The organism is Massilia pinisoli, assembly GCF_024753285.1.
Lineage (GTDB): Bacteria > Pseudomonadota > Gammaproteobacteria > Burkholderiales > Burkholderiaceae_D > Telluria > Telluria pinisoli.
This window is the reverse complement of record NZ_JANUGW010000028.1, coordinates 1-55,585: the sequence shown is the minus strand read 5'-3', so window position 1 is coordinate 55,585 and position 55,585 is coordinate 1. Positions and strand designations below refer to the sequence as shown.

Annotated in this window: 54 protein-coding genes and 1 pseudogene (1 of these 55 cut by a window edge); 25 read left to right on the top strand and 30 right to left on the bottom strand. The window is 65.4% G+C overall.

Going from position 1 to position 55,585, the window contains the following annotated elements:
* Both thpR and panB read right to left on the bottom strand, forming a co-directional pair.
* A protein-coding gene (gene thpR / locus NX784_RS26140; RefSeq protein WP_258819604.1) for an RNA 2',3'-cyclic phosphodiesterase crosses the window boundary here: on the bottom strand, positions 1-498 show its 5' portion. It extends 12 nt beyond the left edge of the window; the window shows 498 of its 510 coding nt (coding positions 1-498); its start codon is at positions 496-498; its stop codon lies beyond the left edge, outside the window.
* Between the two features lie 13 nt (positions 499-511).
* The gene (gene panB, locus NX784_RS26135) at positions 512-1,348 is read right to left on the bottom strand and encodes a 3-methyl-2-oxobutanoate hydroxymethyltransferase (RefSeq protein ID WP_258819603.1); all 837 of its coding nucleotides are present in this window, start codon (positions 1,346-1,348) and stop codon (positions 512-514) included.
* A gap of 146 nt (positions 1,349-1,494) precedes the next feature.
* Between panB and NX784_RS26130 the strand changes: the two genes are divergently transcribed.
* Entirely contained in the window at positions 1,495-2,712 is a 1,218-nt protein-coding gene (locus tag NX784_RS26130) for an anion transporter (RefSeq protein ID WP_258819602.1), read from the top strand.
* Between the two features lie 29 nt (positions 2,713-2,741).
* Here the strand turns inward: NX784_RS26130 and folK are convergent, their stop codons facing one another.
* Genes folK through NX784_RS26105 form a run of 5 tightly spaced genes read right to left on the bottom strand, consistent with a single transcriptional unit; the run spans position 2,742 to position 7,078 of the window.
* Positions 2,742-3,224, bottom strand: coding sequence for a 2-amino-4-hydroxy-6-hydroxymethyldihydropteridine diphosphokinase (gene folK / locus NX784_RS26125; protein WP_258819601.1), 483 nt, complete (start codon positions 3,222-3,224; stop codon positions 2,742-2,744).
* Positions 3,221-4,606, bottom strand: a complete 1,386-nt coding sequence (pcnB, locus tag NX784_RS26120) for a polynucleotide adenylyltransferase PcnB (RefSeq protein ID WP_258819600.1) — start codon at positions 4,604-4,606, stop codon at positions 3,221-3,223. Before pcnB ends, folK begins: the two co-directional genes overlap by 4 nt.
* Entirely contained in the window at positions 4,599-5,273 is a 675-nt protein-coding gene (locus tag NX784_RS26115; RefSeq protein ID WP_258819599.1) for a histidinol-phosphatase, read from the bottom strand. Before NX784_RS26115 ends, pcnB begins: the two co-directional genes overlap by 8 nt.
* Complete coding sequence (hda, locus tag NX784_RS26110; protein WP_258819598.1) at positions 5,270-5,962, bottom strand: DnaA regulatory inactivator Hda; 693 nt, start codon at positions 5,960-5,962, stop codon at positions 5,270-5,272. Before hda ends, NX784_RS26115 begins: the two co-directional genes overlap by 4 nt.
* 33 nt (positions 5,963-5,995) lie before the next feature.
* Positions 5,996-7,078 carry an AI-2E family transporter gene (locus NX784_RS26105; RefSeq protein ID WP_258819597.1) on the bottom strand — a complete coding sequence of 361 codons (1,083 nt, stop codon included), beginning with the start codon at positions 7,076-7,078 and terminating at the stop codon, positions 5,996-5,998.
* A gap of 147 nt (positions 7,079-7,225) precedes the next feature.
* Between NX784_RS26105 and purM the strand changes: the two genes are divergently transcribed.
* Positions 7,226-8,269: a phosphoribosylformylglycinamidine cyclo-ligase gene (gene purM, locus NX784_RS26100; RefSeq protein WP_258819596.1), complete on the top strand. Its 1,044-nt coding sequence runs from the start codon at positions 7,226-7,228 to the stop codon at positions 8,267-8,269.
* Between the two features lie 125 nt (positions 8,270-8,394).
* Here purM and NX784_RS26095 read toward each other — a convergent pair whose 3' ends face one another.
* From NX784_RS26095 to NX784_RS26075, 5 genes are read right to left on the bottom strand one after another with little or no spacing between them, the layout of a single operon-like run.
* Positions 8,395-9,003 (bottom strand): hypothetical protein, encoded by a 609-nt coding sequence (locus NX784_RS26095; RefSeq protein WP_258819595.1) that lies wholly within the window; start codon positions 9,001-9,003, stop codon positions 8,395-8,397.
* 22 nt (positions 9,004-9,025) lie between these two features.
* Positions 9,026-11,110: a sodium:solute symporter family protein gene (locus tag NX784_RS26090; RefSeq protein WP_258819594.1), complete on the bottom strand. Its 2,085-nt coding sequence runs from the start codon at positions 11,108-11,110 to the stop codon at positions 9,026-9,028.
* The gene (locus NX784_RS26085) at positions 11,107-11,430 is read right to left on the bottom strand and encodes a DUF4212 domain-containing protein (RefSeq protein ID WP_258819593.1); all 324 of its coding nucleotides are present in this window, start codon (positions 11,428-11,430) and stop codon (positions 11,107-11,109) included. The genes NX784_RS26090 and NX784_RS26085 overlap by 4 nt, the downstream gene beginning before the upstream one ends.
* Positions 11,402-12,967 carry a sensor histidine kinase gene (locus tag NX784_RS26080; RefSeq protein WP_258819592.1) on the bottom strand — a complete coding sequence of 522 codons (1,566 nt, stop codon included), beginning with the start codon at positions 12,965-12,967 and terminating at the stop codon, positions 11,402-11,404. The genes NX784_RS26085 and NX784_RS26080 overlap by 29 nt, the downstream gene beginning before the upstream one ends.
* Positions 12,964-13,686 (bottom strand): response regulator, encoded by a 723-nt coding sequence (locus NX784_RS26075; RefSeq protein ID WP_258819591.1) that lies wholly within the window; start codon positions 13,684-13,686, stop codon positions 12,964-12,966. The genes NX784_RS26080 and NX784_RS26075 overlap by 4 nt, the downstream gene beginning before the upstream one ends.
* A gap of 188 nt (positions 13,687-13,874) precedes the next feature.
* Between NX784_RS26075 and recA the strand changes: the two genes are divergently transcribed.
* The 8 genes and pseudogenes from recA (at position 13,875) to NX784_RS26040 (ending at position 20,740) form a co-directional block, all read left to right on the top strand.
* Positions 13,875-14,951, top strand: a complete 1,077-nt coding sequence (gene recA, locus NX784_RS26070) for a recombinase RecA (protein WP_258819590.1) — start codon at positions 13,875-13,877, stop codon at positions 14,949-14,951.
* A gap of 8 nt (positions 14,952-14,959) precedes the next feature.
* The gene (gene recX, locus NX784_RS26065) at positions 14,960-15,415 is read left to right on the top strand and encodes a recombination regulator RecX (RefSeq protein WP_258819589.1); all 456 of its coding nucleotides are present in this window, start codon (positions 14,960-14,962) and stop codon (positions 15,413-15,415) included.
* Between the two features lie 303 nt (positions 15,416-15,718).
* Complete coding sequence (locus NX784_RS26060) at positions 15,719-16,276, top strand: DUF2889 domain-containing protein (RefSeq protein ID WP_166860981.1); 558 nt, start codon at positions 15,719-15,721, stop codon at positions 16,274-16,276.
* An 83-nt stretch (positions 16,277-16,359) separates the two neighbouring features.
* Positions 16,360-17,529, top strand: a complete 1,170-nt coding sequence (gene sucC / locus NX784_RS26055) for an ADP-forming succinate--CoA ligase subunit beta (protein WP_258819588.1) — start codon at positions 16,360-16,362, stop codon at positions 17,527-17,529.
* A gap of 17 nt (positions 17,530-17,546) precedes the next feature.
* On the top strand, positions 17,547-18,428 hold the full coding sequence (sucD, locus tag NX784_RS26050) for a succinate--CoA ligase subunit alpha (RefSeq protein ID WP_258819587.1): 882 nt from the start codon (positions 17,547-17,549) through the stop codon (positions 18,426-18,428).
* Positions 18,429-18,747: 319 nt separating this feature from the next.
* Positions 18,748-18,880, top strand: a pseudogene (locus NX784_RS29000) (pilin); the annotation flags it as partial.
* Positions 18,881-18,903: 23 nt separating this feature from the next.
* On the top strand, positions 18,904-19,185 hold the full coding sequence (locus tag NX784_RS28995) for a hypothetical protein (protein WP_441295348.1): 282 nt from the start codon (positions 18,904-18,906) through the stop codon (positions 19,183-19,185).
* An 88-nt stretch (positions 19,186-19,273) separates the two neighbouring features.
* Entirely contained in the window at positions 19,274-20,740 is a 1,467-nt protein-coding gene (locus tag NX784_RS26040; RefSeq protein WP_258819585.1) for an O-antigen ligase family protein, read from the top strand.
* Here the strand turns inward: NX784_RS26040 and NX784_RS26035 are convergent, their stop codons facing one another.
* From NX784_RS26035 to NX784_RS28880, 3 genes are all read right to left on the bottom strand, one after another.
* Positions 20,741-21,457, bottom strand: a complete 717-nt coding sequence (locus NX784_RS26035) for a flagellar brake protein (protein WP_258819584.1) — start codon at positions 21,455-21,457, stop codon at positions 20,741-20,743.
* Positions 21,458-21,544: 87 nt separating this feature from the next.
* A complete protein-coding gene (locus tag NX784_RS26030; RefSeq protein WP_258819583.1) occupies positions 21,545-23,602 on the bottom strand; it encodes an alpha/beta hydrolase family protein in 2,058 nt (685 codons plus the stop codon).
* Between the two features lie 183 nt (positions 23,603-23,785).
* A complete protein-coding gene (locus NX784_RS28880; protein ID WP_307736154.1) occupies positions 23,786-25,576 on the bottom strand; it encodes a methyl-accepting chemotaxis protein in 1,791 nt (596 codons plus the stop codon).
* A 308-nt stretch (positions 25,577-25,884) separates the two neighbouring features.
* On the opposite strand from NX784_RS28880, the gene NX784_RS26015 reads away from it, so the two are divergent.
* Positions 25,885-26,289: a VOC family protein gene (locus tag NX784_RS26015; RefSeq protein WP_258819582.1), complete on the top strand. Its 405-nt coding sequence runs from the start codon at positions 25,885-25,887 to the stop codon at positions 26,287-26,289.
* Between the two features lie 10 nt (positions 26,290-26,299).
* On the opposite strand, the gene pqqE is transcribed toward NX784_RS26015, so the two are convergent.
* The 8 genes from pqqE to moaC all read right to left on the bottom strand — a co-directional run bounded on the left by pqqE (position 26,300) and on the right by moaC (position 33,711).
* The gene (gene pqqE, locus NX784_RS26010) at positions 26,300-27,463 is read right to left on the bottom strand and encodes a pyrroloquinoline quinone biosynthesis protein PqqE (RefSeq protein WP_258819581.1); all 1,164 of its coding nucleotides are present in this window, start codon (positions 27,461-27,463) and stop codon (positions 26,300-26,302) included.
* Between the two features lie 7 nt (positions 27,464-27,470).
* Complete coding sequence (gene pqqD, locus NX784_RS26005) at positions 27,471-27,734, bottom strand: pyrroloquinoline quinone biosynthesis peptide chaperone PqqD (protein WP_258819580.1); 264 nt, start codon at positions 27,732-27,734, stop codon at positions 27,471-27,473.
* An 11-nt stretch (positions 27,735-27,745) separates the two neighbouring features.
* On the bottom strand, positions 27,746-28,435 hold the full coding sequence (gene pqqC, locus NX784_RS26000; protein WP_258819579.1) for a pyrroloquinoline-quinone synthase PqqC: 690 nt from the start codon (positions 28,433-28,435) through the stop codon (positions 27,746-27,748).
* Positions 28,432-29,340, bottom strand: a complete 909-nt coding sequence (pqqB, locus tag NX784_RS25995) for a pyrroloquinoline quinone biosynthesis protein PqqB (RefSeq protein ID WP_258819578.1) — start codon at positions 29,338-29,340, stop codon at positions 28,432-28,434. The genes pqqC and pqqB overlap by 4 nt, the downstream gene beginning before the upstream one ends.
* Before the next feature lie 45 nt (positions 29,341-29,385).
* On the bottom strand, positions 29,386-29,460 hold the full coding sequence (pqqA, locus tag NX784_RS25990) for a pyrroloquinoline quinone precursor peptide PqqA (protein ID WP_166861271.1): 75 nt from the start codon (positions 29,458-29,460) through the stop codon (positions 29,386-29,388).
* A gap of 242 nt (positions 29,461-29,702) precedes the next feature.
* Entirely contained in the window at positions 29,703-31,433 is a 1,731-nt protein-coding gene (locus tag NX784_RS28875) for a methyl-accepting chemotaxis protein (protein WP_307736153.1), read from the bottom strand.
* Positions 31,434-31,674: 241 nt separating this feature from the next.
* Positions 31,675-33,063 (bottom strand): RtcB family protein, encoded by a 1,389-nt coding sequence (locus NX784_RS25975; protein WP_258819577.1) that lies wholly within the window; start codon positions 33,061-33,063, stop codon positions 31,675-31,677.
* 147 nt (positions 33,064-33,210) lie between these two features.
* Positions 33,211-33,711, bottom strand: a complete 501-nt coding sequence (moaC, locus tag NX784_RS25970) for a cyclic pyranopterin monophosphate synthase MoaC (RefSeq protein WP_258819576.1) — start codon at positions 33,709-33,711, stop codon at positions 33,211-33,213.
* Positions 33,712-33,807: 96 nt separating this feature from the next.
* Between moaC and NX784_RS25965 the strand changes: the two genes are divergently transcribed.
* Positions 33,808-35,403, top strand: a complete 1,596-nt coding sequence (locus NX784_RS25965; RefSeq protein WP_258819575.1) for a beta-barrel assembly-enhancing protease — start codon at positions 33,808-33,810, stop codon at positions 35,401-35,403.
* A gap of 19 nt (positions 35,404-35,422) precedes the next feature.
* Here the strand turns inward: NX784_RS25965 and NX784_RS25960 are convergent, their stop codons facing one another.
* Genes NX784_RS25960 through NX784_RS25950 form a run of 3 tightly spaced genes read right to left on the bottom strand, consistent with a single transcriptional unit; the run spans position 35,423 to position 37,293 of the window.
* Entirely contained in the window at positions 35,423-36,019 is a 597-nt protein-coding gene (locus tag NX784_RS25960) for a DUF2946 family protein (protein WP_258819574.1), read from the bottom strand.
* 4 nt (positions 36,020-36,023) lie between these two features.
* Entirely contained in the window at positions 36,024-37,073 is a 1,050-nt protein-coding gene (locus tag NX784_RS25955) for a YheT family hydrolase (protein ID WP_258819573.1), read from the bottom strand.
* Between the two features lie 25 nt (positions 37,074-37,098).
* Positions 37,099-37,293: a zinc-finger domain-containing protein gene (locus NX784_RS25950; RefSeq protein WP_036236204.1), complete on the bottom strand. Its 195-nt coding sequence runs from the start codon at positions 37,291-37,293 to the stop codon at positions 37,099-37,101.
* A gap of 273 nt (positions 37,294-37,566) precedes the next feature.
* On the opposite strand from NX784_RS25950, the gene NX784_RS25945 reads away from it, so the two are divergent.
* The 9 genes from NX784_RS25945 to NX784_RS25905 all read left to right on the top strand — a co-directional run bounded on the left by NX784_RS25945 (position 37,567) and on the right by NX784_RS25905 (position 47,750).
* Positions 37,567-38,772, top strand: coding sequence for a phosphoglycerate kinase (locus tag NX784_RS25945; protein WP_258819572.1), 1,206 nt, complete (start codon positions 37,567-37,569; stop codon positions 38,770-38,772).
* Positions 38,773-38,829: 57 nt separating this feature from the next.
* Complete coding sequence (gene pyk / locus NX784_RS25940; protein ID WP_166860950.1) at positions 38,830-40,278, top strand: pyruvate kinase; 1,449 nt, start codon at positions 38,830-38,832, stop codon at positions 40,276-40,278.
* A 164-nt stretch (positions 40,279-40,442) separates the two neighbouring features.
* Positions 40,443-41,507, top strand: a complete 1,065-nt coding sequence (fba, locus tag NX784_RS25935; RefSeq protein WP_056124652.1) for a class II fructose-bisphosphate aldolase — start codon at positions 40,443-40,445, stop codon at positions 41,505-41,507.
* A 238-nt stretch (positions 41,508-41,745) separates the two neighbouring features.
* Complete coding sequence (locus NX784_RS25930) at positions 41,746-42,642, top strand: phosphoribosylaminoimidazolesuccinocarboxamide synthase (protein WP_258819571.1); 897 nt, start codon at positions 41,746-41,748, stop codon at positions 42,640-42,642.
* A 2-nt stretch (positions 42,643-42,644) separates the two neighbouring features.
* Positions 42,645-43,151, top strand: a complete 507-nt coding sequence (purE, locus tag NX784_RS25925; protein ID WP_258819570.1) for a 5-(carboxyamino)imidazole ribonucleotide mutase — start codon at positions 42,645-42,647, stop codon at positions 43,149-43,151.
* Positions 43,151-44,347, top strand: coding sequence for a 5-(carboxyamino)imidazole ribonucleotide synthase (locus NX784_RS25920; RefSeq protein ID WP_258819569.1), 1,197 nt, complete (start codon positions 43,151-43,153; stop codon positions 44,345-44,347). The genes purE and NX784_RS25920 overlap by 1 nt, the downstream gene beginning before the upstream one ends.
* Positions 44,344-45,372 carry an L-threonylcarbamoyladenylate synthase gene (locus NX784_RS25915; RefSeq protein ID WP_258819568.1) on the top strand — a complete coding sequence of 343 codons (1,029 nt, stop codon included), beginning with the start codon at positions 44,344-44,346 and terminating at the stop codon, positions 45,370-45,372. Before NX784_RS25920 ends, NX784_RS25915 begins: the two co-directional genes overlap by 4 nt.
* Before the next feature lie 279 nt (positions 45,373-45,651).
* Positions 45,652-47,016: an SGNH/GDSL hydrolase family protein gene (locus tag NX784_RS25910; protein ID WP_258819567.1), complete on the top strand. Its 1,365-nt coding sequence runs from the start codon at positions 45,652-45,654 to the stop codon at positions 47,014-47,016.
* A gap of 56 nt (positions 47,017-47,072) precedes the next feature.
* On the top strand, positions 47,073-47,750 hold the full coding sequence (locus tag NX784_RS25905) for an OmpW/AlkL family protein (protein ID WP_258819566.1): 678 nt from the start codon (positions 47,073-47,075) through the stop codon (positions 47,748-47,750).
* 92 nt (positions 47,751-47,842) lie between these two features.
* Here the strand turns inward: NX784_RS25905 and NX784_RS25900 are convergent, their stop codons facing one another.
* Both NX784_RS25900 and NX784_RS25895 read right to left on the bottom strand, forming a co-directional pair.
* Positions 47,843-49,036, bottom strand: a complete 1,194-nt coding sequence (locus NX784_RS25900; RefSeq protein ID WP_258819565.1) for an acyl-CoA dehydrogenase — start codon at positions 49,034-49,036, stop codon at positions 47,843-47,845.
* A gap of 151 nt (positions 49,037-49,187) precedes the next feature.
* Positions 49,188-49,688, bottom strand: coding sequence for a flavin reductase family protein (locus NX784_RS25895; protein ID WP_258819564.1), 501 nt, complete (start codon positions 49,686-49,688; stop codon positions 49,188-49,190).
* Between the two features lie 121 nt (positions 49,689-49,809).
* Between NX784_RS25895 and msrA the strand changes: the two genes are divergently transcribed.
* Entirely contained in the window at positions 49,810-50,349 is a 540-nt protein-coding gene (gene msrA, locus NX784_RS25890; protein ID WP_258819563.1) for a peptide-methionine (S)-S-oxide reductase MsrA, read from the top strand.
* Between the two features lie 48 nt (positions 50,350-50,397).
* Here the strand turns inward: msrA and NX784_RS25885 are convergent, their stop codons facing one another.
* Together NX784_RS25885 and pdxH are read right to left on the bottom strand one after the other, a co-directional pair.
* Positions 50,398-51,612, bottom strand: a complete 1,215-nt coding sequence (locus tag NX784_RS25885) for a class I SAM-dependent methyltransferase (RefSeq protein WP_258819562.1) — start codon at positions 51,610-51,612, stop codon at positions 50,398-50,400.
* A gap of 38 nt (positions 51,613-51,650) precedes the next feature.
* Positions 51,651-52,868: a pyridoxamine 5'-phosphate oxidase gene (gene pdxH / locus NX784_RS25880; RefSeq protein ID WP_258819561.1), complete on the bottom strand. Its 1,218-nt coding sequence runs from the start codon at positions 52,866-52,868 to the stop codon at positions 51,651-51,653.
* A gap of 100 nt (positions 52,869-52,968) precedes the next feature.
* Between pdxH and tcdA the strand changes: the two genes are divergently transcribed.
* From tcdA to cysK, 3 genes are all read left to right on the top strand, one after another.
* A complete protein-coding gene (gene tcdA, locus NX784_RS25875) occupies positions 52,969-53,865 on the top strand; it encodes a tRNA cyclic N6-threonylcarbamoyladenosine(37) synthase TcdA (protein ID WP_258819560.1) in 897 nt (298 codons plus the stop codon).
* A gap of 159 nt (positions 53,866-54,024) precedes the next feature.
* Positions 54,025-54,567, top strand: a complete 543-nt coding sequence (locus tag NX784_RS25870; RefSeq protein ID WP_258819559.1) for an FKBP-type peptidyl-prolyl cis-trans isomerase — start codon at positions 54,025-54,027, stop codon at positions 54,565-54,567.
* 28 nt (positions 54,568-54,595) lie between these two features.
* Positions 54,596-55,528 (top strand): cysteine synthase A, encoded by a 933-nt coding sequence (cysK, locus tag NX784_RS25865; RefSeq protein ID WP_258819558.1) that lies wholly within the window; start codon positions 54,596-54,598, stop codon positions 55,526-55,528.
* Positions 55,529-55,585 lie beyond the last annotated feature (57 nt).

Below are 55,585 nucleotides of genomic sequence, written 5' to 3'. Positions count from 1 at the left end.
TCTGAGGACGGTGTAGGCGCCGCCGCGCGATTCGACGAGGGCATAACCCCCGACCGCCCAATCGATCGCGGGACCGGCAGCCGGCACGCCCGCGCCGTTTGCGCGCCGCGCCATCGTCACATGCGGCCGGTACGCGCGCGCTTCCGGCGCGAGGCCCAGCGCCAGTAACGCGTCGGACAGGCGCGCATGCAGGTCCAGCAATCCTTGCGGTTCGCTGTGCGGTGCCAGCCACGCGATCCCGCCGTGCATCAGCTCCGGGCGGCCGAACTGCAGGTTGAATGGCGAGAAGGGCACCTGCAACCCATCCAGGAATTCGGGCAGCCGCACGGCCGGCTGGTTGCCGAGGAAGTGCAAGGTCACGTGCAGCTTGTCCGTGTGGACGGGCGTCGCGCCCCGCGGCCACGTCCACGCGTCGCGCCATGCGCGCAGCTGGCCGCGCACCGCATCGTCCGGCCACAGGGCCAGGAAGAGACGGGCGGTGTCCGGCGGCGTCGCCATGCTCATCTTCGCATCAGAAGCAGTGTTCAGCAGCCGGGAAGCTGCCGTCCTTCACGGCCGCCACATAGGCCTGCACGGCCGCGTCGATGCTCGTCTGGCCCTCCATGAAGTTCTTCACGAAGCGCGCCTTGCGGCCCGGGAAGACGCCCAGCAGGTCGTGCATGACGAGCACCTGGCCCGAGCAGTCGGGGCCCGCGCCGATGCCAATGGTCGGCGCGTGCAGCATGCCCGTCACTTCCTTGCCGAGCGCCGCCGGCACCGCTTCCAGCAGCACCATCGCCGCGCCGGCGTCCTGCAGCGCCTGCGCGTCGCGCTTGAGCTGCTCCGCGCCTTCGTCCGTCTTGCCCTGCACACGGTAGCCGCCCAGCTGGTGGACGAATTGCGGCGTGAGGCCGATGTGGGCGCACACGGGGATGCCGCGCTCCGTCAGGAAGCGCACGGTCTCGGCGAGCCACGCGCCGCCCTCGATCTTGATCATCTGGGCGCCGGCGCGCATCAGCGCGGCGCAGCTGTCGTACGCTTGCTGCAAGGTGCCGTAGCTGCCGAACGGCAGGTCGGCCAGCACGAACGCGTGTTTGCGGCCGCGCACGACGGACGCCGTGTGGTAGGCGACGTCGGCCACCGTCACCGGCAACGTGGAATCGTAGCCCGCGCACACCATGCCCAGCGAGTCGCCGACGAGCAGGATGTCCACGCCGCAGCGGTCCATCAGCGAGGCGAAGCTGGCGTCGTAGCAGGTGAGCATGGCGATCTTCTCGCCGGCCGCGCGCATCGCCAGCAGCGCGGGCAAGGTCACGGCCTTGCGCACCGGCGCATCGTTCGTCGAGTTTCCGCCCAAATAAGCGCTCATAGTCTTCCTTTGCAAATCGAGATGAGCCGGAGGATCGCCCCGGCGTGGCCACCGTCCCGGACAGGCTTGCGGTGACAGGTGCGCCCGGGTCGGTTTGTTAAGATGCGCGATCTTACCTGAAAACGCAGACGACATCCGTCGACCCCATGGCCACGACCATCCTCATTATCTTCCTCATCGTCTATCTCGGCATGATCCTCGGCGGCCTGCCGTTCCTGCGGCTCGACCGCACGGGCGTCGCGCTGCTCGGCGCCATCGCGCTCATCAGCATCAACGCACTGAGCCTCGAGCAGGCCGTCGCCTCGATCCACCTGCCGACGATGGCCCTGCTGTTCGCCTTCATGGTCGTCTCCGCCCAGATGCGCCTGGGCGGCTTCTACGACTGGGTCACGAACAAGCTCGCCGGCCTCGCGCTCGGTCCCGCGAGCCTGCTGGCCGTGCTGATCGGCGTGTCCGCCGCGCTGTCGGCCGTGTTCAGCAACGACATCGTGTGCCTCGCGATGGCGCCGCTGCTCGTCGACGCGTGCCGGCGGCGCCAGCTCGCGCCCGTGCCGTTCCTGCTGGCGCTCGCGTGCGCGTCGAACATCGGCTCCGCCGCCACGTTGATCGGCAATCCGCAGAACATGCTGATCGGCCAGACGATGCGCTTGTCGTTCGACGGCTACTTCCTCGACGCGATCCTGCCGGTCGCGCTGGGCCTCGTGCTCTGCTGGGTGCTGATCGCGCGCCAGGCGAAGGGACAATGGAAGGAAGCCGCGCCCGCGCCCGACGCGCAGGCACCGGCCATCGCGTTCGACGCGTGGCAGACGACGAAAGGCCTCGTGGTCGCGGGCGCGCTGCTGGTCGGCTTCCTCGTGGCGCCGTGGCCGCGCGAGCACATGGCGCTCGTCGGGGCGGGCGTCCTCCTGATGAGCCGCCAGCTGCGGTCGCAGAACATGCTCGGGCTGGTGGATTGGGAACTGCTCGTGCTGTTCATGAGCCTCTTCGTCGTCAACGCGGCGCTGCAGCGCACGGGGTTGACGGGGGAAGCGGTCGCGTGGATGGCCGCGCACGGCCTGCGCCTGGATCAGCCGGGCGCGCTGTTCGCGACGACGTTCGTGCTGTCCAACCTCGTGTCCAACGTGCCTGCCGTGATGCTGCTGATTCCCGTCGTCCATCACCCGCTGGGCGGCGTGATGCTGGCGCTCGTCAGCACGCTGGCGGGCAATCTGCTGATCGTGGGAAGCATCGCGAACATCATCGTCGTCGATGCGGCGGCGCGGCGCGGTATCGCCATCGACTGGCGGCGGCACGCGCGCGTGGGTGTGCCGGTCACGCTCGCGACGCTCGCGATTTCCGGCATCTACTTAGCACTGCGTTTTTAGCGTAGGGTGGACACACAGGGGTGCCCACCCTACACGGCATCGAGACGGACGATGGCTTGGTCGTTGACGTGCGCGAGCAGGGCGCTCACGGCACCACGCCCTGGGATGACGAGATTGCGCGCCACTTCGGCAAGCGGCGCGAGCACGAACGCGCGCTCGTGCATGCGCGGATGCGGAACGATCAAGGTGGGCGCATCGTCAATGACATCGTCGCCGTACAGCAGCAGGTCGAGATCCAAGGTGCGCGGTGCGTTGCGGTACGGCCGCTCGCGGCCGTGCGCCTGTTCGATGGCGAGCAGCGCTTGCAGCAGCGCGTGCGCATCGAGGTCGGTGTCGAGTGCGGCGACCGCGTTGACGTAGTCGTCGCCGGAGGAATCGATGGGCGCCGTGCGGTACAGAGACGACGCCTGCAGGAGTGTCGCGCCCGGCAGCCGGGCCAGGCGCTCGATGGCATCGACCACGTTCGCGCGCGCGTCGCCGAGGTTCGCGCCGATGCCGATCCAGGCGATCATTCGCCGCTGGCCGCCTGTGCGTTCGAATTCGCGTCGGCCGGTGCGCTGCCTTCGCCTTCCCCGCGGCGCGGGCTGCGGCGGCGCGGGCGTTTCTTCTGGCTCGAGGGCACGGTGTCGCGCGCCGTGTTGATCAGGCGTTCGCGCTCGGCGACGTCGCCGGCGTAGAACGTCGTCCACCAGTTGCCGATCTCCGCATCGAGCTCGCCCGATTCGCAGCGCAGCAGCAGGAAGTCGAAGCCGGCGCGGAAGCGCGGATGCTCCAGCAGTTTATACGGCGACTTGCCGTTGCGCCGCTCGAAGCGGGGCTGCATGGCCCAGATGTCGCGCATGTCGGTGGCGATGCGGCGCTGCAGGGCCAGGTTCTCGGTCTGGTTGTCGAGCACGTCGTCCGCCGCGAGATGCAGCGCGGGGATCGGCGATTCGCCCGCGGCGCGGTAGGCGTTCCACTTTTCCAGCACCTGGTGCCACAGCAGCGACGCGAACAGGAAGCCCGGCGACACGCCCTTGCCGGCCTTGATGCGCGTGTCCGTGGATTCGAGGGCCAGGGTCACGAACTTCATGCCGATCGGCTGTTCCAGCACGACGTCCAGCAGCGGCAGCAGGCCGTGGTGCAGGCCGGACGAGCGCAGCTCCTTCAGGCAGGCCAGCGCCTGGCCGCTCATCAGCAGCTTCAGCATCTCGTCGAACACGCGCGCGGCCGGCACGTTGTTGATCAGCGGGGCCATCACGGGGATCGGTGCGCGCGTGGCCGGCTCGATCGTGAACCCGAGCTTCGCGGCGAAGCGCACGACGCGCAGCATGCGGACCGGATCTTCGCGGTAGCGCGCTTCCGGCTGGCCGATGATGCGCAGGACCTTGGCGCGGATGTCCTCGATGCCGCCGTGGTAGTCGAGCACCGTCTGCGTGGCCGGGTCGTAGTACATGGCGTTGATGGTGAAGTCGCGCCGCTCGGCGTCCTCGTGCTGCGGGCCGAAGTCGTTGTCGCGCAGGACGCGGCCGTGTTCATCCTTCGGCGCGTTGTCGCTGCCCTTGCCGCGGAACGTCGTCACCTCGAGCAGGTCCTGGCCGAACATCACGTGCACGATCTGGAAGCGGCGGCCGATGATGAACGCGCGGCGGAACAGCTTTTTCACTTCCTCGGGCGTGGCGTCGGTGGCGATGTCGAAGTCCTTCGGCTTCACGCCCAGCAGCAGGTCGCGCACGGCGCCGCCGACGACGAACGCCTTGAACCCGGCTTCCTGCAAGGTCTGCGTGACGCGCACCGCGTTGTTCGACACGAGCTTCGGATCGATGCCGTGCTGCTCCGGCCCGAGAATCACGGGTTCGGTGGGGTCGCGCTCGTCTTTGACGCCCAGGATTTTGCGGATGAATTTTTTAATCATTGAAGAGATGCAGTGAAGTCCAGCCGAGGGCGGTGGCGTGTTGGCTCAGTTTCTCGCTCGGATTGGTCGCGATCGGGTGGGAGACGACCGACAGCAGCGGGATGTCGTTGTGCGAATCGCTGTAGAACCAGCTGCGCGCGAAGCTGTCGAACGGGCGGCCCAGGCCGTCCAGCCACGCGTGCATGTGCGTCACCTTGCCGTGACCCTGCGTGGGCGTGCCGGCCAGCTTGCCGGTCGGGTGGCCGCGCTCGTCCAGTTCGGGCTTCGCCGCGATCAGGTGCTCCACGCCGAACTCGCGCGCGATCGGCGTCGTCACGAATGCGTTGGTCGCGGTGATGATCGCAACGAGGTCGCCCGCGTCCTGGTGCTTGCGCACGAGATCCAGCGCTTTCGGGCGAATCGCCGGCTTGATCACGTCGCGCATGTATTGCGCCTGCAAGTCTTTCAGGTGAGCCGGGTCGAAGCGGGCCAGGGTGCCGAGGGCGAATTCGAGGTATTCGACCGGGTCGAGCGTCCCGGCGTTGTACTGCGCGAAGAAGGCGTCGTTGCGGCGCTGGTGTTCGCCGGCGTCGACGACTTTCTCACGCACGAGGAACTGGCCCCATTCGTAGTCGGAATCGATCGGCAGGAGGGTGTGGTCGAGGTCAAACAGCGCGAGGTCGTTCATTCTTTGGGTTCGGAGTGTGGGCTGCCGGTATTTTCCTGTAGCAATAAATCGCGCAGCAGCGGTACCGTGACCGGGCGCTGGGTCTCGAGCGAATACTGGTCGAGCGCATCCAGCATGGTCGACAGGGAGCGCATGTCGCGCTTGAAATGGGACAGCAGATAGGGTAACACGCTGGCCGACAGCGTCAAACCGCGGGCTTCCGCAGCCTGGGTGAGGGCGGCGATCTTCTCGTCGTCGGACAGGCCGTGGATCTGGTACACGAGGCCCCAGCCCATGCGCGTGCGCAGGTCCTCGCGGACGGGCAGCACGGCCGGCGGCACCGGCCCCGTGCAGACCATGTACGCGCCATGCTCGCGCACCTGGTTGAACAGGGCGAAGGCGTCGATCTGGCGCTCGGGCGACAGCTGGTCGACGTCGTCCACGAGGTACAGGCTCACGTCGGGCGTGAGCACGAACGCCTCCGGGCCACTGTCGGCCGCGATGTAGCGCGCGCCGTCCGTCGCGGCCAGGCCTTGCAGCAGGTGCGTCTTGCCGGCGCCCGTCTCACCCCACAGATAGCAGAAATGCTCGCGCGATGCGCGCTGGGCGAACTGGTGCATCAAATGCGCCATTTCGGCATTTTCCCCTATCTGGAAGGTGTCGAGGCTTTGCGCCGGCTCGGCGCCTAAATCGAGCACCAGCTGTTTCATGGCTTGGTTCTCACAATGTCGTGTGCGGTTGAATCAGCCATTATAAAAGCTGCTGCGCAGATAGTGGCGTTTCAGGTGACGGAACGCCACCATCAGCACCGCGGACGCCGGCAGCGCCAGCAGCACGCCGACGAAGCCGAACAGCTGGCCGAACGCGAGCAGGGCGAAGATCACGGCCAGCGGATTCAGCCCGATGCGCTCGCCCACGAGGCGCGGCGTGAGGAAAAAGCCTTCGATGACCTGGCCCGCGCCATAGATCACGGCGACGGCGATCACCCCGCTCCAGTCGGAGAATTGCAGGATGGCGGCCGTCAGCGCCAGCGCGAGCCCCAGGCCGTAGCCCAGGTAGGGGATGAACACGAGCAGGCCCGTCAATATGCCGACCGGCAGCGCCACCTCGAAGCCCGCCAGCGCCAGCGCCGCCGAGTAGTACAGGGCCAGCACGAGCATCACGAGCAACTGGCCGCGCAGGTATTGCGCCAGCAGCGCGTTGACTTCCTGCGCCATGCCCACCGTCTGGCGCACCCAGCGGCGCGGCACGGCGTTTTCCAGCTGCAGCAGCAGGCGGTGCCAGTCCAGCAGCAGGTAGAACAGCACGACGGGGATCAGGATGCCCGTCGCGATCCAGCCCAGCAGCGCGCTGCCGCCCACGCGCGCGGACGCGAGCACCGTGGTCCAGATCTCGTCGCCCGACGTCATGATCTGCTGCGTGAGGATGGTGCGCAGGCTGCTGCCGTCGAGCTTGATGTGGATGCCGAATTGCGCGAGACGCGGCGACAGCGCGGCGTCGATGCGCGCGAGCGCGTCCGGGATCTGCGCCTGCAGCAGCGGCAGTTCCGTGCGCAGCACCGGCACGACGATCAGCACGAGGGCGGTCACCGCCGCGAGGAATCCGAGGATCACGGCCGCGACGGCGAGCGAGCGGGGCAAATGGAACTTGCCGAGGCGGGAACGCTCCAGCCGGTCGACGGCGCCGTTCAGGGCGTAGGCGAGGATGGCGGCCGCGATGAACGGTGTGAGGATGGGACCGAGGGCGTACAGCAGCAGACCGCAAGCCAGCCAGAGTGCCAACCAAAACGCTGATTGCTTCTGCTCCGGACTGAAGGAAAATGACATGTATTGTTGTTCTTGGTGGTTAAAACGGTGCCGCGGCAGGCGGTTTTGATAAAATAATGGATTGACCGACCGACCATCGGTGCCCCGTACCGTCCGGCGCCCCGTTGTCAACCGCCTACTATTTTACCGCCTCCGCTGCCAAATACCATGAGCCAACCATCTAATGTTTCTCTCTCCTACCGCGACGCCGGTGTCGATATCGATGCCGGCGACGCCCTGGTCGAAGCGATCAAACCATTTGCCAAGCGCACCATGCGCGAAGGCGTGCTCGGGGGCATCGGCGGCTTCGGCGCGCTGTTCGAAATCAGCAAGAAGTACAAGGAACCGGTCCTCGTGTCCGGCACCGACGGCGTCGGCACCAAGCTGAAACTGGCGTTCGAGCTGAACCGTCACGACACGGTCGGCATCGACCTCGTCGCCATGAGCGTCAACGACATCCTCGTGCAGGGCGCCGAGCCGTTGTTCTTCCTCGACTACTTCGCCTGCGGCAAGCTGGACGTGCCGACCGCGACCGCCGTCGTGAAAGGCATCGCCGCTGGCTGCGAACAGGCCGGCTGCGCGCTGATCGGCGGCGAGACGGCCGAGATGCCGAGCATGTACCCGGACGGCGAATACGACCTGGCCGGCTTCGCCGTCGGCGCCGTGGAAAAATCGCAGATCATCGACGGCACCAAGATCGCCCCGGGCGACGTCGTGCTGGGCCTCGCCTCGTCGGGCATCCACTCGAACGGCTACTCGCTCGTGCGCAAGATCATCGAAGTGTCGAAGCCGGACCTGGAAGCCGACTTCCACGGCCGCAAGCTGTCCGACGCGCTGATGCAGCCGACCCGCATCTACGTGAAACCGCTGCTGGCGCTGATGCAGGCGATGGAAGTGAAGGGCCTCGTGCATATCACGGGCGGCGGCCTCGTCGAGAACATCCCGCGCGTGCTGCAGGATAACCTGACGGCCGTGCTGGACGCGAAGTCGTGGACCCTGCCGCCGCTGTTCCAGTGGCTGCAGCAGCACGGCGGCGTGGCCGACGCCGAGATGCACCGCGTGTTCAACTGCGGCATCGGCATGACCGTCATCGTCTCGAAGGACAACGCGGACGCCGCGGAAGCCCAGCTGAAGGCGGCCGGCGAGACCGTGTACCGCATCGGCGAGATCCGCGCGCGCGGCGAAGGCCAGGCGCAGACGATCGTCGAATAAACCTTGCGGCTTGCATGTACGAACGGGCGCTGCGGCGCCCGTTTTTTATTCCGGGCGACCGGTAGGGTGGACGGGGGACCCGTCCACCCTACGATAAAACGCGGCTTCCAGTTGTCATTCCGGCGCTACCCGGCCGTCGGCGCGACCATCGTCACCTTGCCCGTGCGGAGATGGTAGAGCGCCATGCCGTTGCGGTGATGGAAGCGGAAGGCCGGCACGGACCAGTCGACGTCGATCCGGTTGTCCGTCTTGAGGACTTCCAGCTCGGCCTCGTGCACGATGCCGTCTGCTGTGAACACCTTCACGACGTAATGCCAGCTGTCGGAGCGCGCGCCCCCGTCCCGTTCGGACGCATCCGGCGCTAGGCCGTAGCCGGCCCACAGCCGGTCGTCGTCGACGGGATAGAGCGCGGTGAAGCGGCCATCGTCATTGTTACGGGTCGTGGTCGTCAGGAACGGCAGCTTGCGCGGCGGCTGGCCCGGGCGCAGCAGGACGTATTCGAAATGCGTCTTGAGCGTGACGTCCTTGCGGCCGCCGTCCGGCGAGAACACGAGGTCGTAGCGGTGCTCGTAGGTTTTTTCGACGATCGTGGGATTGATGCCGCAGCAGACGTTCCGGCTGCCCACCTCGGGCACGCTGCGCTCCCAGCCCGCCAGCGGGACGGGGCCGGCCGGGCAGCCGGTCAGCGTCAGCACGGCGGGGACGATCAGCCGGCATTTGAGTCGATCGATCATGTGTCGTGTGGATGGAAAGTCGTTATTCGGGCGCCCGGATATGCGCCACGAGCCCGCCGCTCTCGCGCGGCGGCGGCGCCGTCAGCAGGCTCGCGACGACGAGCGCCAGCGCCCCCGCCGGCACACCGAACACGCCGGCGGAGATGGGGGCGATGTGGAACCAGACGGCGTCGAGGCTCCCGCCCAGCATCGGATTCGTGTGCAGCATGTAGTACAGGCAGACGAGGAACCCGGTCGCCATGCCCGCGATCGCGCCCGCGAAATTCGCCCGCTTCCAGAACACCCCCGCCACCAGCGCCGGGAACATGGCCGACCCCGCGAGCGAGAACGCGGCGCCGACGAGCGACAGGATGTCCGCCGGCTTCTGCGACGCCACGTACGCGGCGATGAACGCGACGGCCAGCAGCAGCAGCTTCGAGATCGTCACGCGCTTCTGGGTGGAGGCGCCGGGGTCGACGATCTTGTAGTAGATGTCGTGCGACAGGGCGTTCGAGATCGCGAGCAGCAGCCCGTCCGCCGTCGACAGTGCCGCAGCAAGACCGCCGGCCGCGACGAGGCCCGAGATCACGTACGGCAGGCCACCGATCTCCGGCGTGGCCAACGTGAGCACGTCGCCGTCGATCGCAACTTCGGCCAGTTGTACGATGCCGTCGCCGTTGACGTCGACGATGCTGATCAACGGGTTCGCCTTGTCGACGTTGGCCCAATACGAGACCCACGTGGGCAGCGCGTCGTAACTGGTGCCGACGACGGTCGTGTAGATGTCGTACTTGGCGAGCACCGCCAGCGCCGGCATCGTCAGGTAGATCAGCAGGATGAAGAACAGCGTCCAGAACACGGACACGCGCGTCTCGTGCACGGACGGCGTCGTGTAGGCGCGCATCAGGATGTGCGGCAGCGCGGCCGTGCCGAACATCAGGCAGAACACGAGCGCGAGGAAGTTGTTGCGGCGGATGTCCGATTCCTGCCGGGTCTTGCCGGGGAACGGTTCCGCGTGCGGCTCGGGCGGCTGCGCGCGCGCCAGGTTGGCCGCGCGCAGGTCGTTCCACACGTGTGCCGCTTCGTCCGCCGTGCGCGGATAGTCGAGCAGCGCGCGCTCGGCGCTGCGCACTTCGGTCAGCGGCGCGTTGCGGCTGCGCGCTGTGTCCAGGCGGCGCTGCGCCTCGATCTTTCCGGCTTCCCAGGAATGCGGCAGGCCGGCGAGGCGCGCGCCGTAGTCGTCGGCGCGGGCGCGGAACGCGGCACGCACCTCGGCCTCGCGCGGGTCCGCCGCGAGCTGGGCTTCGCGCTTCGCCAGTTTCGGCAGCACGGAACCGTACGCCACCTGCGGCACGGGGTTGCCCGCGAATTTCACGGACAGCCACATCGTCGGGATCAGGAAGGCGACGAGGATGATGATGTATTGCGCGACCTGCGTCCACGTGATGGCGCGCATCCCGCCCAGGAACGAGCACACGAGGATGCTGGCGAGGCCGAGGAAGATACCGACCGAGAAATCGACGCCCGTGAAGCGCGACGCGATCAGGCCCACGGCGTAGATCTGCGCGACGACGTACGTGAACGAGACGACGATGGTGGCGCCGACCGCGACCGCGCGCACGATGCTGCCCCGCCGTGTGCCGGCCTCGCCGCCGTAGCGGGCCGCGAGAAAGTCGGGGATCGTGTACTGGGCGAAGCGGCGCAGATAGGGCGCGATCAGCAGGGCGACGAGGCAGTAGCCGCCCGTCCAGCCCATCACATAGGCCAGCGCATCGAAGCCGTGCAGGTACAAGGTGCCGGCAAGGCTGATGAAGCTGGCCGCCGAGATCCAGTCGGCCGCCGTCGCCATGCCGTTGAACAGCGCCGGCACGCGCCGCCCGGCCACGTAGTATTCGGACACGTTGGACGTGCGGCTGACGACCCCGATGATCGCGTACAGCACGATCGTCGCGAACATGTACAGGTGGCCGATCCACTGGCGCGGCATGCCCTCGTTTTCCAGGATCGCCAGCGCGCCGAGGAACAACCCGAAACACAGCGTGAACCACAGGTAGTAGCGGGCCAGGCGGCGGAAGTAGCTGCGCGTCTTCGCCTTCGCGGCGGCGGCCGGTGGCGCGGCGCCCGTCACGGCGTCGTCTCCAGCATGCGCGCGAAGTCGCGGTCGAGGACGCGCATGCGCCAGGCGTACGCGCCGATGATGGTCAGGTACATCAGCGACGCACCCTGCGCGGCGAGGTAGAACGACAGCGGCCAGCCGAACACGGACAGGTGCGCGAGGTCGCGTGCGAAGAACACCGTGCAGAAGCTCGTCGCGAGCCACAGCGCGAGCAGCAGCGCGACGAGGCGGCGCGCGCGCGCCCAGTGCGCGGCGCGCGCGGCGAGGATGCGCGCACGCCGCCGCTCGTCGTCGCGGTCGGGGTCAGATGAAAGGGCGGTCTCGGTCGGCATCGGGATCAAGCATGACGGTGGGCGGGAAGGTCAGCCGGAACAGGCTGCCCGGGAGTTTCTTGTGCGTGCTGCGCGGGTTGTTGAAGATCTCGATCTCGGCGCCGTGCTGCTGCGCGATCTCGCGCACGATGGCGAGACCGAGGCCGGAGCCGGGCGCGCTGGAACCGAGGATGCGGTAGAAGCGCTCGAACACGCGGTGGCGCTCGGCCGGCGCGATGCCGGGGCCCGTGTCTTCCACTTCGAGCAGCGCCTGGTTGCCCTGGCCAATATTGGTGCCCCGTACGCGCACGGTGACGCTGCCGCCGGGCGGGGTGTAGCGCAGTGCGTTGTCGATCAGGTTCGACAGCAGCTCGCGCAGCATCATGGCGCTGCCGGCGATGTCCGGCGGGTCGCCGATCTCTTCGTAGCCGAGGTCGATCTCGTGCGCGAACGAGGCCTGCACCCAGTCCTGCACGACGTCGCGCGCCAGGGCGGCGAGGTCGAGCGGTTCGAGCGCCAGGCCCGCGTGTGGCTGGTTCTCGGCGCGCGCCAGCGCCAGCAACTGGTTCACGAGGCGCGTGGCCGATTCGGAACTCTTGGCCAGCTGTTCGAGCGAGCGGTGGATCTCGTTCGGATCGACCTGGCGCAGCGCGAGCTCCGATTGCATGCGCATGCCCGCGAGCGGCGTCTTCATCTGGTGCGCGGCGTCGGCGATGAAGCGCTTCTGCGCGTCGATCGTGTGGGCGAGGCGCGCCAGCATGTCGTTCAGCGAGCCGACGAGCGGCGAGATCTCTTCCGGCACCTGGCGCGAATCGATGGGCGACAGATCGTCCGGCGGGCGCGCGCGGATGCGTTCCTGCAGCTGCGCGAGCGGCGACAGCCCGCGCGACAGGGCGAACCAGACGAGGGCCAGGATCACGGGCAGGATGATGAACTGGGGCAGGATCACGCCCTTGATGATCTCGTTGGCGAGCTGTGCGCGCTTGTCCAGCGTTTCCGCCACCTGCACGAGGGCGAGGCGCGGTTCCTCCGACGCGTCCAGCAGCGGCTGCAGGTTGACCCACGCATAGGCGACGCGCACGGGCGCGCCGTGCAGCGTCTCGGTGCGGAAGTGCACGCGGCCACTGCGCTCGGCGTCGTCCGGGCTCGGCAGCGGCAGGTCGCGGTCGCCGTCGACGATCTCGCCGCGCGGGCCGCTGATCTGGAAATAGACGCTGTCGACGTCGTCGGCACGCAGGATGTCGCGCGCCGAGCCGGGCAGATGGGCCTCGACCTTGCCGTCCACTTCCTTGACCTGCTGGGCGAGCACCGTGACGCTGTCTTCCAGCGCATGGTCGAACGGTTGATTCGCGATCGACTTCGCGACGAGGTAGGTGATCGCGATGCTCATCGGCCACAGCAGCAGCAGCGGGGCCAGCATCCAGTCGAGGATTTCGCCGAACAGCGAGTGCTGGATGCTTTCTTCCGGCTCGGGCTGCGGCGGGGCATACAGCGGTTCGAGGGGCTCCGCGACGGCGAGCGGCTCCGGACCGGCTGCCCGCCGCCTGAAGGGCTTCACTTGTGGCCGCTGGCCGCGTCGGCGCTCTTGCGGGCGCCGTCGCGGGCATTGTCGGAATAGCGCTCGAGGCAGTAGCCGAGGCCGCGCACGGTGGCGATGCGGATGCCGTCCGTCTCGATCTTCTTGCGCAGGCGGTGCACGTACACCTCGATGGCATTGTTCGACACTTCCTCGCCCCATTCGCACAGGTGGTCGACCAGCTGCTCCTTCGAAACGAGGCGCCCTGTGCGCGCCAGCAGGATTTCCAGCAGGCCTAGCTCGCGCGCGGAGAGGTCGAGCATCTGGTCGTTGATGTAGGCGCTGCGGCCGACCTGGTCGTACACGAGCGGGCCGTGGCGGATGACGGTGGAGCCGCCGCCCTGGCCGCGGCGGGTGAGGGCGCGTACGCGCGCTTCCAGCTCGGACAGGGCGAACGGCTTCGGCATGTAGTCGTCGGCGCCGGCATCGAGGCCGCCCACGCGCTGCTCGATGGAGTCGGCCGCCGTGAGGATCAGCACGGGCAACAGCGACCCGCGCGCGCGCAGGCGGCGCAGCACATCGAGGCCGGACAGCCTGGGCAGGCCGAGGTCGAGGATCAGCAGGTCGAATTCCTGCGTGGACAGCGCCGTGTCGGCGTCCTGCCCGTTCTTGACGCAATCGATGGCATAACCGGACTGGCGCAAGGAGCGCGTCAGCCCGTCGGCCAACACGCTATCATCTTCGGCAAGTAAAATACGCATCTCTCCCCCGGCTTTTGTTGTTCGATCCCGCTTACCCGCTTATTGTGTGTCAAGTTACGCAACATGTCGAATCGGTCAAGCGACAGTAAATATCGCTTGCCAAAACCACTGGATTTTTATACAGTACTTCTTATTGAAATCGCGCGAGCGGCCCACACCTTGGTTCACTCTAGGACAGAAAGAAAGTTATGGACGACAAGAAATCCGTAGTAAACGCAGCCGAGAAGAGCAAGGCGCTGGCAGCAGCCCTCGCACAGATTGAGAAGCAATTCGGCAAGGGCTCGGTGATGCGCATGGATACCAATGCGCCCGTCGAGGAAGTGCAAACCGTCTCGACCGGTTCGCTGGGCCTGGACATCGCACTCGGCGTCGGCGGCCTTCCGCGCGGCCGTATCGTCGAGATCTACGGTCCGGAATCGTCGGGTAAGACGACGCTGACCCTGCAGACCATCGCCCAGATGCAGAAGCTGGGCGGCACCTGCGCGTTCATCGACGCCGAGCACGCGCTGGACGTGACCTACGCGCAAAAGCTGGGCATCAAGCTGGACGAGCTGCTGATCTCGCAGCCGGACACGGGTGAACAGGCGCTGGAAATCACGGACGCCCTCGTGCGTTCGGGCAGCGTCGACATGGTGGTCATCGACTCGGTAGCGGCCCTGACGCCGCGCGCCGAGATCGAAGGCGACATGGGCGACTCGCTGCCGGGCCTGCAAGCCCGCCTGATGTCGCAGGCGCTGCGCAAGCTGACCGCATCGATCAACCGTACGAACACGCTGGTGATCTTCATTAACCAGATCCGTATGAAGATTGGCGTCATGTTCGGTAGCCCGGAAACGACGACGGGCGGTAACGCGCTGAAGTTCTACGCCTCCGTGCGCCTGGACATCCGCCGTACCGGCTCGATCAAGACGGGTGACGAGGTGATCGGTAACGAAACCAAGGTCAAGGTCGTCAAGAACAAGATCGCGCCGCCGTTCAAGGAAGCGCACTTCGACATCCTGTATGGCGAAGGCACGTCGCGCGAAGGCGAGATCATCGACCTGGGCGTGGACAACAAGATCGTCGAGAAGTCGGGCTCGTGGTACAGCTACGGCGGCGAACGCATCGGCCAAGGCAAGGACAATGCACGTATCTTCCTGCGTGAGCGTCCGGCACTGGCACGCGAGATCGAAAACAAGGTCCGCGCCGCCCTCGGCGTGCGCGAGCTGCCGCCGGCCCCGGCCGGTGGCGATGCGCCTCAGCTGTCCGTCGTCGGCGACGAGTAATCGTCCTGATGGTGCGCCAGCAGCTGAGCCTCAAGGCTCGCGCGTTGAAGTATCTGTCGACGCGCGAGCACAGCCGGCTCGAACTGGCGCGCAAATTGTCCCGTTATGCGGAGGAGGGCGACGATGTCGAAGCTCTCCTCGATTTCCTCGAAAAGAACAACTGGCTGTCGCAGGAGCGGTTTGCCGAATCGCTGGTGCACCGGCGAGCCGGACGCTACGGCAACAGCCGGGTGCTGTCCGAACTCCAGCAGCACGGCGTGAAGGGCGAGGCACTCGACGACCTCAAGTCCGGATTGAAGGAAACGGAAATCAAACGGGCGAGGGAAGTCTGGCGCCGCAAGTTCGGCACCGTCCCGCAGGACGCCGAAGAACGCAGCAAACAGATGCGCTTCCTGCTGCAACGCGGTTTTTCCCAGAGTGCGGTGCGTGCCGCGCTGCGGGGCGGCGACGACGACGAGTTCTGATCCGCCAGTCCACTGATCTCATCATTGTGAATGACCGACTGCTGTGTTGTTTATGACAGTCCGGTGACGTGGCGATGCACGCAAGCTTGCGGTTTCGCCATCACAACTTAGCAACATCTCCCCCGATCTTCCCTTCAAAAACCCCTTGTGTCGCCGAGGTTTCGGTGCACAGCCCGGCACCCTGTGCTAAACTTTCATGGTTTAAGCAGCGCCGCAAGAGCGGTTGTTGCCGTAGAAGCTGCGGCAACGTGCATCAGGCACAACGGCTGCAAATTTTTTCGCCGCATTCCGGCATTGGTGTTTATGCCCCTGTCTCCACCCGCTCCGCGTAAGCCTCGGCACACGCGCGCCATCACTGTCGACGTGTTCGCGCGCGACGATGGCCTGTGGGACCTCGACGCCTGCATCCGCGACACCAAGACGCACGACATTGCCCTGCCTTCCGGCCCCCGTCCGGCCGGCCTGCCGGTGCACGAACTCAAGCTGCGCGTGACCATCGACCGCGACATGACCATCGTCGACGCCGAAGCGGCGTCCGATGCAGTCCCCTATCCCGGTTATTGCGACACCATCGGCCCTGCCTACAAAAAGCTCATTGGCTTATCGCTGCTGAAACATTTCCGATTGCATCTGAAAGATCGCCTGTCCGGGGTCCTCGGCTGCACCCACCTGACCGAACTCGCGCAAGTCCTGCCCACCGCGGCAATCCAGGCCTTCGCCGATGACGCGATGGCCAACCGCTCGGCCGAGACCTCGACCGAACGGCCTTATGAACTGGACCGCTGCCACGCGCTGCGTCTCGATGGCCCTGCCGTCGAAACCTACTATCCGCGCTGGGCTCTCAAGGCGGTGCCGGGGTAGTGTTGTCCGGAGTAGACTCCGGGTTTGTCGCAATTTAAACCGCATTTCTAAACTACATCAGTAACAGAAGAAGGGAAGCCAGCATGAAAATCCATGAGTATCAGGGCAAAGAGATCCTCCGAAAATTCGGAGTGACCGTTCCGCGCGGCATTCCGTGTGACTCGGTCGACGGTGCTGTCAAGGCAGCTGAAGAGCTGGGCGGTCCGGTCTGGGTGGTCAAGGCCCAGATCCATGCTGGCGGCCGCGGCAAGGGCGGCGGCGTGAAAGTCGCCAAGTCGCTGGAACAAGTGCGCGAATACGCGAACCAGATCCTGGGCATGCAGCTGATCACGCACCAGACCGGTCCGGAAGGCCAGAAAGTCCGTCGCCTGCTGATCGAAGAAGGCGCCGACATCAAGAAAGAACTGTACGTGTCGATGGTCACCGACCGCGTCACGCAGCGCGTCGTGCTGATGGCCTCGTCGGAAGGCGGCATGGACATCGAAGAAGTCGCGCACAGCAACCCGGAAAAAATCCACACCGTCGCCATCGACCCGGCCGTCGGCCTGACCGACGCTGACGCGGACGACATCGCCCGCAAGATCGGCGTGCCGGAAGGCTCGATCGCCGCCGCGCGCGCGAACCTGCAAGGCCTGTACAAAGCGTACTGGGACACCGACGCATCGCTGGCCGAAATCAACCCGCTGATCCTGACAGGCGAAGGTAAAGTCATCGCCCTGGACGCCAAGTTCAACTTCGACTCGAACGCCCTGTTCCGTCATCCGGAAATCGTCGCCTACCGCGACCTGGACGAAGAAGATCCCGCTGAAGTCGAAGCGTCGAAATTCGACCTGGCCTACATCTCCCTGGACGGCAACATCGGCTGCCTCGTGAACGGCGCCGGCCTGGCCATGGCCACGATGGACACCATCAAGCTGTTCGGCGGCGAGCCGGCCAACTTCCTGGACGTCGGCGGCGGCGCGACGGCAGAAAAGGTCACGGAAGCCTTCAAGATCATGCTGAAGAACCCGGGCCTGAAAGCCATCCTCGTCAACATCTTCGGCGGCATCATGCGCTGCGACGTGATCGCCGAAGGCGTGATCACCGCATCGAAGGCCGTCTCGCTGCAAGTGCCGCTGGTCGTCCGCATGAAGGGCACCAACGAAGACCTGGGCAAGAAGATGCTGGCCGACTCCGGCCTGCCGATCATCTCGGCCGACACCATGGAAGACGCAGCGAAGCAGGTCGTTGCCGCTGCAGCTGGCCAAGCTTAATTCGCGAAGGAAATAAAATGTCGATTCTGATTAACAAAGACACCAAAGTCATCACCCAAGGCATCACCGGCAAGACCGGCCAATTCCACACGCGCATGTGCCGCGACTACGCGAACGGCCGTGAAGCCTTCGTGGCAGGCGTGAACCCGAAGAAAGCCGGTGAAGACTTCGAAGGCATCCCCATCTTCGCGAGCGTCAAGGAAGCCAAGCAGGAAACGGGCGCCACCGTCTCCGTGATCTACGTCCCGCCGGCAGGCGCCGCCGCCGCCATCTGGGAAGCCGTGGAAGCCGAGCTGGACCTGGCAATCTGCATCACGGAAGGCATCCCCGTCCGTGACATGATGGAAGTCAAGGACCGCATGGCCAAGGCCGGTTCGAAGACCCTGCTGCTGGGCCCGAACTGCCCGGGCCTGATCACCCCGGACGAGATCAAGATCGGCATCATGCCGGGTCACATCCACCGCAAGGGCCGCATCGGCGTCGTGTCGCGTTCGGGCACGCTGACGTATGAAGCCGTCGGCCAGCTGACCGCGCTGGGCCTGGGCCAGTCGTCGGCAGTCGGCATCGGCGGCGACCCGATCAACGGTCTGAAGCACATCGACGTGATGAAGATGTTCAACGACGATCCGGACACGGACGCCGTCATCATGATCGGCGAGATCGGCGGCCCGGACGAGGCGAACGCCGCGTATTGGATCAAGGACAACATGAAGAAGCCGGTCGTCGGCTTCATCGCCGGCGTCACCGCGCCGCCGGGCAAGCGCATGGGCCACGCCGGCGCGCTGATCTCGGGCGGTGCCGACACGGCACAAGCCAAGCTGGAAATCATGGAAGCCTGCGGTATCACGGTTACCAAGAACCCGTCGGAAATGGCTCGTCTGCTGAAGGCGATGCTGTAATCCTCCGGATTCGCATCCAATGAAACGGGACGCTGCGGCGTCCCGTTTTTTTTCGTCCAGCTGGCACGACGGGGCGACAATTTTTTGTCATAGCTCAACAAAATTCGTCCAACCGACAATTTTCGCCAAGTTCGGTGACAAAAATTGTCAGGCAATAAGGCCAAAAATACACCAAAAACCACAATTTGTTAGCACGGCGATAACGATTCCGTGTGGAAATGACCTGGCACGCCGGTTGCATATAGGAAAGGGCAGAAGCAAGCAGTACCGGATACGAAACAGCCCTTTAAATTTTGCAGTACCAACCTGGAGAGACATCATGAAAGCACCGAAAATCGTCAAGAAAGCCCAAGCCGGCTTCACCCTGATCGAACTGATGATCGTTGTCGCGATTATCGGCATCCTGGCCGCTGTGGCCATCCCGGCGTACCAGAACTACGTCGCCAAGTCGAAGTTCACGGCTGCACTGGCTGAAGTGTCGGCTGGTAAGACCGGCTTCGATGTCCAACTGACTGAGGGCGCAACGATTTCGGCACCGGAACAAGTTGGTCTGGCAGCCGCAGCGAACCCGACGACCAACTGCAAATTCGGCGCTGGCGCCGACAACCTGACCTGCCTGATCCAAGGTGGTCCGGCTACCGTCAACGGCATGCAGATCACGCTGACCCGCGGCACCGACGGTTCGTGGTCGTGCAAATCGAACCTGGCCGCTGCCGACATTCCGAAGATCGCTGGCACGAGCTGCACCGGTAGCTAATCTGTCCTGATCCAACGGACGTAGCGTCAAACGGCCGCCCAGTGTAAGCTGGGCGGCTTTTTTATTAGCTGATCGAACGAGGTCGAGCGTGCTGACGACAGAAACCCATCCACCGATGAACGGCTTCAGCGTGCAAGTGCGCCAGCACGCGCGTTTTGCGACGCTGCTGTGTGTGGCCATATTCGCCAACTTCATGATGGTGGCGGGGCACGATCATCAGCGTCTCGTCGAGATCGGCACAGTGTTGTTCGGCGGCGCTTTCATCCTGCTGCATCGAGGCGGAACGTTGCCAGGTGCGTTTCGCGGTAGCGCCGGCATCGCGCTGGCGGCGTTCTTCGTTCTCGGCATCGTCAGTGCTGCGCTGGCATTTGCGCCGCGCTTCGCCCTGTTCGAGGTGGCGAATTTCTTTCTGCTATATGTGCTGGCCTCCGCCATCGCCGAGGAGATCGCCCGCAACGGCCAGGCGTCGTTCCTGTCTGCCATCCGCGCACTTGCACTCGCCTGCGCGCCCTACGTTTTCCTGTTCATCGTTGCCTACGCCGCCGGGCTCAGCCTCGGCATTCCGCTGGCGCTCGACGACTTCACGACGAACTTCAGCAACATCCGCTTTTTCAATCACGCGCAGACGTCGACCCTGCCTTTACTCATTCTTTTGTGCTGCTTGACGCCGAAGGTGTCGAAACTCCGATGGTTTTGGCTGGTCGTGACGACGTACTGGTGGATGGCACTGTTCGCGACCATGGGCCGCGGCACGTTGCTGGGCATGGCGGTCGGCTGCGTTGCCGTTGCCTTGCTGGCGCGGAAGCGCGCGTGGCCGTACTTGCGGTCGGTCATACTGACGGCCACATTCGGTGTGCTCGCGTATTTCCTGTTCCTGGCCTTAGTGCCTGCGCTGATCGGTGTCCAAGGCATGCACTCCCTTTCGGTTGCGGTCGAGCGCACAGCCACAGATCCGACATCGGGGCGCTGGCCACTCTGGCATCTAGCCAGCCAGTTGATTGCAGTGCACCCGTGGCTCGGCGCGGGCCCGCTGCATTTTGCGCATTACAGCGAGCTGCGGAATAATGGCGCCCATCCGCACGACTGGGTGCTGCAGGTTGCCGCCGAATGGGGCGTGCCGGCGTTGTTGTGCCTGCTGATCGCTGTCGCGTCCGGTGTACGTGGCCTGTTGCGGGCCGGCGCGCGCGTCGGCCGTGACGATGCCCCCGGCCAGGCAATTTTTTCGGCACTGGTGACAGGCGCTATAGCGATCCTCGTCGACGGCCTCGTGTCCGGCGTCTTCGTGATGCCGCAGAGCCAGCTGGCCGTCGCGTTGTATCTCGGCTGTGCGATCGGGTGGCAGCGGTCCGTTATCCCGGCAATGCCAATGGCAGCGCCGAGCGGCGCCTGGCGCCTGGCGGGCATGGCATGCATCGTCGCAGCGATGGCCGGCGTGATTGCGGGCGCATGGCCGGAAGCGCTGGCGAAGCTGCGCAACGAGGAACTGACGCCGGCCCAGCAGGCGCTCAACAACGGTGACCAATGGCCGCGCCTGTGGAAAGCCGGCCACTTTTGATCAGACGATCTTCTGCCGATCCGCCAGCAACGCCTCATACGTCAGGTTCTGCAGCAACGTGTAGTGCGCCGGATTGAGGCCCGAGAACTGCACGCCATAGGCAAAGCCTTCGGCCTGTTCCGTTCCCGTGGAAAGCGCGCTGATATTGCGCACGGTCGACCGTGTACGGACACGCACTTCCTGATTGTTGGGCGGCGCGAGCAGGACGAATTCCAGGTCGAATTCGTCCTCGTCCTGAGGCAGGCTCTTCTGCGATTCGATGCGCGCGCCGTTCACGCTCAGGTTCGTCAACACGCAGTCGGCGGCGGGGACGGTTCCATTCACCGGGACGATCTTCGCCGGGATGTCGACCTTGACCCGGATCGCCGTCCGCAGGCTCGTACCCTGGATCGAGCGCGGGAACGAGAGGTGGGCATACAGCACGGGTCGGTTGAATATGCGTTCGACGGTGCACGCGAACGAGCACACATGGATGCCGGAGAACACGCGCATCGTCACGCGCTCGCCTTCGACGAGTGCGATCGGCGCGCCATTGTCCATCGGGATCTTGACGATCAGGTATTCGTCTTTCAGCCAGCCGATCAGCGTCGAGAAATGCTGGACGGGCTTCAAGGTCCGGTGCGTGATGAATTGCAGGCGTACGCCCACCTGCAGGTGCATCGATTCGAATTCGAATTCCTGGGGCTTGAGTTCGTGTTCCGTTTGCGGCTCGCTCATGGTGCTCCTTTAACCGTGCTCAAGACCGAGTTCACGATCTTGTGACACAGCAATAGTAGCACCACGAGCGACTGCGGAGGTTCGTATTTACTGTTTCAGGTGCTGGTCGAGCCATCCGATGATGGTGTGATGCCACAGCAGGGAGTTGGCCGGCTTCAGCACCCAGTGGTTCTCGTCCGGGAACACGAGCAGCTTGCTCTCGATGCCGCGGCGTTGCAGCGCCGTGAACGTGGACAGGCCCTGCGCCGTCGGGATGCGGAAATCGAGGTCGCCCTGCACGACGAGCATCGGCGTCTTCCACTTGTTCACGTGCAGTACGGGGTTGAAGCGCTCATGCTTTTCCGGGACGGTGAAGTACGGGCCGCCGTTTTCCCAGTCCGTGAACCATTGTTCCTCGGTCGAATAGGCCATGCCGCGCGTGTCGAACACGCCGTCGTGGTTGACGATGCATTTGAAACCGTCCGGCCAGTTACCCTCGATCCAGTTCATCATGTAGCCGCCATACGACGCGCCCAGCGCGCACGCATGCGAGCGGTCCATCCAGGAATATTTCGCCACGGCCGCGGCCAGGCCCTTTTTCAAGTCTTCGAGCGGCTTGCCGCCCCAGTCGCCGCTGATGGCGTCCGTGAACGTCTGGCCGTAGCCGGTCGAGCCGTGGAAGTCGATGAAGACGGTTGCGTAGCCTGCGCCGGCGTACACCTGCGGATTCCAGCGGTAGCTCCAGCCGTTGCCGAAGCTGCCTTGCGGGCCGCCGTGCACGAGGAAGGCGATCGGGTACGATTTGCCGGGCTCGTAATTCCACGGCTTCATCACGTGGCCATAGACCGTGTCGCCGTTCGCGCCCTTGAACGAGAACTGCTCATACTCGCCCCAGCGGACATCGGCCAGTTTGGCTTCGTTCACGTGCGTCAGCTGCACGGGCTTGTCCGCACCGAGGCGCATGCCGAACAGCTGCGCGCCGGAGGCGAGATTCGTTTGCGTGTAGGCGACCGTGTTGCCTCGCACGTCGAAGCCGCCGATCGACCCCTTGTCGGTCAGCGGCGACACCTTGTCGCTGGCCACGTCGATGGCGAACAGGCGGTGCTGGCCGACGTCCTCGGCGTCCGCGACGAGCGTCTTGCCGTCGGCCGTCCACTGCAGGCCGCCCGGCGAGCGGTCCCAGCTTTCGGCCACGTTGCGCTTCTTGCCGCTGGCGAGGTCGAGCAGCACGATGTGGTAGCGGTCGGCCTCGAAGCCCGGGCGCGACATTGCGAGATACGCGAGCGTGCGGCCGTCCGGCGAGAACACGCCCTTCGTGTCCCAGGCGTGGTTGTCGGCCGTCAGGTTGCGCGGCGTGCCGCCAGCGGCCGGGACCGCATACAGGTCGAAGTTGGTGGACCACGCCTCGGTCTTGCCCGCGATGCGGGCGGCGAACACGACGGTCTTGCCGTCCGGGCTGAAGCGGAATTCCTCGCGGTCGCCGAACGGTTTCGACGGGACGTCGCCGTCGAGCGAACCCGACAGGCTGATGGGCGCGCCGTTCACGCGGCCGGACGCATCCAGCGGGGCCGCGTACAGCACGTTGTTGCGGCCGTCCGACCACGTGTCCCAATGGCGCACGAACAGGCGGTCATAGATCTTGCCGCTGGCCTTGTCCTTCTCTTTCGCGTCCAGGCGCGCCTTTGTGCAGGCGAGATCGGCGCAGTCGCGGAACACGGCCATGCTGAGCAGCATGCGGTCGCCGGTCGGCGCCACGCGGAATGCGTCCACGTCGAGCGGCAAGTCGGTCACGCGGACCGCGTCGCCGCCCACCGCCGGTACGCGCCACACCTGGCCGGAACCGGAGCGCGACGACAGAAAATAAATTGCGTCACCATTCGGCGACCACTCGGGATCCGTGCTGCTGGCCGCGTCCGACGTCAGCCGTTGCGGGGTCGGGTTCGCGGCGCGCAGGTCGACGACGTACACGTCGGTGTGACCGCGGTTCTTGCCCATGTCGGTCGTGCGCACCGTGTAGGCGACGCGGCTCCCGTCCGGCGACACCGCCGGGCTGCCCACCCGTTCCATCGTCACCAGATCTTCGACCGTGAATCCGCGCGGTGCGGCGACCGCGCCGAGCGTCGTGCCCGCCATGGTTGCGGCCAGCGCCAGCATACCTAATTTCATTCCGTCCTCTCGCTTGTGGCTTGTGAATACGCGGCCTGCCGGGTCGGCTCGGCCGGTGAAAGGAAGCAATTTACCACGTGAAAAAGGTGTTGGGGAATGCAAGGACGCGGCAGCCCGGCGCCGGAAAAAGAACGCCCCCGGCTGGGCGGGGGCGTTGTGGACGGCGTGACTCGGGCGGAACGTTCAGAACTCTTCCCACTCGTCCGCGGCCGCTTTGGCGGGGACGGGCTTCGCGGGGACGGCCTTCACGGCGGGCTTGATGACGGGCTTCACGAGGGTCGGTTTCGCGGCCGGCGCGGCGAGCGTGGCACGGGCGGGTGTGGTGTGCGCCGCGGGTGCGGGCGCCTTGGCGCGCGTGGGCGCAGGCGGCATGGGCGGAGCGGGCGGCGCCGACGGTGCAGCGCCGACGCCGCGGTCGTCGATGTGGAAGATGCTGACCAATTCCGCCAGCTTGGCCGCCTGGTTCTGCAGCGCTTCCGATGCGGCCGCCGCTTCCTCGACGAGGCCGGCGTTCTGCTGCGTGACGTTGTCCATCTGGCTGATGGCCTGGTTGATCTGCTCGATGCCGCTCGTCTGTTCCTGGCTGGCGGCGCTGATCTCGGCCATGATGTCCGTCACGTGCTGGATGCTCTCGACGACCTCGTGCATCGTGCTGCCGGCCTTGTCGACGAGCCGGGTGCCGGTGGCGACCTTCTCGACGGAGTCGCCGATCAGCGCCTTGATCTCTTTCGCCGCGGCTGCGGAGCGCTGGGCCAGCGTGCGCACTTCGCCCGCGACGACGGCAAAGCCGCGTCCCTGTTCGCCGGCGCGCGCCGCCTCGACGGCCGCATTCAGTGCGAGGATATTTGTCTGGAAGGCGATGCCGTCGATGACGGTGATGATGTCCACGATCTTCTTCGACGAGTCGTTGATCGAGCCCATCGTCTGCACGACCTGCGCGACGACGTCGCCGCCTTGTCCTGCCACGGTCGAGGCCGTCTGTGCCAGCATATTGGCCTGGCGCGCGTTGTCGGCGTTCTGCTTCACGGTCGACGTCAGCTCTTCCATCGACGATGCCGTCTCCTCGAGCGAGCTGGCTTGTTGTTCCGTGCGCGACGACAGGTCCAGGTTACCGCTCGCGATTTCGCCGGAGGCCGACGCGATGGCATCCGTGCCCTGGCGCACTTCGCTGACGATGCGTGCGAGCCGGTCGCGCATGGATTTCATCGCGAACAGCAGGCTCGTCTCGTCGCTGGCGCGCAGCTGCACTTCCGTGCTCAGGTCGCCGTCGGCGATGAGGCCCGCGATTTCGGCCGCATACGCCGGTTCGCCGCCCAGCTGGCGCGTGAGACGACGGGTGATCAGCACGCCGAAGCCGGTGCCGGCCAGGGCGCTGAGAACGACGAGCACGAGCAGCGTGGCGCGGCTGTTTTCGTACTCGCCCTTGTTGTACGCATTGATCTCCTCGGCACGTTGTTCCTTGAATTTGGCCAGCGCCATCATCTTGTCGTCGACCGCTTGCGCCTTCGGCAGGAACGTGTTGAACAGGTAATCGACGGAGTCGCGCCGCTGTTCCAGCGGTTCTGCCTTCAAGCGCTTGATCAGTTCGGCGGCCAGGTCGTCGAATTCGCGTGCCTGCGTGTCGGCTTCGACTAATGTGCGCTTGCCGTCGTCCGTGTAGAACAGCGGACGGGCCTTGTCGAGGTTCTCCAGCATCATCCGCTTGAATTTGTCGACGCTGGTCAGCATCTTGTCGCGCTGTTCGTCGCTCGACGCCAGCATGGCGCCGCGCAGCGCACGGCCCATGTAGACGAGGCCGAGGTTTGCATCCTTGACGTAAGAGATGCCCAAAAATTCGCGTTGGTACATGAGCTTGGCGCGCTCGTTCATTTGCGCCAAGTTGTAGATCGCGATGCCGGCGACGATTGCGCCAAGCATGACAACGGTCAGGAAGCCAAGAGTGAGTCGGGTACCGACTTTCATTTGCTGGAACATAGTGGTCTCCTGAGAAGTGGAGAGAGTCGGGAAGGGCGCCCGCACGCTGCATTGTCGTGTCGGGTCAACTCCATATTAATTGATGTGCAGCAATAATTCGAAGCGCAAAACTAACAAATACTCACACTCTGGCGCGTTTTCCCAACACTCCGCGAGCAGGAAGTTTTGTTTCTTATCAGGCAGCCAAGCAATGATTTGGCAAGGAGGCATTTTTCGTGAACGCCATGTCCATTTTGCCGAAATGGCATCGTCTGTCCATACGAATGTGACACAATCGTCGAGTCCAATAAAAACGATAAGGAGAGACAATGAACGATCGATACAAACCCGATGGCTACAATGCCGTGTCGCCGTACCTGCTCGTGAAGGACGTGCGCGCGCTGCTCGACTTCCTCGCGCATGCGTTCGGCGCGACCGAATTGCGGCGCCAGGCCGACGCCGACGGGGCGATCCGGCGCGCCGAAGTCCGGATCGGCGATTCCGTCCTGATGGTCGGGTTCAGGCCGTGGGCCGAGCTGCCGATCGGGTCCGTGCACGTGTACGTGGACGACGTCGATAAGGTGTATGCGCGCGCGCTGGACCAGGGCGCGACGAGCCTCGCGGCACCGCGCGACCTGCCGTACGGCGACCGGTCGGCCGGCGTGCAGGATGCGCAAGGCAATTACTGGTGGATCGGGACGCGGCTGAGCGGCGCGGCGGCAAGCGGCGGATGACGGGCCAATCTTACGGGGAGGGCCGGCTCACCTTCAGCGAATTGACGTCGGACCGGAACACGATCGGTTGCGCCGGCCGTCCCACGGCGTCGTCCGGTGCGCCCTGCTGCGCGCGCTGCGCATGCAGCACGATCGTCTGCACGTCGCCGTGCCGCGCCGACTTCGCGCACACGGGGTCCGCGTTCGCCGCGTCGCCCGTCATCGCATAGGCCTGGCAGCGGCAGCCGCCGAAGTCCTTCGCCTTGTCGTCGCACGTGCGGCAAGGATCCTTCATCCAGGCATCGCCGCGGTAGCGGTTGAACGCGGCGCTGTCGTACCAGATGGCTTTTACAGTGGTGGTGCGCACGTTCGGGAAATCGATGCCCGGCAACGTGCGGGCCGCGTGGCAGGGTAGCGCAGTGCCGTCCGGCGCGATGCCGAGGAACACGCCGCCCCAGCCGTTCATGCAGGCTTTCGGTTGCGCCTCGAAATAGTCGGGCACGACGAACAGGATGCGCATCCGGCTGCCGATCCGGGCGCGGCACGCATTCACGACGCTTTCCGCGCGCGCGACCTGTTCCCGCGTCGGCATCAACTGGTCGCGGTTGACGAGCGCCCAGCCGTAATACTGCGTGTTGGCCAGCTCCAGGTAGTCGACGCCCATGTCCAGGGCCATGTCGATGATGCGCTCGACGTGGTCGAGATTGAAGCGATGCAGCACGACGTTCAGCACCATCGGATAGTCGTATTGCTTGATCAGCCGCGCGACGCGTGCCTTCAGGTCGAACGTCTTTGTGCTCGACAGGAAGTCGTTCAGCGCGCGCGTCGAGTCCTGGAACGACAGCTGAATGTGGTCCAGCCCCAGTGCCTTCATGCGCGCGAGGCGCGACTCGGTGAGACCGATGCCGGACGTGATCAGGTTCGTATAAAACCCAAGCCGGCGGCCTTCGCCGACCAGGTCTTCGAGATCGTCGCGCAGCAGCGGCTCGCCGCCCGAGAAGCCGAGCTGCGCCGCGCCGAGCCGGCGCGCCTGGCGCATCACGTCGAACCATTGTTCCGTCGTCAATTCGGTGCGGTCGTTGGCGTAATCGACCGGGTTGTAGCAGAACGGGCAGTGCAGCGGGCAGCGATAGGTCAGCTCGGCCAGCAGCCACAGTGGCGGCGCGATGGTCGGGTGGGAGGTCGGGGCGTTCATGGCGCGCTCACACAATCCAGCCCCGTTCGCTCGCAACGCGCAGGAAATCGTCGACGTCCCCGCGCAGCCCCTCGCAGTGGAACGCCTGTTCGAGTTCGCCGACGATCGCGGGCACGGTGCGAAGGCCATCGCAGCGTTTCAGGATCTCGGCCGCGCTCGGGTTCAGCTTGACCATCCCTTCCGGATACAGCAGGACGTGTGTGCCTTGGGCCTCTTCCCACTGCATGCGGAACAGGCGCGACAGTGAAGGTTGATCGGGAACGGTGTGCATGGCTTTCCTCCTCAGGGGTAGGCTTTCTCGATGGCGTCGAGCATGGCCCACAGGATGTCGAGCTTGAATTGCAGGATCTCGAGCGCGCGCTGCTGCTGGGCGCGGGTGGTGAAGTGGCCCAGCGTCACTTCAAGGCCGTGTTCGACGTCGCGCTCGGCCAGCGCAATGCGGCTGCGGAAGTACTGCAAGCCATCCGGATCGATCCACGGATAATGCGTGGGCCAGGTAGCGAGCCGGTCCTTGTGGATCTTCGGTGCGAACATCTCCGTCAGCGACGAGCAGACGGCTTCCTGCCACGGCGCCTGGCGCGCGAAATTGACGTACGCATCGACGGCGAAGCGCACGCCCGGCACGACGTGCCGCTGCGACCACAGCGCCTCGCGCGTGAGCCCGACGGCTTCGCCGAGCCGCACCCAAGCCTCGATACCCCCTTCGTTCTCTCCCCACCCGTCATGGTCGAGGATGCGGCGCACCCAGCGGCGCCGCGTGGCGCGGTCCGGGCAGTTGGCGATGATGGCGCCATCTTTTTGCGGGATATTGACCTGGTAATAAAAACGGTTGGCGACCCAGCCCCGGATCTGGTCCGGATCCAGCAGGCCATCGTTCATCTTGACGTTGAACGGGTGATGGATGTGGTAGCCGGCGCCTCGCGAGCGCAATTGCGCCTCGAATTCCTCGCGGCTCCAAGCGTCGGTGCTCATAACGTAATCTCCATGCCGTCGAACGCGACCTCGATCCCGTGGTGCGCGAGCAGGGCGCGTTGCGCCGAGTCTTCGTCCAGGATCGGGTTCGTGTTGTTGATGTGGATGAGTATCTTGCGCCGCGCGTCGATGCCGTCGAGCACGGCGATCAAGCCGCCGTCGCCCGATTGCGGCAGGTGGCCCATGTCGGCCGCCGTCTTGCCGGACAACCCCAGCGCGATCATTTCGTCCGCCTGCCAGAAGGTGCCGTCGACGAGCACGCAATCCGCGCGGCGCAACGCGGCGTCCACCTGCGCATCGATCGCGCCGAGGCCGGGTGCATAAAACACGCATTGTCCGGTGCCCACGTCTTCGATCAGCAGGCCGATGTTGTCGCCCGGGTGCGGATCGTGCCGGTGGTCGGAATAGGGCGGCGCCTTGCTGGACAGCGCGAGCGGCGTGAAGCGGATGCCGTCGATGCCCGGCACGTGCACGCCGCCGTCTGTCGGCAGTGCGTGCCAGCGCACGCCGCAATAGTGCGACAGCACGGGCACGAGCGGCAGTCCTTCGTTCAGCTCGCGCCAGACCTGGGGCGTGCAATACAGGGGCAGCTCTTTCCCCTCGCGCAGCATCAGGAGGCCGGTGACGTGGTCGATCTGCGCATCCATCAGCATGACGGCGGCGATGCCGGAATCGCGTCGCGCGCGCGCCGGCTGCAGCGCGGGAGTCGCGCGGATCTGCATGAGGATGTCCGGCGAGGCATTGATCAGCACCCAGTCGGTCCCGTTGGCGGACACGGCGATCGACGATTGCGTGCGCGGCGTCGCGCGGACGGTACCGTTGCGGAGCCCGGCGCAATTGCGGCAATTGCAGTTCCACTGCGGGAAACCGCCTCCGGCCGAGGAGCCTAATACGACGATGTTCATGACGGGGTCCGGTGCGCCCGCGGCGGCGCCGCGGGCGTGCTCGTATCAGCGATTCGCGATGTACATCGTGATTTCGAAGCCGAAACGCCAGTCGGTGAATTCGGGTTTGGTCCAGGCCATGGTTGTCTCCTTGATCGATGAGTGGTTGCGATTGCGCGGCGCGCAGTCAAGGAGGAATTCGCAATATCCGTGCCACTCGTGAAGGGGCTGACGGCGGGCGATAGCCGGGAAAGGGTGTGTCAAAGAGAGACAGTCGTATTGCACAACGGTACAGCTGTGACACGGTTCAGCTCATCGTTCAAGGGGTGAGCCGCACTGCCGGACGCCCCGGCGGGCAGGGAGGCATCCGGCGGCGGAAGCGGTCAGAATTCTTCCCAACCGTCGCCGGCCGTGGTGGCGGGAATCTTCGTCGTCGCATCGGTCGGGGCGGAGCGGATCGCCGGCTTGGCGGGCGGACGGCTCACCGGACGCGCCAGTGCCGCGACGGCCGGCGTCGCGCGCGGCGGGGCGCTCGGGGCTGCCGCCACGGCGCGATCGTCGACGCGGAACATGCCGACCAGCTCCGCCAGCTTGACGGCCTGGCTCTGCAGCGCTTCCGACGCGGACGCCGCTTCCTCGACGAGACCGGCGTTCTGCTGCGTGACGGTGTCCATCTGGCTGACGGCCTGGTTGACCTGCTCGATGCCGGCCGTCTGTTCCTGGCTGGCGGCGCTGATCTCGGCCATGATGTCCGTCACGCGCCCGATGCTCGACACCACGTCGTGCATCGTGGCGCCCGCCTGGTCGACCAGTTTCGTACCGGCCTCGACCTTGTCGACGGAGTCGTCGATCAGTGACTTGATTTCCTTGGCGGCCGCTGCGGAGCGCTGGGCCAGCGTGCGCACTTCGCCCGCGACGACAGCAAAGCCGCGGCCCTGTTCGCCCGCACGCGCTGCCTCGACGGCCGCATTCAGCGCGAGGATGTTCGTCTGGAAGGCGATGCTGTCGATGACGGTGATGATGTCCACGATCTTCTTCGACGAATCGTTGATCGAACCCATCGTCTGCACGACCTGCGCAACGACGTCGCCGCCTTGTCCGGCCACGGTCGATGCCGTTTGCGCCAGCGCGTTGGCCTGGCGCGCGTTGTCGGCGTTCTGTTTCACGGTCGACGTCAGCTCTTCCATCGACGATGCCGTTTCCTCGAGCGAACTGGCTTGCTGTTCCGTGCGCGACGACAGGTCCTGGTTGCCGCTGGCGATCTGGCCGGATGCCGAGGCGATCATGTCCGTGCCCTGGCGCACTTCCCTGACGATGCGTGCAAGGCGGTCGCGCATGGACTTCATGGCGAACAGCAGGCTTCGGTCGTCGCCGGCGCGCAGTTCGACGTCGGTGTACAGGTTGCCGTCGGCGATACGGCCCGCGACTTCGGCGGCATACGTCGGCTCGCCGCCCAGCTGGCGCATCAGGCCGCGCGTGATCAGCACACCGAACGCGGTGCCGGCCAGGGCGCTGAGCGCGACGAGCGACAACAGCAGGGTGAGGCTGCTTTCGTAAGCATTGCGATTGGACGCGTTGGTGAGCCGGGCATTCTTTTCCTTGATGCCAGCCAGTTCCGTCATCTTGTCGTCGATCAGCTGCGACTTCGGCTGGAAAGTATTGAACAGGAAATCGATCGAGTCCCGTGGCTGCGACGCGTCCTCCGACCGGATTCGTTTCATGAGCTCGTTGACCACGCCGATGTAATCGCGCAGCAGGGTATCGGCTTCCGCGAACGTGCGCTTGCCGTCGGCCGAATAGAACAGCGGGCGGGCCTTGTCGAGGTTGTCCTGGATTTTTTGTTTGTATGTCTCGATGTCGTTGAACTTTGCGGCGCGTTGCGCTTCCGTCGGCAACAGGATGGCGCTGCGCAGGATGCGGCTCACGTAGATCAGGTCGATGTTGGCTTCCTTGACGTAAGAGAGCCCCAGCAGGTCTTTTTCGTAGATCGCCTTCGCCCGGACGTGCATTTGCATCAGGTTGTAGATGGCGACGCTGGCGACGGTGGCGCCCAGCAGCACGACGACGAGAAAGCCAACGGTCAGGCGCGTGCCGACCTTTAGTTGTTGAAACATCAGATCTCCTTTGGTCCAAACGACAGTTTTATCAACTGCTACTTGTCAATATTACTTGACCAAAGGAAATTATATGAAGGGGTTAATTCAAAGAAAGGTTTGTTTTTTGGTATTTTTGCCACAGTGAATTCGATTGCAGCAGCAGTTTTACCCGAAATTAATGAAAATTTTCTTTTTTGCAACTTACTCGTCGATGTAGTCACTCAGCCTGGGTCGCCACGTCGTCGACGAGCGAGGGGCTTCACGCTTTGAACGTGACCCAGGGCTTGAGCCGCGCCACCGCGTCGATCAAGCCAGCCTGTTCCTGGGCGGCCAGCACCGGGCCGATGGGTTTGTAGGCAGCCGGCGCCTCCTCGACCCGGCGCTCTTCGCGCAGCGTCACGCATTGCCAGCTGCCGTCCGACGGGTTGCCTGCCATGCGCCTGAGCTCCTGGCGTCGCACGCTGCGGCCCGCGCCGTGGCTGCAGGACCACAGCCAGTCCGGGTTTCCCAGTCCGCGCACCACGTAGGAGGCGTCGCCCATCGAGCCCGGTATCAGCGCCAGATCGCCATGCCGGGCCGGCGTGGCGCCCTTGCGGTGGATGTTCATGCCCTGTTCCGGCAGCACCACGTTGTGCGGCACGTCGACTACGAGGCGCGATGTGCCGCCGGCCAGCTCGCTCACTTCCTTGCGCACCAGTTCGGCCAACACCACGCGGTTGGCCCAGGCATAGCGCGCGGCGGTGCCCATGGCGGCCAGATACTCGTGGGCGAGCGGTCCGCTCAGGCCATACAGCCCGCTTTCCGGATGCTTGAGGCCGGCGGGCCAGGCGGCGCGGGCCCGATCCATCCAGCGCCGACCGACGAAGAAGCCGACGTCGCGGCTGCCCGAATGGATCATCACCACCACATCGCCCACCGCCAGCCCGGCGGCATAGGCTGCGTGGCGGTCGAACACTTCATCCACGACCTGCAGCTCCACGAAGTGGTTGCCGGCGCCCGGCGTACCGAGGTTGGGATCGCGGATGGTCTCGCGCGTGCCCACCAGCGCTTCCGGGGCGTAGCGCGAATTGCCATCGAAATTCGCCAGGCTGATGCAGGCCGCCAGTTCGCTGGCCAGGCGGTCGCGGTCGACGGCAGCCCACAAGCCCTCGGCATGCAGGGAATCGATGAAGCCGGCGGGGCCGTCGTCAAACAGGGCGCGGAAGGCGGTGCTGCGCAACGGCACGTCGCGGCCGTTGTCCAGCAGCACGCGGGTCAGCCGCTGCACCAGCGCCTGCTTGAGCGGCTCTACGGCAGCTTTCTTGAGGCCGGTGGTAATCAGGCGCATGCCGCAGTTGATATCGGTGCCGATGGCGGCGGGAATCACGAAATCGGCGTCCGTGGCGACCACGCTGCCGACCGGCGCGATGGAGCCCGGGTGAAAATCCGGTGTCGCACAGGCGCGGCAGACGCCGTGGTGACTGTCCGGCGAGTGGACCGAGGCAAAGTCGAGCAGTTGGCGCACGGCCTTCTGCTCGAGTGGCAGGCTGGCCGGCAGCAGGATCTGGGCGCTGGCGTGCTCATTGGTAATACGGTAGATGCCGTCCGTATAGTCGACGGCGATACCCTCGCGGCGGAAGGCTTTGGCAAGACGGGAAAGTTTTGACATGGCTGCAATGCAAGTAGGCGACAGATCGCGCCGGCGACCAGAGGTGCCGGAACGGTAGCCCTTCGTGCAGCAGCAGTCAGGAAGGAAGTTGCGGATTATTGCACAGTTAGAAAATGCACATCAAGTCAACTTGCGCATGTCCCAGGCTTAAAGCTGCGCCGTCCAATCCCCGGATTTACCGCCGTGCTTTTCCAGCACCCGCACGTTGGTCATCACCATCCCGCGGTCGGCCGCCTTGCACATGTCGTAAATGGTCAGCAAGCCGACCTGCACCGACGTCAGCGCTTCCATCTCGACGCCGGTTTTACCGACCGTCTCGACCTGTGCGCGGCAGTGGACGCTGTGATGGGCCTCGTCGATCTCGAAGTCGACGGCGACGCGCGTGATGGCCAGCGGGTGGCACAGCGGGATCAGGTCGCTCGTGCGCTTGGCCGCCATGATGGCAGCGACGCGCGCCACGCCCAGCACGTCGCCCTTCTTGGCGCTGCCCGCTTTGACGAGGTCGAGGGTGGCCGGCTGCATGCGGATCGTGCCGGCGGCGACCGCGATGCGGTGGGTCGCGTCCTTGGCGCCCACGTCGACCATGTGGGCCTGGCCGGTGGCGTCGAAATGGGTCAGGGGGCTGGCGTCGGTGGCGAAAGTTGTCATGTTGTCGTGGGAGCGAAGTCACAAAATAAAACCCGGCAGTGGCAGCGGCCGGGAAGCGGTTATCATAGCACCGTGAAACCACACCCGATTTCAGCGATGTTCCAGCCTTCTCCCAGATGGCCGTGGCGCCGTGTCGCCGCGGCCGTCGGTCTCGCCGTGGCCGCCGCCGCCGCCCTGGCCGCCCCCATCGTCCCCGTCCTGCACGGGAGCGCCGATACCACCGGTTTGCCGACGCTCGGCGACAGCGCCCGGGCCGACTTGTCGCCCGTGATGGAGCGCAAGCTGGGCGAAGAAATCATGAACGACATCCGGCGCGATCCCGATTACCTGGACGACGACGCGATCATCGAATTCCTGAACAACTTCGGCGAGAACCTCGTCACGTTCGCGCCCGGCGCGCGCGGCGAGATGAATGCCGATTTCTTCTTCTTCGCCGTGCGCGACCCGATGATCAACGCGTTCGCGCTGCCGGGGGGCTTCATCGGCGTGCACTCGCAACTGCTGCTGTCGGCGCAGAACGAATCGGAACTCGCGTCCGTGCTGTCGCATGAGATCGGCCACGTGCAGCAGCGCCACATCGCGCGCATGATCGGCCAGCAGAAGCAGGATGCGCTGCTGCCGCTGGCCGCACTGCTCTTGGCGGCCCTCGTCGGCAAGGCGGGCGGTGGCGCCGATGCGGCGATGGGCGTCATGATGGGCGGGCAGGGCCTCGCGATCCAGCGCCAGCTGAACTTCAGCCGCGACGCCGAGCGCGAGGCCGACCGCGTCGGTTTCCAGACGATGCGTGCGGCCGGCTACGACACGTCGGGCATGGTGGCGTTCTTCAAGCGCCTGCAGAGCACGACGCGCATCTACGGCGAGGCACCGGCCTGGCTCAGCAGCCACCCGCTGACGGGCGAGCGCATCGCCGACATCCAGTCGCGCATCCGCGAGAATCCGAAGCCGATCCACATCCGGCCGGACAGCATCGAATTCCATCTCGTGCGCGCCCGCGTGCGCGTGCTCCAGGACGAAAGCCAGAAGGGCCGCGAGGAAGCGAAGTCCACGTTCCAGGGCCAGCTGGCGCAGCAGAACATGCAGCAGCAGACCGCGGGCATGTACGGCATGTCGTTCCTCGCGTTGAAGCAGGGCGACCTGAAGGGGGCGCAGAGCTGGCTCGACAAGGCGAAGGCATCGACGAAACCGCGCCCCGGCGTGTTTTCAAGCGAGCGCAGCGGTACGGACGGCAGCGCCATGTTCGCCGCGCTCGGCACCGAGATCAAGCTGGCGCCGGGACAGCCGGCCGACGTCGTCCACCAGGCCGTGCAGGACGCCGAGTCCGCTTACCAGAAATTTCCCCTGTCGCGTATGCTGGCGCGCCAGTATGCCGACGCGCTCGTCGCAGACGGCCAGCTCGACAAGGCGGCCCAGTTCCTGCGCGACCAGGTGCAGCAATACCGCGAAGAGCCGAAGCTGTACGACCAGCTCGCCAAGACCTACGCGGCGCAGGGCAAGATCGCCTTGCAGCACATGGCGCTGGCCGAATCGTATGTGCTGACGGGGGCGCTGCCGGCCGCCGTCGATCAGCTCAATCTGGCGCGTAAGGCGAAGGACGTGTCGTTCTACGACCAGGCCGTCATCGACGCCCGCGAGCGCGAGTTGAACGAGCGCCAGAAGGACGAGAAGAAAGAGAAGAAGGACAAGGACCGCTGACGCGCATTTTGACCTGCTACTAGTTCTGCAGCAGGTCCGGCCGGCGCACGAAGCCGAAGTGGCCGGGCACGTCGTCCGCCGCGATCCGTCCGACGACGAGGCGCCGGTCCTGCCAGCGCAGCGCGAGCTCGCCGGCGCCGCCTTCCAGCCACGCCATCACGGCGTCATCCGCGGCCGGGCGGCCATCCAGTTCGAACGCCTGCAGCAGTTGCGCCGCGTCGCGGTCGTCCAGCTGCGCGACCGTCTGCCCGGCGCGCAGCACGATGCCGCCCGCGTCCGTGAGCAGCGCCTCGTCCGGCGCGCCCAGCGGCTGGTCCGTGTGCAGCACGAGGCCGTGCGCTGGGTCGGTGCGCACGACGAAGGGCGTCGCCTCCAGGTTCACGTAGACGCGCTGCGGGCCGTTCTGGAAATACCAGCAGCCCCGGTCGTCGCTCAGGTAATTGCGGGCGATGAAGCCGACCAGTGCGGCATTCGTCAGCTTGGCGCCGGGCGTCCCGGCACGTTGTGCGGCCTCGTCGCGCATGCGCCAGCCGCCGCGCGCGTCCAGCGCCAGCCAGCCGTAGCAGTACGGCACGTTCGGCCACTTGGCCATTGCCTGTTTTACGATGTCGTCCATGGGTTCAAGCTTGGCATACCCGCGCGGGCGTCGGCGCGCGCGTGGCGTGGGGAGCGGCGCGGCCGGCCACGTCGTCGAAGAAGGTCAGGATGCGTTGCGGCAGCCAGTCGAGCCGTCCGGAGAACGGAGGAAAAGCGGGCCCGGTCGAAAAACCGACGTGGCCGCCCGTCGCGGGATACGCCAATGTCACTGCCGGCGCGGCCGTCTGCGGCAGGTGGCGGCCGGGCAGGAACGGGTCGTTCTTCGCGTTCAGCACGAGCGTCGGGACGACGATGTCGTGCAGGACGTGGCGGGCGCTGGCGCGGTGCCAGTAATCGTCCGTGTCGCGGTAGCCGTGCAGCGGCGCCGTGACGACGTTGTCGAAACTGTATAAATCGTTTGCGGCCAGCAGGCGGTCGCGGTCGAACAGGCCGGGAAAGCGTTCCAGCTTCGCGAGTGCCTTCGGCTTCAGCGTCTGCAGGAACATGCGCGTGTACAGGCGATTGAAGCCGGACGACAGCGCGACGCCGCCGGCGGCCAGGTCGAGCGGGGCCGATACGGACACGGCCGCGTCGACGATGTCGGCGCCATGGCCTTGCTCGCCCAGCCAGCGCAGCATGGCATTCCCGCCGAGCGAGACGCCGGCCGCGTAGAACGGCCCGGGATAGCGGGGGCGCAGGCGGCGGATGATCCAGTCGAGTTCTTCGGCGTCGCCGGAGTGATAAAAGCGCGGCGCCAGGTTCGCTTCGCCCGAGCAGCCGCGGAAATGGGGGATCGCGCCATGCCAGCCGCGGTCGGCGACGGCGGCCATCAGGCTGCGCGCGTAATGGCTGTCCGACGAGCCTTCCAGGCCGTGGAACAGCAGCACGCAGGGTGCGTCGGCCGCGGTGCCGTCGACGAGGTCGACGTCGATGAAATCGTGCCCGCAGGGCGTATCCCAGCGCTCGCGCCGGTACGCGACGGCGGGTTTGGCGATGCAGACGGCCGGATAGATCGTCTGCAGGTCGCCGCCGGGCAGCCACCAGGGCGACCGGTAGTCCGATGCGGCGGACGCCGCGGCGCGGGCAGGGCTCACGGCAGGCGCACCAGGCAGGAAGAAATCAGTGGTGGGCCAGTACGGTGCCCGGCTTCAGGCGGTACTGGGTGCCGCAATACGGGCACTTGGCATTGCCATCGTGATCGAAATCGAGGAAGACGCGCGGGTGCGACGACCACAGCGGCATGGCCGGGTTCGGGCAATAGGCCGGCAGGTCCTTGGCTTCCAGTTCCACGACCGGGATGGTCTTGTCGTTCATTGATTTCTCCGTCAGCAAGATGAGCACAGGGAATCCCGCTTCGGCATTCCCAAAACTACGATTTTAACGGATTCGATGTCATTGCCGGAATGGCCCAGTAGAATAGCGGCCTTAAATTTTCCACAAAGAAACCCACCCGGCCCCGGGCGGCGCACGTTGTTGCAAGCCGATCACCCTGCCGCGCCGGTATGGACTGTCCTGAGCGTTTCTGGTGTTTTCCACAAGCGCCACTAAGGTAAAATAGCGTTTTTTAAACATTCCACCACTCTGACAATGGCCGTTCTCAACTTCACCCGCTTGCAAGACCTGATCGACCAAGGCGCGCTGAAAGGTAAGCGCGTCTTCATCCGTGCCGACCTGAATGTCCCGCAGGACGACGCCGGCAACATTACGGAAGACACGCGCGTGCGCGCTTCGGTTCCCGCGATCCGCGCTGCGCTTGATGCGGGTGCTGCAGTGATGGTCACGTCGCACCTGGGCCGTCCGACCGAAGGCGAGTTCAAGCCGGAAGACAGCCTGGCGCCCGTCGCCAAGCGCCTGTCCGAGCTGCTGGGCTTGCCGGTCGAGCTGAAACAGAACTGGGTCGACGGCGTCGACGTCGCGCCGGGCCAGGTGGTGCTGCTGGAAAACTGCCGCGTCAACAAGGGTGAAAAGAAGAACTCGGACGAGCTGGCACAGAAGATGGCCAAGCTGTGCGACGTCTACGTCAACGATGCGTTCGGCACCGCGCACCGCGCCGAAGCCACCACGCACGGCATCGCGAAGTTCGCGCCCGTGGTTGCCGCCGGTCCGCTGCTGGCTGCCGAGCTGGACGCGCTGGGCAAGGCGCTGGGCGCGCCGCAGCGTCCGCTGCTGGCAATCGTCGCCGGTTCCAAGGTGTCCACCAAGCTGTCGATCCTGCAGAGCCTGGCCGACAAGGTCGACAACCTGATCGTCGGCGGCGGCATCGCGAACACGTTCATGAAGGCCGTGGGCCTGAACATCGGCAAGTCGCTGGCGGAAGCCGACCTCGTCGCCGAAGCGAAAACCATCATCGACAAGATGGCTGCCCGTGGCGCGACCGTGCCGATCCCGGTGGACGTCGTGTGCGCGAAGGAGTTCTCGCCCACCGCCGCCGCGACCGTGAAGGATGTGAAAGACGTGGCCGACGATGACATGATCCTGGACATCGGCCCGAAGACGGCAGCCCAGCTGGCCGAGCAGATCGGCAAGGCCGGCACCATCGTGTGGAACGGCCCGGTCGGCGTGTTCGAATTCGACCAGTTCGCGGAAGGCACGAAGACGCTGGCCCACGCCATCGCCGCGTCGAAAGGCTTCTCGATCGCCGGCGGCGGCGACACCCTGGCTGCGATCGCAAAATACAATATTGCCGACCAAGTCGGCTATATCTCGACCGGCGGCGGCGCCTTCCTCGAATTCCTCGAAGGGAAGACGCTTCCGGCGGTGGAGATCCTGCTGCAGCGTAGCGCTGCGAAATAACACCTCACGGTCACCAGCGCAGTCCACGGGCTGCGCTTTTCACTTCAAGGATAGACAATGTCTCGTGGTACCAAGATCGTCGCAACCATCGGCCCCGCTTCCTCCGACTTCGATACGCTCGTCCGCATGATTCGTGCGGGCGTGGACATCGTGCGCCTGAATTTCTCGCACGGCCGCGCCCAGGATCACATCGACCGCGCCAACCTGGTGCGTCGCGCCGCCGCCGAGTGCGGCCGCGAAGTGGCGATCATGGCCGACATGCAGGGCCCGAAGATCCGCGTTGGCAAGTTCGAAGAAGGCAAGATCCTGCTGGAAAATGGTGACCGTTTCATCCTGGACGCCCGCTGGGGCGAGAACGGCGAACTGGGCAACCAGGAGCGCGTCGGCCTCGACTACAAGGCACTGCCGAACGACGTCCGTCCGGGCGACACCTTGCTGCTGAACGACGGCCTGATCGTGCTGATCGTCGAGCGCGTGGCGGGCAGCGAGATCCACACTATCGTGAAAGTCGGCGGTGACCTGTCGAACAACAAGGGCATCAACCGCCTGGGCGGCGGCCTGACGGCGCCGGCGCTGACCGCGAAGGACATGGAAGACATCAAGACCGCGATGAGCTTCCAGGCCGACTACCTGGCGATCTCGTTCCCCAAGACGGCGACCGACATGGAAATGGCGCGCCAGCTGGCGAACATCGCCGGCGAGCCGTCGGGCCACAAGCCGATGATGATCGCGAAGATCGAGCGCGCGGAAGCGATTCCCGTGCTGCAGGAAATTCTGGACGCCTCCGACGGCATCATGGTCGCCCGTGGCGACCTCGCCGTCGAAGTCGGCAACGCAGCGGTGCCGGCGCTGCAGAAGCGCATGATCCGCATGGCGCGCGATTCCAACAAATTGGCGATCACCGCGACGCAGATGATGGAATCGATGATCGTCAACGCCGTGCCGACCCGCGCCGAAGTGTCGGACGTGGCGAACGCCGTGCTGGACGGCACCGATGCCGTGATGACGTCGGCCGAGACGGCCGCCGGCAAGTGGCCGGTCGAGACGGTCGAGATGATGTCCGCGATCTGCGTGGAAGCGGAACGTTCCGAATACAACAAGCTGGAAGCCGACTTCCTGAACGTGCAGTTCACCCGCATCGACCAGTCGATCGCGTACGGCGCCCTGTTCACCGCGCACCACCTGCGCGTGAAGGCGATCGTGGCGCTGACCGAGTCCGGTTCGACCGCGCTGTGGATGAGCCGCCACCACGTCGACACGCCGATCTACGCGCTGACGCCAAGCGTCACCACCCAACGCAAGGTTGCGTTGTATCGTAACGTGCATGCGTACCACCTGACGCAGCGCGGCGACAGCAGCGCCGTCCTGAAACAGGCCGAAGACCTGATGGTCGCGAACGGCATCGTCAAGAAGGGCGACATGATCGTCGTCACGTGGGGCGAGCCGATGGGTCAGGTCGGCGGTACGAACGCCCTGAAGATCGTTCGCGTCGGAGAATTCGATTAAGAGAGGTCAACACCTGTGCGCGCGGCCGCAACTCGCGGCCGCGCCCAACTGTCGAACGGTGTGATGTGCATGGCTGACGCGCCTGTCGCGCGAGGCCAGCTGCATCCGCGCGCGCAGCAGGTGTGAGACCCGGAAAGGTTTCTTTATTCCTATGGAGCTAAACCATGGCACTCGTATCAATGCGTCAACTGCTGGACCACGCCGCCGAACACGGCTACGGCCTCCCGGCGTTTAACGTCAACAATCTGGAACAGGTCCAGGCCATCATGGCCGCGGCCGACCAGACCGGCAGCCCGGTGATCATGCAGGCGTCGGCAGGCGCCCGCAAATATGCCGGCGAAGCGTTCCTGCGCCACCTGATCGACGCCGCCGTCGAAGCCTATCCGCACATCCCCGTCGTCATGCACCAGGACCACGGCCAGTCGCCGGCCGTCTGCATGGCCGCGATCCGCTCGGGTTTCACCTCGGTCATGATGGACGGCTCGCTGGAAGCGGACGGCAAGTCCGTCGCCTCGTATGACTACAACGTCGAAGTGTCGAAGGAAGTCGTCAAGTTCGCGCACTCGATCGGCGTCACCGTCGAAGCGGAACTGGGCGTGCTCGGTTCGCTGGAAACGATGAAGGGCGACAAGGAAGACGGCCACGGCGCGGATCGCACCATGACCCGCGAAGAGCTGCTGACCGACGTCGCGCAAGCCGCCGACTTCGTCGCGCGCACGCAGTGCGATGCGCTGGCCATCGCCATCGGCACGTCGCACGGCGCCTATAAATTCACGCGCAAGCCGACCGGCGACATCCTCGCCATCGACCGCATCAAGGAAATCCACGCGCGCATCCCGAACACGCACCTCGTGATGCACGGCTCGTCGTCGGTCCCGCAGGAACTGCTGGCCATCATCCGCGAATTCGGCGGCGACATGAAGGAAACGTATGGCGTGCCGGTCGAGGAAATCCAGGAAGGCATCAAGCACGGCGTCCGCAAGATCAACATCGACACCGACATTCGCCTGGCGATGACGGCCGCGATCCGCAAATATCTATTCGAGAACCCGTCCAAGTTCGACCCGCGCGACTACCTGAAGCCGGCGCGCGAAGCGGCGACGCAGATCTGCAAGGCACGCTATATCTCCTTCGGCTGCGAAGGCATGGCCGCCAAGATCAAGCCGATTCCGCTGGAGAAAATGGCTGAGCGCTACAAGGCTGGCGAACTGGCTCAGATCGTCCAGTAAGGGTAGGGTGGGCGGCTTTGCCGCCCACGCGTTCAACTTTCGGCGGCATTGACACGACATATCTCGTGTCGCGTATCACCGCGTGGACGGCAAGCCGCCACCCTACGACCTCATCGTTTGCTTTTGACGACGATGACGTGAGAATCACGTAAAATATCGCTTTGGCACCGGTTCTCCCGAACCGCCGCCCATCCGACCGGCCTCTTCGCCGGTCTCGCTTTATCAAGATATCCCCTCTATGAAAAGCCTCTACCAATCCACTATTTCTTCCCTGCCATTGCTGGGCCGCGGCAAGGTCCGTGACAACTACGCCGTCGGCGACGACAAGATCCTGATCGTCACGACCGACCGCCTGTCCGCGTTCGACGTCGTCATGAACGAACCGATTCCCGGCAAGGGCATGGTGCTGAACCAGATGACCGATTTCTGGTTCGAGAAACTCGGCCACATCGTGCCGAACCATCTGACCGGCGTCGCGCCGGAATCCGTGGTCGCGCCGGAAGAAGTGGAGCAGGTGAAAGGCCGCGCCGTCGTCGCCAAGCGCCTCAAGCCGATCCTCGTGGAAGCCGTCGTGCGCGGCTACATCATCGGTTCGGGCTGGAAGGATTACCAGGCGACCGGCGCCGTCTGCGGCATCCAGTTGCCGGCCGGCCTGCGCCAGGCCGACAAGCTTGCCGAGCCGCTGTTCACCCCGGCCGCGAAAGCCGACCTGGGCGAGCACGACGAGAACATCAGCTTCGCCGACATGGAACAGCGCATCGGTTCCGAGCTGGCGAATAAAATCCGCGACATCAGCATCCAGCTGTACAAGACCGCCGCCGACTACGCGGCCACGCGCGGCATCATCATCGCCGATACCAAGTTCGAGTTCGGCCTGGACGAGAACGGCGTGCTGCACCTGATGGACGAAGTCCTGACGGCCGATTCCTCGCGCTTCTGGCCCGCCGACTCGTACGCACCGGACATGTCGCCCCCGTCGTTCGACAAGCAGTTCGTGCGCGACTACCTGGAAACGCTGAAGGACTGGAACAAGACGCCGCCGGCGCCGGCGCTGCCGCAGGACGTCATCGAAAAAACCCAGGCCAAGTACTTCGAAGCCATCGAACGCCTGACGGGCGAGAAGCTGAAGGTCTGACGATGGCGGATCAGCAGAACAAACCACTCGTGGGCGTGATCATGGGTTCCAGCTCCGACTGGGACGTGATGCAGCACGCGTGCGCCATGCTGAAGCAGTTCGGCGTGCCGTTCGAGGCGCAGGTGATCTCGGCGCACCGCATGCCGGACGAGATGTTCACGTACGCGGAAACGGCCCGTAGCCGCGGCCTGCGCGCCATCATCGCCGGTGCCGGCGGTGCCGCGCACCTGCCGGGCATGGTGGCCGCGAAGACGGTCGTGCCCGTGCTGGGCGTGCCCGTGCCGTCGAAGTACCTGCGCGGCGAAGACTCGCTGCTGTCGATCGTGCAGATGCCGAAGGGCGTTCCCGTGTCGACGTTCGCGATCGGCGAGGCCGGTGCCGCGAATGCCGCGCTGACCGCGATCGCCATCATCGCGACGACGGACGACGCGCTGGCCGGCCAGCTGGAACAATTCCGCCAGCAACAGACCGCCGCCGCCAAGGCCATGACCCTGCCCGTGAACGAGTGATGAGTACTACGAAGTCCCAAGCCTATCTCCCAGCGGCTGGCGAACCTGCCTGGCTCGGCGTGATGGGCGGCGGCCAGCTGGGCCGCATGTTCGCCCACGCCGCGCAGGCGATGGGCTACCGCGTGGCGGTGCTGGAGCCGTCGACCGACTGCCCGGCCGGCCAGGTGGCCGAGCGCCTCGTCGAGGCCGGCTATGAAGATGCGGCCGGCCTCGATGCGCTCGCGGCGCAATGCGTGGCCGTGACGACGGAATTCGAAAACGTCCCGGCCGCCAGCCTGTCGCGCCTCGCGCAGCAGGTGTTCGTGGCGCCGAACGCGCACGGCGTGTCCGTCGCGCAGGACCGCATCGCGGAAAAATCGTTCTTCGTCGCCTGCGCCGGCAAATCCGGCGTGATGCCGGCGCCGCACAAGGTGATCGCGAGCGATGCCGACGTCGACGCCATCGCCGACGACCTGCTGCCCGGCATCCTCAAAACGGTGCGCATGGGCTACGACGGCAAGGGCCAGGTGCGCGTGCGCACGCGCGAGGACGTCCGCGCCGCGTGGGAGTCCATGGGCCGCCTGACCTGTCTGCTGGAAAAGATGCTGCCGCTGGCCTATGAAGTGTCCGTGCTGACGGCGCGTGGTGCGGATGGCCAGTCCGTCGTCTACCCGATCGCGGAAAACGTGCACCGCGACGGCATCCTGTTCACGACGACCGTGCCGGGCCCGAACGTGTCCGCCGACTGCGCGCGCAAGGCGCAGGATGCGGCGCGTGCCATCGTGGCCGAGCTCGGTTATGTCGGCGTGCTGTGCATCGAGTTCTTCGTGCTGGCCGACGGTTCCCTGGTCGTCAACGAGATGGCGCCGCGCCCGCACAACAGCGGCCACTACACGATCGACGCATGCGTCACGAGTCAGTTTGCGCAGCAGGTCCGCGCGATGGCGAAGCTGCCGCTGGGCGACGTGCGCCAGCATTCGCCCGCCGTCATGCTGAACATCCTCGGCGACGTGTGGTTCGATGGCGCCAGCGACGTCGCGCGCGAACCCGCGTGGGACCAGGTGCTGGCGTTGCCCGGTGCGAACCTGCACCTGTACGGCAAGACGGATCCGCGCCGTGGCCGCAAGATGGGCCACGTGACGTTCGTCGCGCCCACGCTGGCCGAAGCCCAGGCGAGTTTCGCGCAGGCGTGCGTCATCCTGGGGATCGGGTTGTGACGGATGACGTGATCAAGGCGGCCGCACGTGCGCTCGAGGCCGGCCGGCTCGTCGCGCTGCCGACGGAGACCGTGTACGGCCTCGGCGCCGACGCTGAGAACCCGGCCGCCGTCGCCGCGATCTATGCCGCCAAGGGCCGCCCGCAGGATCACCCCGTGATCGTGCACGTGGCCCCGGGCGCCGATTTGGATTACTGGACCACCGACATCCCGTCGGAAGCCCATCAGCTGGCCGACGCCTTCTGGCCGGGCCCGCTGACGATGATCCTGAAACGCGCGCCGCACATCCCGGACGCCGTCTCGGGCGGCCAGGACACGGTCGGCATCCGCTGCCCGTCGCATCCGGTCGCCATCCAATTGCTGCAGGCATTCAAGGGCGGGAAGGGCGGCGTCGCCGCGCCGTCCGCGAACAAGTTCGGCGCCGTGAGCCCGACGACGGCGCAGCACGTGCGCGACGAGTTCGGCGACGACATCGGAGAACACGGCCGCATCGCGTTCGTGCTGGATGGCGGCCAGAGCGAGGTCGGCATCGAATCGACGATCGTGGATCTCTCGCGCCTGGCCACGCACGGCCCCGTGCTGCTGCGTCCCGGCCATATTTCGGCGGATGCCATCGCGGCCGTCATCGACCAGGTGCCGGCCCGACCCGATGCCGCGGCGCCCCGCGCGTCGGGCACGTTGGAATCGCATTACGCACCGCATACCCCCGTCGCCATGCAGGACACGGCGACGCTCGTCGACACGGTGGCCCGCCTGCATGCGGCCGGGCGCACCGTCGCGTTGATCCATTACTCCGACCTGCCCGCCACGCATGCGGCCGTGCGCCTGCCGGCCGCGCCGGACGGGTTTGCCCACGCGCTGTATGCGGCGCTGCGGGCGATGGACGGCACCTCCGCCGATATCATCCTCGTCGAAGCGCCGCCGCAGGACGGCCCGTGGCTGGGCGTCAACGACCGCCTGCGCCGCGCCGCGCACGGCTCGACCGGCATCGTGCATGGGCTGATCAACGACGCGCCCGCCTTATAACAGTCTGCCCCGCGACAGGGCCGGGCGTCCCGTCCGGGTTGTCGCGCGCGCGCCACGGTGTTTGTTTCTCTTCAACATTGTCAAATTCGGCCATGAACATGCCGGTGGCATTGCTATAATCGGCCGCTGCCGGCCTGGTCCCTAGCGCCGCTATTCGCGTGTTGTTGCTCGTGCACGACAAAGCTTTTCGCTATACAACGCTGCTGAACACTGGCATATTGTTAAGACACGAATAGCACGGCCGTTCGTTGCAGAAGAAAAATTTCTTTAGGAGACACAATGCGTAAGACCTCATTCGCGCTTGCACTGTTGACCGCCGCCGCCCTGACGGCATGCGGCGGAAGCAGCCCCCGCGCTGGTGACCAGACCCCGGCCACCAAGTTCAGCGCCCAGGTATCGTTCGGCGACAGCCTGTCGGACGTCGGTACCTATGCGGTTGGCACCGTCAAGGCACTGGGCGGCGGCAAGTTCACGATCAACGGTGACAATACGTCGATCAGCCCCGACCTGACGGGCAAGAACTGGACCGAATTCGTCGCTGCCCAGCTGCAGTTGCCGGTACCGTGCCCGGCCCAGACCGGTCTGCAGGGAAATGCGGCGCAAGGCCTCAACGTACCGATCACCTTCAACGTCAACTGCCTGAACTATGCGCAGGGCGGTTCGCGCGTGACGAACCCGGTTGGCCCGGGCAACGCGCTCACCGGCGCGGCGCTGGGCGCAACCACTGTGCCCGTGGTAACGCAGATCGCGAACCACTTGGCCAAGACCGGCGGCAAATTCAGCGGCACCGAGCTGGTGACCGTGATGGCCGGCGGTAACGACATCCTGTTCCTGCTGGGCCAGCTGTCGACGAACGCGACGGCAGCCGGTACCGCGGCCGGTGCGCAGACCTTCGCCGTGTCGCTGGCCACCCAGCTGGCCGCCGGTGCGACGAACCCGACCACCGCGTTCCAATCCATCGTGCTGGCGATCCAGACGGAATCGGCCCGCGCCGGCCACACGAACGATACGATCGTTGCGGCCGCCGTCCAGGCAGCGGTCCTGGCAGGCAATACGCCGGCCGCGCAATCCACGGTGTACCTGCCGATGGCCGCCAAGGCCAAGGCCGACGCCGATGCCGCCGGCCAGCAGGCAGGCGCCACCTACCTGACTAACAACGGCCCCGGGGTCGTCACCGCGATGGCGACCGCGGGCGGTCAGCTGGCGGCCCTCGTCAAGACCCAGATTGTCGGCAAGGGCGCGAACTACGTCGTCGTGAACAACCTGCCGGACGTGGCATCGACGCCGTCGGGCAAGTCGCAGCCGGCTGCCGTGCAGACCCTGATCCAGACGGCCGTCGACGCGTTCAACGCCCAGCTGAAGGCCGGCGTCGCGGGCGATCCGAAGATCCTGTACGTCGACCTGTGGACCGTCAGCCACGACGAAGTGATCAACCCGGCCCCGTACGGCCTCACCAATACGTCGACCCCGGCTTGCGGCCCGAACGCCCTGGGCACCACCTCGCTCGTCTGCAACGCGAAGAACGTGATCGCCGGCGACGTCAGCCACTACATGTTCGCCGACGACGTGCACCCGACGCCGTTCGAGAACTGGCTGGTCGCGCGCTACGTCCTCGAGCAGATGGCCACGAAGGGTTGGCTGTAATCGTCACGACAGCCCGTCGGGAGACGGCGGGCGCTCAATAAGAATCAGGAGAAAACATGAAAGTAAGTTCCAATGTCGTGAAACTGCTGGTTGCCGCGGGCGCGCTGGCTGTGGCGGGCGGCGCTGCGGCGCAGTCGAAGGGACAGTGGACCCTGTCGGCCGGTGCCACCCAGATCACCCCGCACGTGACGAGCGGCGCGATCACGGCTCCGGCCCTGCCGAATTCGCTGGGCGACGTCGGCAAGGACACGGAACCCGTGATCGTCGTCAACTACGGTGTCACCGACAACATCAGCGGCGAATTCACGTTCGCGACCCCGTACAAGCACAGCCTGTACGGCGCGGGCGCCATCGCCGGCACCGGCGAGCTGGGCACGGTGAAAGCCCTGCCGCCGACCGCGTTCCTGCAATACCGCTTCTTCCAGCCGAATGCGGCCTTCCGTCCGTACGTGGGCTTGGGCGTGACCTACGCCTACTTCTACAAGGAAACCGGCTCGTTCCGCATGACCGCGCTGACGAACCCGGGCGGTCCGGCGACGACGTTCAGCATCGACAACAAGTGGACCGTGTCGGGCCAGATCGGCGGCGTGTGGAATTTCAGCCCGAAATGGTTCATCAACGCCGCGCTGGTGAAGACGCGCCTGCGGACCGACGTGCACTTCTCGACGCACCAGGGCCAGCACATGAAGCTGGATCCGAACTCGACGGTGCTGACGCTGGGTTACAAGTTCTGAGCTGGCTCGAGCAATAAAAAAACCGCCTTCGTGGCGGTTTTTTTTCGTCGGTGCTGGTGGGCACCCTGTGCCCACCACGCGTACCGTTAACGTCAGAACGCAGCGATGCCGGTCTGCGCGCGGCCGAGGATCAGCGCGTGGATATCGTGCGTGCCCTCGTACGTGTTGACGACCTCCAGGTTGACGAGGTGGCGCGCCACGCCGAACTCGTCGCTGATGCCGTTGCCGCCCATCATGTCGCGGGCCATGCGCGCGATGTCCAGCGACTTGCCGCAGGAATTGCGCTTCATGATCGACGTGATCTCGACGGCGGCCGTGCCTTCGTCCTTCATGCGGCCCAGGCGCAGCACGCCCTGCAGGCCCAGCGTGATTTCCGTCTGCATGTCGGCCAGCTTCTTCTGGATCAGCTGGTTGGCGGCCAGCGGCTTGCCGAATTGCTTGCGGTCCAGCACGTACTGGCGGGCACGGTGCCAGCAGTCTTCGGCCGCACCCAGCGCGCCCCAGGCGATGCCGTAGCGGGCCGAGTTCAGGCACGTGAACGGACCCTTCAGGCCGCGCACTTCCGGGAAGGCATTTTCTTCGGGGCAGAACACCTCGTCCATCACGATCTCGCCCGTGATCGATGCGCGCAGGCCCACCTTGCCGTGGATGGCCGGTGCCGACAGGCCCTTCCAGCCTTTTTCCAGCACGAAGCCGCGGATCTTGCCTTCGTCATCCTTGGCCCACACGACGAACACGTCGGCGATCGGGGAGTTCGTGATCCACATCTTCGAGCCGGACAGCGCATAGCCGCCGTCGACCTTGCGCGCGCGCGTGACCATCGAGCCGGGGTCGGAGCCGTGGTTCGGTTCCGTGAGGCCGAAGCAGCCGATCCATTCGCCGGTCGCCAGCTTCGGCAGGTATTTCTGCTTCGTCGCCTCGTTGCCGAATTCGTAGATGGGCACCATCACGAGCGACGACTGCACGCTCATCATCGAGCGGTAGCCGGAATCGACGCGCTCGACTTCGCGCGCGATCAGGCCGTAGCTGACGTAGTTCAGGCCGGGGCCGCCATATTGCTCGGGGATCGTCGGGCCCAGCAGGCCCAGTTCGCCCATCTCGCGGAAGATGGCGGCGTCGGTGGTTTCGTGGCGGAAGGCTTCGAGGACGCGCGGCAGCAGCTTGTCCTGGCAATAGGCCGCGGCGGCATCGCGCACCATGCGCTCCTCGTCGAGCAGCTGCTCGTTCAGCAGCAGCGGGTCATCCCAATGGAACTGGGCTTTGTGGGGCGTAGCGGAACGGCTCATGGGGCTCCTGTCTCAATTCTTGTAAGAATGGTGGCGGGCGAAAGGATGGCCGCCCGGGTCGAGCCATTATAGAAACCCCGCCTTGCCGCATCTTTTCAAACTGCGACAGCCATTTTCATTTTTAAACGAGCAAGGATGCGCGTAGTCCGGGTCACGTGCTGCTGAAGCGCCCGCCATGGAACAGCAGCGCGGATTGCGGATGCACGGCGCAGTCCTCGACTTCGCCCACGAAGATCACATGGTCGCCTTCCGGATAGCGGCTGCGGTTGTGGCATTCGAACCAGGCGGAGACGCCTTTCAGGATCGGCTGTCCGGTGCGCGACAATTCGTACTCGACGCCCTCGAACGGATCGTGCCCGCGGCGCGAGAACCGGCGCGCCAGCTCTTCCTGTCCGGCGGACAGGACGTTGATCACATAGTGCGAATTCCCGGTGAAGATGGGCAGGCTGTTGGCGATGTTCGACAGGCTCCACAGCACCAGCGGCGGCTCCAGCGACACGGAATTGAACGAGGACGCGGTCAGGCCGCGGAATTTGCCGTCGCCGAGGCGCGTCGTGATCACGGTGACGCCGGTCGCGAATTGCGACAGGGCTTGGCGGAAATGGGCGGAATCGAAACCGCGCGTGGCGGCGCGAGGTGAGCTGGTGTTCATGCGCGCATTATGCCACCAATGGGCTATTCCCCTCGGGCGGGCCATGTTTCGGTCCTGCACAAGCATGCGCTTTCGGTTACAGTGAAGCTATGGAAAACAATTCATTCCTCGAGGAGACAGTATGAGCCAGCAATCCGCAACCGAAGTGGCCATCCTGGGCGGCGGGTGTTTCTGGTGCCTGGAAGCGGTCTATCTGGAAGCGCGCGGTATTCTCCGCGTGGAATCGGGCTATATGGGCGGCACGACGCCCGCCCCGACGTACGAACAGGTGTGCGCGGGCACGACGGGCCACGCGGAAGTGGTGCGCCTGGAATTCGATCCGAGCGTGATCAGCTACCGCGACATCCTGGAAATCTTTTTCACTATCCACGACCCGACGACGCTCAACCGCCAGGGCAACGACGTGGGTACGCAATACCGCTCGGTGATCTTCTTCACGTCGCCGGAGCAGGAAGCGACGGCGCGCAAGGTGATGGCCGAGATGGCCGCCGTGTGGGATGCGCCGATCGTCACGCAGGTGCTGCCGGCCGAGCAGTGGTTCAAGGCCGAGGATTACCACCAGAATTATTTCGCCCAACATCCGCTGCAGGGCTATTGCGCATTCGTCGTGGCGCCCAAGGTGGCCAAGTTCCGCAAGACGTTCACGGACCGCGTCAAATAATTTCCGGCGGTGCGGAGGTGGGCACGCCGTGCCCACCAGGCACATCAATCACCGATACATATACTTGCGCGACCACGGCATCAGGTCCGGCGTGTCGCCCGCCTTGCCGCACACGATCTGGTACAGGCTGATCCAGTCGTGCGCGAAGCCGTACGCGCAGCCGGCCAGGTAGACGTGCCAGATGCGGAAGGTCTTGGGGTCGCATGTGGCCCGGATGCGGTCGGCATTGTTCTCGAAATTTTCCGTCCACAGCGCGCACGTGCGGGCGTAGTGGCGCCGCAGGTTTTCCACGTCGCGCACTTCGAGGCCGCCTTCCTGCATCGTGCGGATGACGGTCGACAGGTGCGCCAGCTCGCCGTGCGGGAACACGTATTTGTCGATGAACTCGCCACTGCCGTGCGGGCTGTTGCGCTGCTCGACGTCCGTCGTCGTGATGCCGTGGTTCATCACGACGCCACCGGGTGCCAGCAGCTTGCTGACGCGCCCGAAGTACTCGGGCAGATGGTCCACACCGACGTGCTCGAACATGCCGACGCTCGTGATGCGGTCGAACTGGCCGTCGACGTCGCGGTAGTCCTGCAGGCGGATCTCGACGCGGTCCCGCAGGCCCGCCTCGGCCACGCGCGTGCGCGCCAGCTCGCACTGGCGCTCGGACAGCGTGACCCCGACGCAGCGCGCACCGAACTTGCTTGCCGCGCGCATGACGAGGGCGCCCCAGCCGCAACCGATGTCGAGCAGGGTCTGGCCCGGCTGCACGCCGATCTTGGTGAGGATGTGGTCGATCTTCTTTTGCTGGGCCGTGGCGAGGTCCTCGTCGCCGTTCTCGAAATAGGCGCACGAATACACCATGGCCGGGTCGAGGAACAGGCTGTAGAACTCGTTGGAAACGTCGTAGTGGTAGCGGATGGCCTCGGCATCCTTCTCGCGCGTGTGCGGCGAGATGAGGCGCATGGCCGCGTTGGCGACGCGGCTCGTGCGCGCCGGCTTGCCCGTCGTTTCCGCGAGGGCAGAGCCCACCTGGATCATGTCGGCCGCGCGGCCTTCGATTTCGAGCGCGCCTTCGACATAGGCCTCCCCCAGGCTGCCCAGCGACGGCGCGAGCAGGTAGCGCAGCCCGCCCGGATTCGGCACGCGGATCTTGACGCGCGGCTGGTCGGGCGACAGGTCAACGTGCGCGCCGTTCCACAACTCGACGCGCAGGGGCAGGTTGAACTTGCTGCGGATGCCTGAAGTCCAGGCGGAAAGCTTCATCTGGTCGAACACGCGTATTCCTCCGGCTAGTCCTGGACCAGATGGCTGGCTCAGGGTTGCAAACGTTGCCGCGCCCAGCTGCCGTCTTCCTGCCGCGTGTAGACGATGCGGTCGTGGAAGCGTGAACGCCGCCCCTGCCAGAACTCGATCCGTTCCGGCACCAGGCGAAAACCGCCCCAGTGTTGTGGCCGTGGCGGTGCTTCGCCATATTGACGCGCCACTTCCTCGTAATGTGCTTCGAGGGCGGCACGGCTCGCGATCGGTTCGCTTTGCTCGGACGCGATCGCCGACAGCCGGCTCTTCAGGGGCCGGCTGTTGAAATACTTATCGCTTTCCTCGGCACTCGTACGTTCGACTCTGCCTTCGATCCGTACTTGCCGTTCAAGTTCACTCCAGAAGAATAGCAGAGCCGCAAAAGGCGTGCTTTCCAGTTGCTTGCCTTTTTGGCTCGCATAATTCGTGTACCACGTGAAGCCGCGCGCGTCGAACTGCTTGACGAGCACGATGCGCGACGTCGGCCGTCCATCCGCGTCGACGGTGGCCACGCTCATCGCGTTCGGCTCGTTCACCTCGGCCTTCAGCGCTTCCTCGAACCAGCGCGCGAATTGCGCGATCGGGTCGTCGGCGACGTCGCTCTCGTCCAGGCTCGCCTGGCCGTAGTCCTTGCGCAGGTCCGCCACTCGTTCGCCGATTGTCGGGGCCGCATGTGACGCCGGTGTGACGGACGCCACCGGCTCGTCCAGGCCGCGGCGACGACGCATCGCGCCGCCCAGGCGGGCCATCTGCTCGGGCCCGAACAGGCGCAGCGCCATTGGCGCCACGAAGCCTTCCTCGCGTTCCATATGGCCCTGGTAGCACTGCACGAAGCGGCGCACGATCGAGGCCGACAACTGCGTGCCGCTGCCGTCCGCGATGGCCGTCAGCTGCTCGTGCAGGTCTTGCCACATCGCATCCATGTCCTTGTGTTCCTGCAGGATGCGCGGCGCCAGCGCCTGCAAGGTGGCCGCGTCCTCGCCCTGCGCGACGGCCCGCAGCATCGGCAGCAGGTCCTGTTCTTCGTCGTCGTGGTGCAGGTGCGCCGCCTTGTCGAAGTATTTCAGCACGGCTCCGGCCGCCTGGCGCGCCTGCTCGTCGGTGCCGTATTCCGGCAGGTGGACGAGCAGTTTTTCCAACGTGGCGAGCTGCTTGCGGATACGCCCGTGGCAATGCTTGAGGACGGCGACGGGCTGGTCGAAATCGGGAGCGGGATCGGGAAGTAATGTGTTCATGGTCGCTGTTGTGGACGCGCAGTGTGCGGATGATTTTTTGATTGACTGAAAGTTATTTTAGGGCAAGGAGCGCGATTCCGTCCGGTAAAATGAAGGGATCATGACTACGATTTCCACCTCCCTCCCTGTGACGGTTGCGGACGACATGCTCGCCGACGTCGATTTCGGCCGCCGCTTCGGCGGCATTGGCCGCCTCTACGGCGAGCGTGCACTGGAACGTTTCCGTGCGGCGCACGTTTGCGTGGTCGGCGTCGGCGGCGTCGGCTCGTGGATCGTCGAAGCACTCGCGCGCAGCGCCGTCGGTCGGCTCACGCTCATCGACCTCGACAACGTGGCCGAGTCCAACATCAACCGGCAGATCCAGGCCTTGTCGACGACGGTCGGCATGCCCAAGATCGAGGCGTTGAAGCAGCGCATCGCGCTCATCAATCCGTATTGTGAAGTGGAGCTCGTCGAAGACTTCATCGATCCGGACAATATCCCGGCGATGATCGGCACGGACAAGTTCGACTACGTCGTCGACGCCATCGACAGCGTGAAGGCGAAGGCCGCGCTGATCGCGTACTGCAGCCGGCATGCGCTTCCGCTGATCGTCATCGGCGGCGCCGGCGGCCAGCTCGACCCGACCAAGATCGAGGTGCGCGACCTCGCCCGCACCGAGCAGGAGCCGCTGCTGAAGAAAGTGCGCAAGGTGCTGCGCGCCCAGTACGGTTTCGCGCGCGGCGAAAAGAACAAGTACCACATCGACGCGGTGTTCTCGATGGAACCGCTGCGCTACCCGGAAGCGGGCGATGCGTGCGCGGTCGACGCGAACAGCATCACGGGCCTGAACTGCGCGGGCTTCGGCTCGAGCATGGTCGTCACGGCCACGTTCGGCATGGTCGCGGCCGGGCATCTGCTGCGCAAGCTGGCGGAAGAGGCCAATGCCGTGCCGGCACCGCTACATGTAACCGAATCCGTCGACGCTGTCCAAGAGGAAGACGCCTTGTTATCATAGGATCAGTCGGGCACGTCGCCAAACCTGCTGCGCGTTGCACTGCCGTCCTGCGATGCTCGCTGTACTCCTCGTACAGCTGCGCGTCTCGGACGGCATTGCTGCCGCTCGCGACGGTTTTGCGAGGTGCCCTGGTTTTTACTGATCCATGAAAGAGGCTCCATGATCCGTCGTATCGCCTTCGCAAGCCTGCTGGTGGCGGCTGCCGCCGCCCACGCGCAGGACGCATCCCAGCAGGCCGGCAACGGCCTGCAAGGTCCCAAGGACCCGGCCCAGGCCACCGCCGCTGCCGCCGCCCCTGCCAACCCGACCAATCCCGTCAACCCGGCACCCGACGCCCAGGCGGAACAAGGGCCGAAAGTCCAGGTCATCGACCACGTGATCGGCAAGGGTGCGGAAGCGACCATCGGCAGCAACGTCGTCGTCAACTACACGGGCTGGTTCTACAAGCCGCTCGCCACCAAGCAGCACGGCCGCAAATTCGACTCGTCGCTGGATGCGGGCCGCGAACCGCTCGAGTTCCAGCTGGGCGCGCACCAGGTCATCAAGGGCTGGGAGCAGGGCGTCCAGGGCATGAAGGTGGGCGGCAAGCGCACCCTGATCATCCCGAGCGAACTCGCCTACGGCAAACGGGGCGCCGGCGGCGGCTCGATCCCGCCGGATTCCGACCTGATCTTCGACGTGGAACTGTTGAAGGTCAAGTAAGTCCAAATTCATCAACCTGGAGGACTGCATGCGTATCGCGAACGACGTGACGGAATTGATCGGCAATACCCCCCTGGTGCGGATCCGCCGCCTGGCGCAGGGCGCCGGCGCCGACATCACCGCCAAGCTCGAGTTTTATAACCCGGCCCACAGCGTGAAGGACCGGATCGGCTGGGCCATGATCGAAGCGGCCGAGCAGGCCGGCAAGATCGGCCCGAACACCATCATCGTGGAACCGACGAGTGGCAACACGGGCATCGCGCTGGCGATGGTGTGCGCGGCGCGCGGCTACCGCTGCCGCCTCGTCATGCCGGAGACGATGAGCAACGAGCGCCGCATGCTGCTGCGCGCGTACGGCGCCGAACTGGTGCTGACGCCTGGGCCGGAAGGGATGCTGGGTGCCATCCGCCGTGCCGAGGAAATCGTCGCGTCCGACCCGAACTGCTTCATGCCGCAGCAATTCAACAACCCGGCGAACCCGGACGTCCACCGCCGCACGACGGCCGAGGAAATCTGGCGCGACACCGACGGCAAGGTCGACATCCTGGTGGCCGGCGTCGGCACGGGCGGCACGATCACGGGCGTGGCTGAAGTGATCAAGGCACGCAAGCCGGGCTTTCAGGCGATCGCCGTGGAACCGGAAGCGTCGCCGATCCTGTCCAAGGGCACGAAGGGACCGCACCCGATCCAGGGCATCGGCGCCGGCTTCATTCCGGAAGTGCTGAACACGAAAGTGTACGACGAGGTCATCACCGTCAAGAACGACGACGCGTTCGAGACGGCCCGCGCAGCCGCGCGCGAGGAGGGCCTGCTGGTCGGCATCTCGTCGGGCGCCGCCCTGTGGGCCGCGATCCAGGTCGCCAAGCGCCCGGAGAATGCGGGCAAGCTGATCGTGACGATCATCCCGTCGTTCGGCGAGCGCTACCTCAGCACGGCGTTGTACGCGAATCTCGCGGACTGATCGGCGCGCGTTTCAAAAAAATGGCCCGCGATGTGCGGGCCATTTTTTTTAATGGGC

What these genes read in the sequence shown, in the direction of transcription:
- pyk (WP_166860950.1), top strand. Translation starts at nt 38,830, where the DNA reads ATGTCTCGTGGTACCAAGATCGTCGCAACCATCGGCCCCGCTTCCTCC.
- purM (WP_258819596.1), top strand. Translation starts at nt 7,226, where the DNA reads ATGAGCCAACCATCTAATGTTTCTCTCTCCTACCGCGACGCCGGTGTC.
- recX (WP_258819589.1), top strand. Translation starts at nt 14,960, where the DNA reads ATGGTGCGCCAGCAGCTGAGCCTCAAGGCTCGCGCGTTGAAGTATCTG.
- NX784_RS25900 (WP_258819565.1), bottom strand. Translation starts at nt 49,036, where the DNA reads ATGAGCCGTTCCGCTACGCCCCACAAAGCCCAGTTCCATTGGGATGAC.
- purE (WP_258819570.1), top strand. Translation starts at nt 42,645, where the DNA reads ATGGCGGATCAGCAGAACAAACCACTCGTGGGCGTGATCATGGGTTCC.
- NX784_RS26105 (WP_258819597.1), bottom strand. Translation starts at nt 7,078, where the DNA reads ATGTCATTTTCCTTCAGTCCGGAGCAGAAGCAATCAGCGTTTTGGTTG.
- pcnB (WP_258819600.1), bottom strand. Translation starts at nt 4,606, where the DNA reads ATGATTAAAAAATTCATCCGCAAAATCCTGGGCGTCAAAGACGAGCGC.
- NX784_RS25975 (WP_258819577.1), bottom strand. Translation starts at nt 33,063, where the DNA reads ATGTCAAAACTTTCCCGTCTTGCCAAAGCCTTCCGCCGCGAGGGTATC.
- NX784_RS26085 (WP_258819593.1), bottom strand. Translation starts at nt 11,430, where the DNA reads ATGCCGACCGAGACCGCCCTTTCATCTGACCCCGACCGCGACGACGAG.
- NX784_RS25910 (WP_258819567.1), top strand. Translation starts at nt 45,652, where the DNA reads ATGCGTAAGACCTCATTCGCGCTTGCACTGTTGACCGCCGCCGCCCTG.
- NX784_RS25945 (WP_258819572.1), top strand. Translation starts at nt 37,567, where the DNA reads ATGGCCGTTCTCAACTTCACCCGCTTGCAAGACCTGATCGACCAAGGC.
- recA (WP_258819590.1), top strand. Translation starts at nt 13,875, where the DNA reads ATGGACGACAAGAAATCCGTAGTAAACGCAGCCGAGAAGAGCAAGGCG.
- pqqB (WP_258819578.1), bottom strand. Translation starts at nt 29,340, where the DNA reads ATGAACATCGTCGTATTAGGCTCCTCGGCCGGAGGCGGTTTCCCGCAG.
- NX784_RS25870 (WP_258819559.1), top strand. Translation starts at nt 54,025, where the DNA reads ATGATCCGTCGTATCGCCTTCGCAAGCCTGCTGGTGGCGGCTGCCGCC.
- NX784_RS26015 (WP_258819582.1), top strand. Translation starts at nt 25,885, where the DNA reads ATGAACGATCGATACAAACCCGATGGCTACAATGCCGTGTCGCCGTAC.
- NX784_RS28875 (WP_307736153.1), bottom strand. Translation starts at nt 31,433, where the DNA reads ATGTTTCAACAACTAAAGGTCGGCACGCGCCTGACCGTTGGCTTTCTC.
- folK (WP_258819601.1), bottom strand. Translation starts at nt 3,224, where the DNA reads ATGATCGCCTGGATCGGCATCGGCGCGAACCTCGGCGACGCGCGCGCG.
- NX784_RS26115 (WP_258819599.1), bottom strand. Translation starts at nt 5,273, where the DNA reads ATGAACGACCTCGCGCTGTTTGACCTCGACCACACCCTCCTGCCGATC.
- pqqC (WP_258819579.1), bottom strand. Translation starts at nt 28,435, where the DNA reads ATGAGCACCGACGCTTGGAGCCGCGAGGAATTCGAGGCGCAATTGCGC.
- panB (WP_258819603.1), bottom strand. Translation starts at nt 1,348, where the DNA reads ATGAGCGCTTATTTGGGCGGAAACTCGACGAACGATGCGCCGGTGCGC.
- NX784_RS26095 (WP_258819595.1), bottom strand. Translation starts at nt 9,003, where the DNA reads ATGATCGATCGACTCAAATGCCGGCTGATCGTCCCCGCCGTGCTGACG.
- NX784_RS25895 (WP_258819564.1), bottom strand. Translation starts at nt 49,688, where the DNA reads ATGAACACCAGCTCACCTCGCGCCGCCACGCGCGGTTTCGATTCCGCC.
- pqqE (WP_258819581.1), bottom strand. Translation starts at nt 27,463, where the DNA reads ATGAACGCCCCGACCTCCCACCCGACCATCGCGCCGCCACTGTGGCTG.
- NX784_RS25930 (WP_258819571.1), top strand. Translation starts at nt 41,746, where the DNA reads ATGAAAAGCCTCTACCAATCCACTATTTCTTCCCTGCCATTGCTGGGC.
- NX784_RS26130 (WP_258819602.1), top strand. Translation starts at nt 1,495, where the DNA reads ATGGCCACGACCATCCTCATTATCTTCCTCATCGTCTATCTCGGCATG.
- NX784_RS25950 (WP_036236204.1), bottom strand. Translation starts at nt 37,293, where the DNA reads ATGAACGACAAGACCATCCCGGTCGTGGAACTGGAAGCCAAGGACCTG.
- NX784_RS26075 (WP_258819591.1), bottom strand. Translation starts at nt 13,686, where the DNA reads ATGCGTATTTTACTTGCCGAAGATGATAGCGTGTTGGCCGACGGGCTG.
- pdxH (WP_258819561.1), bottom strand. Translation starts at nt 52,868, where the DNA reads ATGAACACATTACTTCCCGATCCCGCTCCCGATTTCGACCAGCCCGTC.
- NX784_RS28880 (WP_307736154.1), bottom strand. Translation starts at nt 25,576, where the DNA reads ATGTTCCAGCAAATGAAAGTCGGTACCCGACTCACTCTTGGCTTCCTG.
- cysK (WP_258819558.1), top strand. Translation starts at nt 54,596, where the DNA reads ATGCGTATCGCGAACGACGTGACGGAATTGATCGGCAATACCCCCCTG.
- sucD (WP_258819587.1), top strand. Translation starts at nt 17,547, where the DNA reads ATGTCGATTCTGATTAACAAAGACACCAAAGTCATCACCCAAGGCATC.
- NX784_RS26060 (WP_166860981.1), top strand. Translation starts at nt 15,719, where the DNA reads ATGCCCCTGTCTCCACCCGCTCCGCGTAAGCCTCGGCACACGCGCGCC.
- fba (WP_056124652.1), top strand. Translation starts at nt 40,443, where the DNA reads ATGGCACTCGTATCAATGCGTCAACTGCTGGACCACGCCGCCGAACAC.
- sucC (WP_258819588.1), top strand. Translation starts at nt 16,360, where the DNA reads ATGAAAATCCATGAGTATCAGGGCAAAGAGATCCTCCGAAAATTCGGA.
- hda (WP_258819598.1), bottom strand. Translation starts at nt 5,962, where the DNA reads ATGAAACAGCTGGTGCTCGATTTAGGCGCCGAGCCGGCGCAAAGCCTC.
- pqqD (WP_258819580.1), bottom strand. Translation starts at nt 27,734, where the DNA reads ATGCACACCGTTCCCGATCAACCTTCACTGTCGCGCCTGTTCCGCATG.
- moaC (WP_258819576.1), bottom strand. Translation starts at nt 33,711, where the DNA reads ATGACAACTTTCGCCACCGACGCCAGCCCCCTGACCCATTTCGACGCC.
- NX784_RS25905 (WP_258819566.1), top strand. Translation starts at nt 47,073, where the DNA reads ATGAAAGTAAGTTCCAATGTCGTGAAACTGCTGGTTGCCGCGGGCGCG.
- NX784_RS26030 (WP_258819583.1), bottom strand. Translation starts at nt 23,602, where the DNA reads ATGAAATTAGGTATGCTGGCGCTGGCCGCAACCATGGCGGGCACGACG.
- NX784_RS25960 (WP_258819574.1), bottom strand. Translation starts at nt 36,019, where the DNA reads ATGGACGACATCGTAAAACAGGCAATGGCCAAGTGGCCGAACGTGCCG.
- NX784_RS25920 (WP_258819569.1), top strand. Translation starts at nt 43,151, where the DNA reads ATGAGTACTACGAAGTCCCAAGCCTATCTCCCAGCGGCTGGCGAACCT.
- NX784_RS26035 (WP_258819584.1), bottom strand. Translation starts at nt 21,457, where the DNA reads ATGAGCGAGCCGCAAACGGAACACGAACTCAAGCCCCAGGAATTCGAA.
- NX784_RS25965 (WP_258819575.1), top strand. Translation starts at nt 33,808, where the DNA reads ATGTTCCAGCCTTCTCCCAGATGGCCGTGGCGCCGTGTCGCCGCGGCC.
- msrA (WP_258819563.1), top strand. Translation starts at nt 49,810, where the DNA reads ATGAGCCAGCAATCCGCAACCGAAGTGGCCATCCTGGGCGGCGGGTGT.
- tcdA (WP_258819560.1), top strand. Translation starts at nt 52,969, where the DNA reads ATGACTACGATTTCCACCTCCCTCCCTGTGACGGTTGCGGACGACATG.